Source organism: Aeromonas sp. 600886 (assembly GCF_049174935.1).
GTDB classification, from domain to species: Bacteria; Pseudomonadota; Gammaproteobacteria; order Enterobacterales; family Aeromonadaceae; genus Aeromonas; species Aeromonas veronii_A.
The window spans coordinates 57,672-112,729 of sequence record NZ_JAAKUB010000001.1 but is presented as its reverse complement, the minus strand read 5'-3'; the positions used below and the strand labels follow the sequence as shown (position 1 = coordinate 112,729).

The window sequence follows — 55,058 nt, the reverse complement described above, 5'->3', positions numbered from 1 at the left end:
CACCCCTCGACAAACTCGGCGCGATGGAAGTTGGCCCGTTTGGGGTCAGACCAGGGGCGATCCGGTTGGGCATAGAGCAGCGCAGCCACACCATGGGCGATGGCCTCGGCATGGTCGGTGTAGAGCTGTGCCGGCAGCTCCTTGGCGCCTTTTACCGGGGCTGCCACGTACCAGATCCGCACATTGCTTAGATCGGTCAGGATGCTCAGCTCATTGGCCGACATGGCGAAGTAGTCGCGACCAGAGTCCAGCAGCACGCCATCGGCCCCGGTGAGGTGCAACACATTGCAGGAGGTAACCCCGCCCACATTGCACACCACCTCCAGGCTGCCAGCCGCCGCGCTTGGCAGCAGGCGATCGAGGGTGATCAGCTCGGATTCACGGCAGAAAGTGATTGCCGCCTCGGTCACGGCCTCTTCCAGCAGCATCTCGAGCGGACCTGTGATGTGCAGCCTGACGGTAGGCAGGAACTGCTCGCGGGGTACCATTTGCATGCTTAGCCCTCCGCCTTGGCGGCCTGCTTGGCTTTCAGGGCGTCACGCACGCGAACGCGGAAGTCGTCCACCTTCTCCTGCGGCCCCTTCTGCTCGATACCCAGATCTTCACCTTCGATCAGGGTCGCCAGCTGGGCAGAGGTGAGCTTGGCCAGATCGATATCACCGACCACCATGCTCTGCTCTTCGGCCAGGCGGGCAGCTTCGGCAGCAAGGCGCTCCTGCTCTTCCGCTTCCATTCGTGCGATAGTCTCCTGCCGCTCCAGCGTGCCGGCCAGCGCTTCTTTGCTGACCCAGACGGTGGGGAACTCCAGCAGCTGCATGGCGATGTGGCTCTCCACATCAACGGGCGTATGGCGCGGGAACACTAGGCGGGATCCGGTCACGGTGTCTTTCTTGCTCGGCTTGTCGCCGATATAAACCACGGCAATTTTGTCGCTCACGGCAATATCTCCAATCCAGAAATGAAAAAGCCCGGCACTGGGCCGGGCATGGCGTGACTGGCAGCCTTACAGGTTGCCGATCACCTCATAGTGCAGCTTGAGCTTGACCGTGCCCGTTGCCGCAGCGCCGCCGACGGTGAGGGTGATCTCCTGGTCGGGCAGCGTTCTCAGATCGTCCACCGGGAAATACTTGGATACCGCCGTTGCCGTGCCCTCGGCGTTGATGATGGTGGTATCGCCAATCTTGACGGTCAGCGTGGTGCTGGCCCCCAGCGCGCCGCTGATGAGGGTGGCGCCGACCACTTTCAGGTTGGGCTCCACCTTGTCACCAAAGGCGATGACGTCGCCGGACGGCACCGCCGCCAGCTTGGCCACCAGGGTCGGAGAGATAGAGAGGTTGCCGAACGAACCAATAAACCAGCGGTACGCTCGGGCGAGCAGGGTAGTTTTGGCCATGATATGGCTCCTTATCAGATCAGATATCAACAGGAGGGGGCATCAACCCCCTCGCTCGGGTGGTGGGTTAGCGCGCGACGGCGCTGACGGCGGTATCCAGCACCATACAGCCATGGTCCTGAATGTTGCCGTTGCGCTGCTTGAAGCGGATCTTCTGCAGGCCGGATACCCAGCTGATGGAGATCTCGGTGTTGTTGCCGTGGTTGGTTTTCTCTTCGTGCATGCCGAATTGAGAACCCTGCTCGCCGGAGCCGAAGGCGTTGGCCAGCGCCTGACCGCCCAGCAGCACGGCGCGGTCGATGGTGGTGCCGGCAACCTTGTCCACTTCCGAGCCGGTCGCGGAGTTGGCGGCGCACACCTTGACGGTGCTGCCCTGGTTGAAACGGATCGGCATGCCCTTGTAGGGCTTGACCAGGATGCCACGCCACATCGCACCTTCACCGCGGAAGATGGGGTGACTCCAGCCCTTGCTGCGCTCCATCGCGGACGCCAGCATTGCTTGCCAGTCCTTGCCGGAGCTGGAGGTGTAGAAGTCGTGCCACTGGCGCGGGGTGACATAGAGCACGTAGAGCGGCTCACCACCAGACGGATCCGCCACCATGCGGATCGGCTGGATGGGGTTGGCCATCTCGGACAGGAACAGCGACATGTTGTCCACACAGCCAAGATTGAAGCGATCAGCCGCGTCGATGGCTTCGAAGCTGGTCGCATCACCGCCGAAGAAGTGGCGCTCGTAGGTGGGCGCAGTCAGCGGGTTGATCATGATGTCGGCAAATTCCGGGTCATCCGCCAGCGGCAGAATGATATCGGTCGCGTAGTAATCGCCGCGGGCGCCGGCCAGCTGGGCAAAGCCGCGCTGATCAACCAGTCGGCCGTAGTAACCATCACCAAGCAGCGCTCGAGCGGTCTTGATCAGGTCGTGCCGGGTGCGAGACTGACTCATCTTGCCGCCAGCATCCACACCGTGACGGGTCTGGTTGACCTTGAGCGAGAAGTCTGCAAAAGAGAGGCTTTCCAGGCGACCATCAATATTCTGGTCACCCATGGTCGGGCGGCCAGAGAGCTGATGAAACAGCTGCATATCAACGGAGTCGCCAGCTTGCTTGGACAGATCGGTGATGCGAACCACCGGTGCGCCTGCACTGGTCTGCTTGCCGCCGTTGACCTTGACGCCCTTGGGGGCCTCATCGGTCAGCATGTTCACCAGCGAGTGGGAACGGTTGGCCGCGGTAAACAGGGCGGCCTGCAAAATCTTGTTGGCTTGCGCCGAGGTGACTTGGGTCATGATCCTCTCCTACATGAAAACAAAAACCCCGACACAGTGGCCGGGGTTGGTTGATGTAAACGGGGTTGTTGGTTAGAACCCGGACTGCGCCAGCAGCGCCTCGATCTGGGCCTCTGTCATGTTGCCCATCTCGCCGATTAGATCGGCTTGAGACATGGCACCATAGCGCTCGACACCCGTTGCCGGTGCGTGATGGGTTTGGCCGAGTTCTGATGGGCTGGACGGGATGTGATCAGCGGGTTTCTCTGCCGCCTTGCCGGGTGCCTTGGCGGGAGGCGCTTCAACCTCGTCACCAAAGGCCAGCTTGGTGCGGCGAGCCACTTCTGCGAATCGCTCCGCCAGCGGCTTGTTGCTCCACGCGGGATCGGCCTGCAACTTGTCATCGATAGTGAGGGCCATCTCGAAGCGGTCTTGGTCGCCGTCACGCCATGCGGCCAGGTCAGGTACCGCCTGCAGTGCGGCCCGTACCGGGTTGGCGAATGGCTGAACCTGTTGCGGCGCGGCTTGCGGCTCCAGCTTTTGGAGTTTGCGGGCAATGGCAGCGATGGGCTTGCCGAGATCCGGGTAGTCCTGCGCCAGTTGCTCCAGCTCTTCCTGGCTGATGTCGTCAGGGTCAACCGATGGGTCGATCCCGTTCTTCTCCAGCAGCGCCTGCAACTTATCCCGCTCAGCCTGTGCCTGCTGCGACTGAGCCAGCTGCTCACGCAACTGCTTGGCTTCATTGCGCGCCTGCTCCAGCACTTCATACGGGATAGTGTGTTGACCGTTCTTGGCCATAACGACCTTTTCAGGTGCGCTGGCCTGTTCCTCAACCTGATTGGCTGCGGCTTGTTCGTTACCGGCTGCCACCTCGCCCGCCGACGGCGCGGGTTCTACGTCCGTTTGCTTGGTGTCAGTGCCATTGTCCAGCTCGACATCGGGCGCTTGCTCAATCTCGGCCAGCATGGCTTCCAGTTCGTCCAGGCTTTCAGTTCCGGTCAGGTTATCGATGGTTTTGCTCATGGTCGTCCTCGTGGGTTTTCAGTGGGTGGTATCGCTGCCCAAGCGGGGGAAGGCTCTCGGTGAAAGCGCTCCCCGGCTGGGGCTGGGCATAAAAAAGCCCGCACAAGGCGGGCAAGGGCTGCTGTCGTCTATCGCTAGGGATTCAAGGCTTCACACCACATCATAACGTCATCACATTTCGTCAGTTGACACTTGAGCCGCCAGCCTTCCAGCTTCCACAGCTCTTGGCGGGCTTTGGCTTCGGCATCCTTGATGGCGTACTTGGCGCCAAGCTCTGCATTGAAGTTGTCCGGGTCGGCGCAGGCGGTCATGCCGATGGCAATGGTAAAGCCGTTGGCAGCAATGGCGGTGGCCAGCGTGGTGGTGGTGCCGGGAACAACCTGCACCTCATAGCGAACGCCACGCATCAGCGCCTCGATCTGGTCAGGGGTCACGCGCGGCGCTGTCAGCCCGAGGGTCTGGATCTCGCGCTCCATCTCGGCATCTTCTTCACTGGCGCACACGGACGGCAACTCGATCATGAGGTATCCGCCCTCAAACACATCCTTCGGGCTGAATGACACATAGTCGTTCTCATACAGCACGATGTAGTCACCAACGCCAGGGGTGAAGCGGGCAACCATATCCGGGGTGACCATGTAGGGGATGGTGATGCCGTCATAGAGCGGGTTGGTGATGTCGATCATGAAGTTGCCATGCTCGTCGCAGGGGTGAACCTCTGAGATTACCGCAGCATGAACCTTCTTGTGCGACTGGTACTCGGCCATCGCGTTACGGATGAGGATAATGCCGCCATCTTCGCTGAGGGCTGCCTCGAGTACACCTTTCAACTCAACACTGTCGGTCATGGCCTGCTCCAAATAAAAAACCCGGCGCTATGGCCGGGTCTGGAAATGAAAAGGCCCAATCTCGAAAGACTGGGCCATGATGGAGAAATCCTAACGCTGGGCGATTAGGAAAGCAACTATCAGAGCGCGATCGCGTCTATCTGCTGCTGAATGGTGTCCAACAGCTGGGCCTGCAGGGCTGCCTGCTCGGTCTGCATCGCCTGCTGCTGGGCGGCCAACTGCTCCATTTCCTGCAGCGTCTTGCCGGTCTGGGCCTGCTTGAGGGCGTCCTCGAAGCGGATAGAGTCGGTCAGCTTGGCTATGCGCTGAGCTTCCGCCTGCCACTTGGCGGCCTTGCCTTCCAGTTCTGCCAGCTTGGCCTGCATCTCGCGCATGGTCATTTCCTGCTGCATCTGGGCCAGCTGGGCCTGTTGCTCTGCGGCGGCGCGCTCCTCGTCTGTCATCTCATCCGGCGTTTTAGGAATGTTCAGGGCGTTGCGCACTCGCTCGGCAAACTCGTCCTTGCGCGGCACATCCATCATCTCAAGCACCAAATCGAAGCAGGCAGCGGCTGCCTCTGGCGGCAGCTGGGACATGGCTTGCGTCATCCGCTCGGCCAGTTGCTGCTTGTAAGCTGCGGTCTGCTGGATGGGCGCCAGGGCAATATGGGCTCGCAGCCGGGTCACATCGTTGGTCAGCTTGCCCCCTTCCTGCTCCACGTTAATCACCACAGCCTTGCGGCGGCGCGGGTCGTCGCGGTTGACGGTCACCTTGTAGTTGCGCTTGCTGGCCATATCCTCCAGCAGATAAGCCAGTGCCAGCTGCCCCACCTGCTGGCAGCCCATCCGGTAATTGTCGTTGATCTCCGACAGGGTGGTCGCGCCCTGCTCCACCAGATTGCTGATGGCAACACCAGATTGGCCGGTCGAGCCCTGCCCCAGGAATGCTGCGTAGACGCCCATGGTGTCCTGGATCAGCTTCACCGAGTCCTGCATCACCTGGAACTGCTGGGCCGCCACGTTGAAATCCTGCTCCACCTTGAAGGCGTCACTCACACTGGTCTTGTTGGCGCGGTCAGGGTTTAGCTCGATATAGCCATCCGGGCGCTCTACCTGCTCCAGCACCTGATCCCGGCTCATGTTGGTGGCGTCCTTATCCATGATGACGCGCTTGGCCTGCAGCAAGAAGGTGAGCTTGATACGGCGCAGGTTAACCTCATCCTGTGCTGGCATGGCGCGGGCAATCAGGCCATACGGCTCGCCGGTGCGGTCCTTGCGGTACCCCCAGAACGGCACCAGCGGATACATGTTGTGCGGGGCGGTGCAGGGGCGATCGACCAGATGATGGGGGCCGACGAACCATGATTCGCGGATCACGGCTACCGGACAGCGCTCCAGCCTGGCGCGACCGCTGGCAATGGCGGCGCGGTGCAGCTGGTTGCTCTTGTCAAACTCCAGCGCCCGGCCAGAGTCGAGCATCAACACCTGACGCATGGTGTAGGTGCGGTAGTAGACCACCTGCAACAGGACGCGATCCCGCTCCCGGCTGCACCACTCAATCTCCTTGCCGCTGAACTGGCTCCATTCGTCATAGGCGCTGACAAGACTGGGATCCAGCCCCTCTATGGCGGTCAGGCTGACCATACCGGCCCAATCGTTGACGCCCCACTCCAGCGCCTCCGCCTTGCTCGGGAACATGGTCTTGGCCTCATCCAGATCAACCCAACGGCGGCGCATCAGCCAACGGCAGTCGCTCAAATCTGGCTCACGGCTGTGCCAATCCCAATACACCTCGTCACGGTGGACGCTGCTGAACTTGTAGCGCGGGCCGAACGGGTCACCACGGCGGCTTACCTCCACCCAGCCCAATCCTGTCTTGATCTGGCCGCCATATGCCTCGCCCCGGGCGCGATCCAGCCCGCCCAAGCGGCACATGTCGGAATATTCGGCGTTGACGGCCTCGGCCAGTTGCTCGAGCTCGTCGTCGTGGTCATCAGCGACAACCATCAGATCGGTGCGGCTCTTGGCCTCCATCCCCAACACGCCGTCAATAGTCGGGGCGATCAGGTTATGGATGGTGATGGGCTGGCCCCGCTCCTTGAGCACCTTGACCACCTCGGGCGGCAGCTGGTCGCCGTCGTAGTAGGCACAGGAGCGATTGGCAAGGCTTCGCCAGTCTGGCTGGCCATTGATATCGCTCATCAGCGCGAGCAGCTTCTGCGTATCGAGGCCGCCCTTCTCGGGGGCTTTGGGTTGTGAGTTGATCATCAGTTGGCCATCCAATGCTTGGGTTTACGGGTGGATTCGGGTTTGACGATGCGGGCAGGCATGCGGGCTCGCATCTCTTGGGCAATCATGTAGCTCATCAGTTGGTCGTCGTAGCAGCCTTCCTGGGCGTTCATGCTGCCGGATTTGTCGTAGACGTAGGTGGTTGCTTCGGAAATGGTGCCTATCCAGCGGATCCCGGCCTGACCGGCACGCAGCAGGGCCTTGAGACCATCCACCAAGATCGGCTTGGATTGGCGGGTGGTCAGCCAGCCGAGGCGCTGGGTCTCATCATCCCGATCCCGGTCGATATACTCCTGGGTGTAGATGCGGCGGGTAGGGTAGAGCTCGCGCAGCTTGAGCAGGACGGCGTGGCCGTGGTTGTTACGCTCAGGGCCGATATAGGCAGGGCCATGCTCTGCGGTGCCGTAGAACTTGCCGACGTGAGCCAGCAGCTGGGCAAAGAGACCGGGATCGAGATGGCCGAACCAGTGGGCCACCTGACGCCCGTCACTCTTGGCGATCACATCAACGCTGGAGCGGTCGCCGTGCTCCAGCCCCTCCGCCACGTCGGCGCCAATGGCGTAATCCTCATCGGGATCGGGTAACTCCCACACCAGCAGCATGTTTTCGAGGGAGCGCTGGCCCTGCTCGTCCAGTTTGTCCGGCTTGCGGGCCTTCTCGCGATTGCCGGTAACGGGGTCCATGTCATAGACAATGAGAGGCGGCATGCAGTCGCCCTCTGCCTCCATGGTGGCGATGGGGTCGAACACCCTACGGCCAGAGGTCAGGAACGCTTCCAGCGGTGTGCTTGGGAACTCCTGCTTCATCTCTGCGCCCAAGGTGGACTCTTTCAGCACGTACCACTGACGCTGCTCGTCGCTGATGGTGCAGCCCATGGCTTTCTCAACCGCAGCAAAGTAGTCAAGCTGCGCCTTGCTGGCCACCACGCCAGACGCCGGAACGTCGGCGCGATACTTGGGATCTTGCCACCAGGCGAAGAAGTGGAACTTCCAATCCAGCTTACTGAGCTCACCGGACGCCCTGGCCAGCTCGAGGGACTTCATGCTCATGGCGTGGAAGTCGCCTCCCACACCTTCGGCAGTAGACTCAATAAAAGCCACGGCGCCCGGGTGGATAGCCTGCAGGGTACCGGTACGCACCTCCTTGGCCTTCTCCGGGTACTTGGCGCAGATCTTGCCGTGCTCTGACACATGCAGGCGCTGGACGGTACCAGAGCGGAAAGAGGTGGCCACCTGAATGCTGGAGCCGTGCCGGAACAGGATATGACCGCCATTGGCCCCGCCGCGCCGAGTAACCACCTTGAACTGGGCCTTGAGCCAGCCGGGCAGGTTATCGAACGGTACTTCAATCTTGGTGCGGTAGATTTCCCCTGCCGCCGTCAGATCCTGGGCGATAATCCCGCACTTGATGTTCTTGTTGAACAGCGCCTCATCGAGCAGGTAGATATCGATAGCCGTGGAGAACCCGAGCTGACGCGCCTTGAGGATGATGTTCAGCCACCACATGGTTCGAAACAGCAGCTCCTGCGCCGGACGCAGCCGGAAGCGCACCAGTTCGCCCTGCTCGTTCTCGATCATGTAGAGGTTGTTCATCCGCCACCACTTATCGCTGAGCTTTGCGCGGATGTAGGCCATCTGCTCCTGCTCACTCATGGCGGAGATATCGAATTCGGTCATGGGGGATCTCTGGGCAATAAAAAACCCGCCGAAGCGGGTTGGTTTACTTACTGAAATATCTACTTATTTAATCCTGACTCAGTGATCCAAATGTAAATCCAGACACATCACACAGCTTTCCGCGCCAGTATGCCCCCTTCTGTGGAATAGCAGAGCCACCGATATAATGCCGAGCATCTTTAAGATGAATATATACAGTATTGACTGGCCTTGGCTTAGAACTTGAACTATACAAAGTTTCTGAAATATTCTTCATCCCTTCGGAAATCCCCATTGAAAGTGAATTTCCACTATCCTTTCCAATCTCCTCAGACAATGAATCGAAATACTCTTTTCCCGAAATTAGCAAACCCGAAACCAACGCACCATTAACAGTCAATGTAACGCCAATGCTGACACCGGGATGATCATTTGTAAGAGCAACTAAATTAGCTAAGTGCCAATCTATGTCATTACTTTCAACTAATTGAGCAGGTGTTTCAGTCTGCTCATGACTATCTTTAACTTCAATAACATCAGCCACTTCGTTGTTCATCATTAGCTCCATTTGATTACATGAATAGCCACAATAACTGTAGTTCAACGACTCATCAATCCCCCAGTCCCCATACCCTGCAGCTCTGTGACCATCTCGCTGACCGGAGTTGACTCACTACCACCATCCTTCTCCAGCCGATCGGCTTCGGCCGTCAGCTTGCGGGTGGCAGCCTTGATTCGCTTGGTGTCAGCCTCAATCTTGGGGCCTGTCACCTCATCGATACGAATGGCGCTCAGGGTGCGCTCGATGGACTCAATCCGCTGGATGTTGCGGTCAAGGGCCTGCTCAGCTTTCAGGATCTTGTCATAGAGCCCAATCCGGTCGGTCATCTCGGTGGCATCGACCAGATCCTGATGCAGGTTCTTCAAGGTCTTGGTGACAGAGATAACGCGAGCCCGGGTGAATATCAGCTCATCCCTCAGCCTCAACTCCTCGGCCTGGTCGAACAGCTCAGGCGAATCGAGGAACTGGGCGTAACCGCCGTGGGTCAGCGCGGGGCGATCGCCTGGCTTCCACTTTGCGACAGGGCTCGGGTTGCCGGGATTGCCGACAGACTCACGATTGCCCACGCCAAAGCGGCCATCTGGCTGGCGCCCCGATTTTCTTTTCGGGTTTTGGCCTGAGTCGTCAGGGGTTTGTGTGGATGAGGATGACCTTTCCCCTCTTCCCTTTCCCCTCTTGGCCTTGCCTTCATTCCCCTTGGGTTGCGCACTTTGCGCAGATTGCGCAGTTTTGCGCACTTCGGATTGCGCAGATTGCGCAGCTACGCGAGATTTTTCAGGTTGTGCAGGGGATTGCCCCCGAGATTTCAAATAGCGACGCGCCGAGTTGTAGTTCAGGCCGCGGCTGTCACACCAGTCTTTTGCACTGATGCCGGTCGCGTCGTGATCCTGCAGGAACTCTGCATTGAGCTGTGCCCAGTCGGTCTTTGCCATTTAGAGAGATAGCTCGCCTTCGACAACGGTGTCGCCGGGTACGGGCTGATGGGTTGCCGGTACCACTACGGAAACGCCGGTATTGAGAACAACCAGGGCATGACTGCCGTCATACTCCTTCACATGAGTGATAACCCCGGTCACGGTAACGCCATTAACCACCGCATCGCTCCAGTGCATCGAGATAGTCCAGTAGGTCGGCCGTTGATTCCCCAGAAAGACAAACCCCGCCGTTATTGGCGGGGCTCCATGTCAGCCTGGGAGTGGGTGGCGGGCAGTTTGCCGTTTGGCTTGGTGTCGTCTGGCAGCTGGCCAGAAGCAGCACCGAAGCGAGCAGCAAAGCGCCCTTGTGGGTCACTATGGTTTTGGTCATAGCTTTCCTGCACCTCCCTTGCCCGTTCCTGCTTAAGCCAACGGCCCAGAAGGGCCGTTAGAATGTCGAGCAGTTGGAGCAAGCTGTTCATGTTATTGCTTCCGGGCTTTATCAGCCGGCAGGTTCAGGGCCAGCTTATCCAGCACCTTGATGAGACCGACCAGGAAGGCGTCTACCTTCCCGATAATCTCATCATCCCGGGTGGACGGGGTGACGGCCGCAATCTTGGCCAGACCCTGAACCACAAGGGACGCACCCCCTACCACGGCCATCAGGATGACAATCCAGTTGATGACCACCTCAACGATGTGCTCCATCGCACTCTCCTCTCTGCGGTTACCGGTTACCCGGCGATATCGGCACGGCTTTCGCCTACGCCTCTGACTTCGAGAACTCAGCGGCAGCCATCACCGGCAACTCACCACCAGGCATCGGCTCACCCGCGGGCCAGCGGTATGCAGTAACCCGGGAGCGAGGGAACGCCTTCACGTTCACGGCGTCCGCCTGATTGCCACCCAGCACCAGCAGATTGCCAGCCTTGTCCTGCCCCACGACGAAACCGACATGGCCACCACCATCGCGGCTGAACACTACCACGCAGCCAGCAACCGGCTTATCCAGCTTCTCACCCCAGGAGGCATAAGAGCGCGCCCCCTCGAATCGGGTGGACTGAACACCTACCCGCTCCAGGCAAGCGCCCACGAATGCCGCGCACCACGGCGTCTCGTCGTCTTTGATGCCGCCACGCTTGATAGCCTTCCACATCGCCACGATTTCCGGGTTGTGCTTCGACCCCTTGATTTCAGTCAGCCCGATATGTCGGCGGGCCTCTTCTACCCAACGCTGTGCCATTACTCTTTCCCCCCAGTCATCCAGCCGGTTGCCCGGCGTTCGTAAAGCTCCAGGGCCTTCGACCCCATCAGTCCAGCCAGACCGGCCATAAAGCCACACAGCGGCAGCGGCGCGGCGATATACCAGCTCAGCAGCATGGTCAGCATCCCGGCGAAGCCAGACACCACCACCTGCAAAGCCGCCTCCGCCCAGCGGAACTGCCTCCCTTCCCGCTTTACGGTCTGTATGTAGGTCACAAGCCCTCCCCATACGCTCAGCCCGCCGAACGCCAGATAGGCGAGCATGCTGTAGTTCTGTGGATCCTTGTCAGGCGTCATCGCCCCTCCAGAAAAGACAAAGCCCGCACGAGGCGGGCCAGAAATGAAAAAGGCCAGAGTCACGGGGACTCTGGCCATCTTTGAGCAATACTAACGCTGGGTTGGGAGCATTTCAACTTTTAGATAGCGAGGTAATTCATGTATGATATGTATAAAAATACAACGAGAAGCACAATGCATAACGAAGATAATTACCAAACCAAGCTTGGCCCTACCTATGACTCCATTCGCGCACAGCTCCTCATAAACAATCAACAGCGAACATGGGACATGATTCAACATATATCAACTGTTGAGATAGCCACATTGGCGGCATGGTTTTATCTCTATGATAAAAATGAACTTTTCATATCTGCCGGACTTATTTTATTTTCGATAGCCATAGTCTTTTCTCTACTTCTTTCTATTGTTAGATATTCTCTTTTAATGCAAGATGCTAGTGCTTCATTAAATATAACCACAAACATATATCTAAGCAGTAGCATGAGTTTCAAAAATGCTCATATACCACGAGCAGCCACAATATCACAAGCAATCCCAATAATTACAATAGCATTCAACTTCATTGTTTTAATTTTCAATATTTATAAAATCTCTTGCCATTCATAACTTAATTATTTGTTATCTATGCTAGCTATTACATGGTGATATTATTCAGGGTACTCTAAAGCCTCCTATACCTACGAGGGTGTGTGACCATTTTATATATCCGAATGCATTGCCCCACAATAGGTTACTTTACCTTCCGATACCGCTCCACCTGTTGCAGGAAGTAGGTCTGCATCTCCCCCTTGTAGTTCCCTGCCTCGCTCTCGGCTGGGATCTTGATCTCTGGGTTCCTTTCCTTCCACACCGCATAGGCTGCGACCTTCTCGACCTCTACCTTCTCCTGCTATTCTTTCGGCATGGAGCACAAGTTAAACGACATTTTGCTTACTCCGCGTGATCTTTTCGGGCTCGTAGTTCGCTCATTGATTGGACAAACTCGTCTTCTACTGCGGTGACATCCTCAGTCATAGACCAAGACACTTCGTGCGCATAGCCACAATCGATACACTGCACAAATTGCTTCTTGGTTGGCGCTCCAACCCTTATGTCTCCTGCAGTTTGCCGCTTATTACACCTGAGGCAATTAAACGTCAAAGGCTTGGGCATTCCACCCAATGCTGCATAAGACATTGCTTTGTAGAAATTTGCAGAGACATCCTTAAATGCATCTTCTGAATGCGTCCTTGGCGTTCCCAATGAACCATTTCTTACTCCAACAGGCATGCTTCCAAACACTGCATCTGCTATTAATCGTGGCAATTCATTAGTGGCGCACCACCTGCACACTGATATCTCCGCGATATCCTCACCTTGACACATCCATGTTGCTGCAGCGGTTCGCTCTCCACACACGGTGCAGCGCTTGTCGATCTCATTCTCAATCATGATGACCCCAGAAGATTAGTGTGTATGTGCCACGATTTTGCACCATGGGAAGGCTGTGGCACAAATGTGTCTTCCAATGGCGGAGCCAATCGCTCCACGGTGATATTCGTCACGAGCATCGCTATACTGTATTTATATACAGCATTATGAGCCAAAAACCATGTTTGCAGTTCCCGACCTTGACGCCCCAGCGTTGGAAATCCCTTTGTTCCTCTCCCCCGCTGCATGTGGCTTCCCGTCCCCCGCCCAGGACTACGTGGAGCAGACCATCGACCTGAATCAGCTCTGCATCGCGCACCCGGCGGCGACTTATTACGTTCGGGCTGCCGGGGACAGCATGGTGGAGCACGGGATCCACGATGGTGACATGCTGGTTGTAGACCGCAGCAGCAAGCCAGTACATGGCAGCGTGGTTGTTGCGGCCGTAGATGGCGAGTTCACTGTGAAGCAGCTCCAGCTCAGCCCCTCAGTCTGCCTCCTACCGGGGAACCCGGCCTATCGCCCCATTAACTTCAGTGACGGGCAGCACTTGGAGATCTTCGGTGTGGTTACCTTCGTCATCCACAAGATGCCGGCGCCATGAACAAGAGCTGCGCTGTGGCCCTAGTCGATGTGAACAACTTCTACGCCTCCTGCGAGCGGCTGTTCCGGCCTGATTTGAAGGGGCGACCCATCGTCGTGCTCTCCAACAACGACGGCTGTGTGGTGGCCCGCTCAGCGGAAGCCAAGGCGCTCGGCATCAAGATGGGGGTTCCCTACTTCCAGATCCGCCAGTTCTTTGAGGCCATGGGCGGGGTCTGGTTCTCCAGCAACTACGCGCTCTACGGTGACATGAGCCAACGGGTGATGAGTATTCTGGAGGGTATGGCGCCAGCTGTGGAGGTCTACAGCATCGATGAAGCGTTTATTGAACTGAGCGAGAGATGGGCGGGCGACCTGGTGGAATATGGCCGCCAGGTCCGAGAACGGGTGCAACAGTGGACCGGACTCACCGTCGGTGTAGGTATCGCCCCCACCAAGACACTCGCCAAGCTCGCCAATTATGCAGCAAAGAAGTGGCCCGCAACGGGAGGCATAGTAGATCTACGTGATGAAGCCCGGCGCGCTCGTCTGATGGCCATTACCCCAGTCGAGGAGGTGTGGGGTATCGGCCGTCGGCTTACCGCCAAGCTGGAGGCCCAGGGAATCAAGACTGTTGCCGAGCTGGTTGCAGCAGACCCAAAGCCCCTTCGCCGGAGATATGGGGTTGTGGTAGAGCGAACAGTACAGGAGCTGCGGGGGATCCCCTGCGCCGAGCTGGAGCAACTGGCTCAGGCAAAGCAGCAGATCATCTGCTCCCGCTCCTTTGGTGAGCGGATCACCACCATGGGGCCCATGCATCAGGCCCTGGCCGGGTACATGGAACGTGCCGCCGAGAAGCTCAGGGCGGAGGGCATGTGCTGCCGGCATGTGACCCTGTTCATTCGCACAAGTCCGTTCAGCGACCGGGAGCCCTATTACGGTAATCAGGTGAGCACTAAACTGGCGATGCCAACCAATGACACCCGGGCACTGCTGGCCCTGATCCCCCAACTACTCCCCCGCATCTGGCGCGATGAGCAGCGCTACCAGAAAGGCGGCGTCATGCTGGCCGACTTCTCCCCCATCGGCATGCAACAGGGCGACCTGTTCGCCGCCGAGCAGCAATCACCGCGCAGCGAGGCGCTGATGCAGGTCATCGACAAGATCAACCAAGGGAAACTGGGCAAAATCTACTTTGCAGCCCGGGGTCAGGACACCAAGGAGTGGATGATGAAGCGGGAACAGCTCAGCCCTCGATATACAACTTGCCTCCAAGAACTCCCTATCGTTTCCGCATAGTTTCTGTTTGGGCTGTCTCAGAATGAATAGCCAGCACCTTGATGAAGATCCTGCGCGCTGACATCTTCCCGGGTTCTGGGCTGCACGACCTTGTCTCAGCCAGTTTTTCTACATGGCGAAGTGATCTCAAATACTGCATCACCCTGCCAGCCTCGTGATGTGGAATCCCCAACCGGTAGGCCACATCGTAGAGGTCGAAGAACTCACCATGCTGCAGCCCCCACCTTGCTACCTTCATCGCCGGCCACTTCCATTTGCTGTCCATTGAGTCCCTCCATAGGCACATTTTTCAATTTAGCGGGTGTGTGGCCTCGCTGCACACCCGGAGATACTCGAAATTAGCTTGTCGTGATGTCACGATTGATGTCAATGGAGGTACGGAAATCCCCCAAGAGGGCTTGGCTTCATTTTGAAGGCACCATAACTGCACTGAGCTCAGGATTGCAGGACAAATACTGTGCGAACAGACCGTAATCTTGGTGTGAGAAACGCAATCTGATTTGCCGCAGACACCTGCTTTCTGATAGCTTCTGGCAATGGATTCAGTGGGGTCATAAATCGAAACAGAGTGATTGATAATAATGCCTTGTCCCTGCTGATGAATGATCGGAAAATGCAGCTATTAGCCACAAGGCCCCAATAACACCAGACAGCGAGCGAGGTGAACATGATTTTACATGAACGACTTTATCAACCACCTAATAGAGAGGATCTCTATGGCACTACCAAGACGCCCGAAGGGGCGGAAAGACTCGGCACCTGCCGAAAAGACAAAGACCCCACAGCTACCAACTGCAGGGCCTTCGAAGCTAGCTGATAAGCTACTTTCAATAGCTAACTCAGCTGAATCAATCCTCAAACTAGCCAACGTAGTCGCCAAACTTGTCAGGCTCGCTATAGATGCTTACAAGCATCTCGAGGATATAATTACCTAAATCCAAGGGCCTTCGGGCCCTTTTTTAAAACCATTTAACTAACGAATCGGTAGTCAACAGGTTTAGCTGGATAATGGCCAATCATGACCATGCCGTCAACAAATTTATAGCACAGTCTGTGCTATACCAATGTTCAAAAATACGAACAACTTATTAATATTCAATGAGTTATACCATGCACCATAGCCACCTGAATTTTTGCACCTAGCGAAGTGCAATCTTGCATTGTGTATGTTCTCCCTCCCTATGCCGCCCGCATTTCGCGCACTTGCCGGTCCATAATCTTGGACAGATCTGACGCTTGGTGGATCACCTCATCGACCAAGCGCTCTACGCGCTGGCGCATCTCCTGGCCGAACCGGCGCGCCACCATGTCAGCGTGCGGCACCACTCGCCCGGTACCGTGGCACTTGTGGCACTCGTCACCCTTTCGTGGGCGGATCCCGGTCCCCTTGCAGTGCGGGCAACGTCCGGATTGCAGCATCTCGGCGACACAGTGGTCGTGGGCGAGAGACAAGATCCCGTTACGCTCAGCCAGCAGGCGCTGATATTCGTGGTCATTACCGGCTCGGTGGGCACGCTTGGCCTTCTCCATCACCACGGCGGCGCGGCGGCGTTCCTTGTCGTAATGGGGGTGGGATGACACTAGGTTAGCCAACTGCTCAGGCAGCGGGCGGCGCAGCAGAATAGCCAGCGCCATGCCACCGGCCTCGGCATTACCGATCGCGCACTCAAAATGCGTAAGCAACTCAGAGATGGCGGCAGTATCGAGCAGGTGATCGGCCATCAGGAACTGGAGTCCCTGCGGGTTGTTTTTGGCGGCCACCTGCAGAGCTCCGATAAAGTCATCCCGCCCCAGGGCGTTGAAGTTGCTGGAGGTTGGCTCATGGAGCGCCCCTTTGGGTGAGAACAGGCGCAGTGCCATTTCCAGTGAATTACTCATGGGTTGGTCCTCGTTTGGTCTTGGTCCTGATTGAAAGCGGTGAGCAGCCAGGCGCGCAGCTGGCCTGATTGAATGTGCTCTGGCGTGGCCTCGATGACAGTCCACCCGAGCAGGGCTGCCTCGTTCATCTTGGCGCGGTCCTCCACGAACCCCTTGCCGCGAGTGTGGCGACCACCGGAGTGGATGCCACCGTGGATCTCGACGGCGATCATGCGGGTGGGCCAGGCGAAGTCGAGGCGCCAGCGGCGCTTGGGGTGGAATACCAGCTCGGTTGCGGGGTCAGGGAGGCCAACCAGCTGGGTCAGCACCTTGCAGTGCAGGGCATCCACCTGCTGCGCCTTCTTGACTTTGTTCACGACGGCCTTGGCTTTCGGGTGTTTATCCAGCAGGCGGGCTGCCTCTATGGCGGATAGGCGGATCATGCCGCCCCCTTCACACTAACAAGCCCGCGCACCACCCAGCTGTGCAGCTGACGGGTCAGGGCGCTATAGGTGACCTCTTCGCGCTCCCCGGGCTGCCAGTCGTAGGCGATACGGCCATCAATGGCGTCATGGCAAGCGCAGCACGCCTCCACAGCCACCAAATCATCCCCCTTGAGCGCCATTCCATGCGGTGCGCTTGGCAGGTGAGCCAGCACCGTGGTTTCGGTGCCACCGATGCAGACCCCGGCAAGCTGGATCTTGCAGAGCTGGCCGCGAGCACCATCGCGCAGATCGTCAGAGCGGATTGGGCTGGTCTCGAATCTCATCCGGCAAACCCCATCAGCTGGGCGCAGGCGTTCTCAGCCTCCTCCTCGGTGGCAAACTGCTTGCTCAGCACATAGCGCCAGCAGACCCCGAACACAGCCCGGTACAGGTCGGAGAACTCAGCCTGATCCATCTTGGCAAAGCTGACGCTCTTGGCCTCCTTGCGCATGCCGCCATCCGGCAGTATCACCACGGTGTAATAACCGGCCTCGACGGTGAGCCACTTGCGCATCACCTCAAACGACTTCTCAGCCTGGGGACCGTGGCGCTCGATACGGCTGCTGGCCAGCTGGTCGATAAACTCATCCTTGGCCTTGTTCAGCACGTTGCCAGCGCCGAACTGGGCGAGGTAGCGAACGAATCGGGACAGGATCCCCTGCTCGGCTGGCGATACCATGCCGCCAGTTGGCTCCCAGTAATCGAACGTCAGGTTGAGCAGGGCGAAGAAGCGGCGATGAAACGCCAGGTTGCGGCGCCCCTTGCCCTTGGCCAGGATGGTGGTACCGATCGGCATCAGCTTGATGGCTTCGGCATCGGCCGGAGTGGACGGGGCAAGTACCCCGCCGGACATTTTCAGAAGGGTAAGTTCCATCCTCACCCCCGCTTGGCTTTGTTGCGGCGCTTGGCGGCGGCACGCTGGCGTTTGGCGGCCCTGTCATTGCGCGGGTTGGGGATGCAGAATGGGCTTGCTGTGGTGAAATCCTGCATGCGCATCCACGGAGCATGCGCTGATGTTGCAGCGATCGCGTATGCGATGGCGAGTGAAATTCTCATGCTGCCACCGCCTTAGCCGCAACGGCTGCCGCGGCGGGGAACGGGGTCAGGTGGTAATGCCAAACCTGCTTGCCGTTGATGTTCTGGTGGTTGGAGTGTTTCACCCAGCCATGGCAGCAGACTTCGCGCAGGCGGGCGCTGATGGCGGCTTGGGTGTCAGCTTGGCCATAGCGGCTCCAGCACTCGCGCTCGATATCGCGCAGGGTACGGGCCTTGCCGTCGCTCATGATGGCGATGACGCGGCCCAGTTGGGTCGCAACGGATAGATCTCGGGTATTCGATTTTGCGGTCATGGTCGGGTCCTTTTGGTCAACGGCCGGGTGGTCTAGGTCCGGCCTGAAACATGTTACGGCGCGATATACCGATTGTCACGGGTTGGCAAGCGCCTCCTTTCCAGAGTTATCCACAGCTCCATTTGCAACACCACCTCTCAACACCAGCACTGGCGCGCCTCTCAGCCGTTTGACCTCCTCCGCCACTTGCTCAGGCGTCGTGTCGAGTACCAGCCAATGCCCTGCCCCGCGCTGGCAATCTGTGTGTCCAAGCACGGCGATTTCGTCTGCCACCTCGAGCAGCACCCGCTCCCCGCACCAACCCCGAACGGGCGGATAGATCACCACCCGGCAAAACTTCGCGGCCTTGACCGCGGCGATCACATCAAGATTGAACATTGGCCATCCCTCCACGCTTGAACAAGGCCTTGAGGCTTTCCACGCCACGCTGGCCGGCTTGCTGGTAATACTCGGGGCTGTGCTGGATCTGCTCACGCGTTGGCAGCCCTTTGCGCACCTCAGTCCCAAGATCCTCTCCGGCAACGACCCGGCGCAGCAGCTGGGCGTATGCCTGCTCGAACACAGGGCGGTACGCATCCAGACTGAGCGTTTGGCGTTCCCAGCTCGTCGCTTTGGCGGCCAGCTCGACGGCTGGATGGGTGTAACGCCGGGTGCGCACCTCGACCAGCGCGGTATCCAGCGACGGCAGCCCCATCGCCTCCGGCGTGATCTCGCACCACTTGATAAACATCCCTGGCCCCGGGAAGAACGGGATCTCCTGAGATCGCGCAACCCGCATCCCCAAGCTCAGCTGCTCACGGCTGGTGCAGTTGGCCTCAACCAGCGCAATCGTCCACTCCCGCAGGGCTTGATCCTGCATCTTCGGCGTGGGGAACGAGCGTTGCCATGCAGGGAATATCACCTTGAGCTGCTCGAGCAATTTGCTCACGACCAGGGTGTCGCGCTCGGTAACCACGGCGGCCACTTTGCGCACTGGCGCGACAGGCAACTCGCTCGGCATTCCAGCAAGGACCTCGCTTAACGGTTTCATGGTCATCAGTACCCCTCCTGAATCAACTGGTTGAGTTTGTCAGCGTTCATGGTCTTGGTCAGATCCCACTCATCGCCACGCACCGGCTGGCGCACCACACCAGCGCGCTTGGCGGTGAGCTTGTCCCACTGCTTGCGCAGGGTCTTGGGGCACAGCACGTTGGCAGACCAGAACGGGTCGAGGTTGGCCCATTTGAACAGCGAGCAGATATCGTGGTGGGTGTACCCCAGCTGGGTTCGCATCAGGCGGATATCGTTCGCCCACTGCGCCCAGTTGGGGGCCTTGGCCGTTGGGTTCACTACCAGCACCCTGCCGTGGATGTATTCAGCGCATGTCAGGTCATCCTGAGTACCCCAGAATTTCCCGCTCGGGGTCTGGATGGCAGCCTCTGGCCGAATCTTCTCGACAGCAGCGGAAACCGATTCAACAATGCCGGCGTCGGGGAGCGCGTCAGCGTTCTTCGACGAAGAGGTTTTTATATTGTCTTGGGTAAGACTGTCTTGGGTGTTGGGTGTTTTCACCCGATTTGAAATATCAAAACACCCATCGTTTTGGGTAGAATTGCCCGGTTTTTTGGTGAAATTACCAATACCCTTTTGGGTCTTTTCTCTGGCGTATACCCACTCACTGATTACCTTGTTTACGCCCACAATTTTCATATGGCCGAGCTTCTCAAGAGTGATAATTCGACGTCGAGCCAACACCAGAAGAGCCTTGTTCACATCGGACGGATCCATGTCGCACAGGTCTGCCAAATAGGTGTTTGTGAGGCGGTCGCGCTTCTTGTTCCAGCCATAGGTGGAGTAGATCACCGCATCAAGGACGTTGAGCTCTCTCCCTGCCATGCGCAGCTTGCACTTGGCCTTCTGGATCTCATTCGCCGTGCGGGTATACCCATCATCAAGGTCAGCCACACGAACCTCCTTCTGGGTGGTTTGAGGGGCGCTAGGCCCCGGGAATTTAATAACGGTGTTCATGCTGCGTACTCCCGAAACAGATCAAGCTGGAACTCAACAGGGAAATTGCCCTTGATGGCGTTGTGCTCGTCGTCAGTGATGGAGTGCTCAAGCGCATAGGCTTGGATATCCATTACTCCGAGCTTGCGCTGCAGGCGCTGCCAGAACTCCGCGCGCTGGATGATTTCGTCCAGGCTGGCAGGCTGTCCCTTGCTGATGGTCACGATCCGGTTGTGCAGATAGAACTTGATGGCCTCTGCCGGGTCCTCCCCCGTGCAGTCAATGGCGATAGGGTTGCTGATGAAGTGCTCAAGCCACTCAAGCGCCGCCGTTTTGTCGATGGCCATCTCCTGTGATGCCTCAAAGGACAGGATCGGCTTCTCCTTGCCAGTAAGGCGATCTGTGATAGTTGGCGCGTCAATGCCTGCGTGCTGCATGGCGTAGATATTGGCAGGGTCTGTCAGGCCGCCAATGCCGTGCGGTGGAGCAATCCCCTCTGGCGGCTTGAACCAGCGCCTGGATGGGATCTTCACCTGCTGGGTTGGCAGTGTGCATGGCGGGTAATAGCGGCGGCCGCAACGCATGATGTTGTGGTACTCATACAGCGCGCCGAATGCGTGGCGAGCGTCCCGGTACACCGACCAAATGAAGTCGATGATGACCAGCTGCCACGGCTTTATCAGCTGGAACCGCGGGAAACCGTCGTTATGCTCATCAGCCCACGCGCACTCATCTGCGTCGATAGTCAGCATGAAGCGCAGCAAGTCGCGGCGGGTGACGAAGTTGAAGTAGTCAGGCTGCAGGACGATATAGCCCGTCTCCTGATCAACAGATCGCCCGAGCCACTCACGGCGTGACATGTCCCAACGGATGCCAAACAGCCAGTCACGTAATTTGGCAATGGGCTCCAGATAACCATAGGTTCCGCGGTCATTGGCAATCATGGCCTGCAACGACTTATCACGGTCACCGGTAGCGACGCAGGCCCAGCACCCGAACCGCGCGCCACATGCTGAGCTGTTGAGCTGTTTGTCCGCCATGCCAGACACACATCCGCCGTTCGCGTCCTTGTAGAGCGACACCAGCATGTCAAAGTGCTTGCTGAATGAGGTAATCAGCTGGCGCCCCATACGCTGATCGCACTTCTGGAGCAGAGTCCAGACATCGACCTCATCCCAATCGGCGATCGGGGTAGCGTACAGGTCACCATCTGGGTTGGTGAGGATCTTACCGGCCTCATCTCCTCGCTCGGTCATGCGCTGTTCGCGCTCCTCAGATTCGCTAAAGCGGGTACCGACCAGACTGATGACCTGGTGTCCAGCCTCCTTGGCCAGAGCTTTCTTGGCCTTGATGATGGGCTCAATCTTCCAGTCAACGCTGCAATCCCGGCTCATACCAGGGTAGCGCGGCAGTTTTCCGCGACCTACGGTGACATAGTGGAAGGTGGCTGAAAGCGGCGGGGATACCTGATGGTATTCCATTGGCAGCCCCTCTCTGGCGCAAAACATCCCCAGTTCGCCAGCCATGTGCTCAAAGTACGCATCCAGCGCCGGGTTCTCGATGGTGGTATCACTGGTGATGGCGAAGCACTTAGGCAGAGTTACCCCTGCCTCCTTGGCTCGCTTCATGGCCTCCAGCATCAGCACTAACACGGCGGTACTGTCTTTTCCCCACGACAGCGAGCAGCAGAGGCCATACCCCTGCGTAACCCACTCAACCATGGGGTTAACTGCGGCATCGATAATGGCTTTCATGCCACTACCTCCCGCTCCGTATACTCGCAGCCGGGGCACTCATAGGCATGGTCATCGGTACCGGTGCGCAGCTCGCCGCCGCACATCGGGCAGTGATCCAGATCGGCACAAAGGGGGTGGCCCAGCGGGGCCGTTGGGTTCATGGTCATTTTGAGGTCCTGATTAAGCCCGGTGGTGAGGCGGGCCTTATTGGTAATGGTTATGCGCAGGCTTGCTGGTCGGCGCGCTCAATCTTGCGGGCCATCAACTCCCGGGAGAGTCGAACGGCTGTCTTGTCGGTGCCGGCCGCGTGCGCAGTCGGGATCAGCGAGGTGTCCAGCTCGAGCGACAGCTCATGAATGACGGATTTCAGAATGATGTTGTCACGCTCACTGACGTGTTCGGCGGCGGGACGTGGCGGTCTTGCGTTGATAGTCATTGCAGTTATCTCCCTAAAACGAAATTGATCAGGCCGATGAGCTTTTGCACCGGCTTCTTGGGGCGCTCTTCGTTATATGCTGCCTCATCCTCTGGCGAGAAGGTCAGCAGGCCGCGCTCTGGCAGGCCATCGCCCTTTAAAATCTCCTCGACAGTGACCGGCGGATAGCCTTGCTCGATCAGGCTCCGATTGGCCCGTTTGACGGCTCTCGCCAGGATCTGCGGCTCATGCTTTGATATGGAATTGAGCAGCATCAGCAGCGAGGTGCGGGCAAATGCGGTTTCAGTCATGCCGACTTCGGCACCGACTTCCTGCCACACTTGTCGGTGGCCGACAGTGCCGCGCACCCGCAGAGGGGAAACGGCGTCCATTTTTTCGTGATCAGACAGTGCTGGTCGTCCCATTTGGTTGGTCCTCTGGTAAAGCTGGCCGTTGGTCAGGCGGCCCGCTGGGTTTCGGCTTGATCGGGGCGGTAATCCTCAAGGCAGAAATCAAGTTTGCCACCGGAGGCGAAGTGGATGCGGGTGGCATACTTGGCCGGGATGATTTCTGGCCATTCGGATACGGTGCTTTTGGTCACGCCAACGGCGCGCGCCATGGCGTTACTGCCGCCAAAAAACTGGATGGCTTGGTCTTTCTTCATTGGTCGGGGTCCCTTTTATGGATACTGGTAATACAGAACCCATTTTGGTTCGCTTTTCCGAACAAGTCAACCATCGACATAGCGCACAAAAAATAGGACAGAATGAGGAAGTGTTTTTTTATTCGAACGAGTGCGACATGACCTCTTTCAGAGATCGACTGAAATACATGCTCAATGAGCGCGGCTGGAAGCAGGCCGACCTGGTGCGCAAGTCAGGCGTGAGCAAAGCGGTGATATCCGTTCTGTTTTCTGACCCGCTCAAGGATCTGCGCGTCAGCAGCCTGCTCTCCATTGCCAAAGCGCTCGGCTGTGACCCGTTATGGCTCTATACCGGTAAAGAGAGCGGCACCTATGTAGCAGATACGCACCTCGGCAAAGTATCGGTATGGGAAATGTCAGACCTCACAGAGCACCCAACAGATGCCCTGCACACCCTCGACGGGCGCGACACCATATACAGTGATTACGATGGACAGCTGATCGGCATCATTGCCAACGATGACAACCTTGCAGGCTCCGGCATCAAGAGCGGCGACATCTGCGTTATTGATCTGGCCGACCGGACGCCACGCCATAACGACGTGGTACTGGCGAGGATAGTCAGCAGCGAGCAGGATCGGCTGCTTAAGGCGCTCGACGGCCTCTCTGGCATTACACTGGTAACCGACGATCAGCGCCTGGGAGTGGTGCCCATCAAGGACGCCATTATCTTCGGCCGCATGGTCGAACTGCGCCGCAACACGAAAGAGTAACTGTACCAACCTCCATCAAGCCCGCATCGCGCGGGCTTTTTTGTGCCCACCATTTGGCAGCTACATCACCCACTAAAAAAATAGTTCGCAAAACCGAACATTTTCTATTGACGCAAGTGTTCGGGAATATTAACCTTTGCCTTGTTCGGTAAAGCAATCGAACAACCAAGACCGATAACAGCAAGGGGCAGCGTGGAAGGCGGCCAATCGTGGTGAAGGTCTTGCGATGGTGACAAGGGGTAATGAGGCGGCACCTGTCATCGATCCCGCCTAGTTCGTAGCAACATGCGTCGCGTGTTTATCCGAACCGAGCTTGCTGGAAGGTGAGCGCACAACTGGGATTGCATTGGCAGGATACCGGCATCGGACCTAAGGCAGCGACAGGAAGGCCAGATAGTTTGGCAAGACTGGATCGGTCGAACCGCCCGGACTGATAGCAAGAGCAGTGCAATCCACTGTTGTGGTGAAGATGGGAAGGTCTTTGCGCCAACCGGCATTCGTAGGGATGCCCCCTAGACCTCGGCCGGTGTCAGACCCGGCCACCACAACAAACCGACAGGGCTACAGCCTTTAACTGGATGCCAGCTGTCGCCGGATCAGGTAACCGGCAACATCGGAGATTAGGCAAGCGGTATGCCACATCATTTGGGATGAGGGCTTCACAGGTTCGATCCCTGTATCTCCGACCAACTTAGACACTCGGCAATCAGGACCCCGCCCCTAACCAGGGCAGAAGTGAAAAGCGCCTGACCAGCGCGCAAGAACGACAAAGCCCGCACAGGGCGGGCTTTGAAGGACTAGGGTACCACCCCCAGTCAGAGAAAGCCGAGGGACCAACCCCGGCAATCAGGACCCCAACCAGTTGACCCGGTGGGAATTAGCGAGGACCAACTCGCCAACAGGAGTAAATGTACCATGACCAAGAGCATTTTTTCCAGAGCCGCGCATCACGCAGACAAGATCATTGCCACTATCGCTGATCACGTAAGCGGCAACAAAGCTCGCAGAGCACGCCTCCACCGCCGCGTCAGCGAAATCGCAGACGATATCCGCCGCCAGAAGCTGGCAGAAAAGCGCGCCATCGCCAATGAGCGATTGGGCCGCATCCCGAAAGGCCACAGAGCCATGCTGATCGCACGCATGCAGTACCACATCGATTCCATCTGATTTTCCGGGTCTGGCGCTTCCCTGATAGCGCCGTAGCCAAAGCCTCTTTTCAAGCACCTCAAGGATGCTTTGGCTTCGCTCACGCCAAATTCGGCTGAGCTCGCTCTTTAACAACTCGGAACCGGCTCACAAACACGAATCCCGATGCCGGTAGGGATGCGCCGATAACCCGTCAATTCGGAAAGCGGTGCGTGAACGTGAACGGCGGCCACTGGCAACAGTGACCAGCCCAAAGCCGTTTGAGTAGACAGCTTTGAGCTGAGTCCCGTTTTCTTTGTTAATCGTTTGACATAACTAGATTCAATGGGAAATCTACCGTTTTAGCAAATAGCGGTAGGTGGTATGAAATTGAAACTACTTTTGGCAGCTACAGGGTTGGCGGTATCAGCTTTTGCAAACTGTGCCACACCGGCTTGGGTGCCATACGATGACTGCAGCTTAGTTGCAGCTCCACATGTCTATAGCGATGGTGTAGCAACGATAAATCTAACTCCATCTGGCGATTTATGGATTGCATTGCCTGGCAAGGTGGCATTTGTTCAGGAGCGCAAATCGAAGGAAATGATCAGAGATAAGGTGCTGACAATCAACGGTTTGAAGTTGAAAGCTGCATCCCAGTATTACCCGGACTCTGATTTGGTATTGATAGGGCCATATACACCGGAAGGCATAAAAGAATTCAGAGCCAAAATGCTGCCTGGCGGAGATGTCACTATAAAGTACAACCACAAAGTCATAGAGGCAAAGTTCCCGCCATTGTCAGAAGGAGAGAAGGCACTGGTAGATTGCAAGAAGCCGATTTAAACCATAAGCCCGAGTCTATGAAACCCCAGCCATCGTGCTGGGGTTTTTGTTTTTAACCACCCGAGGACCCCGACCATGAATGCACCAGCAAAAACCGAGATCGCCGAGCAGGTGATTGAAGCCTTTACCCCTGTCGCGCCATGCATGTATAGCGACATCCCGAGCGATGTTTACCACGGCAGTGCAGGCGAATCGAAAAGCAGCCTAGATCTGGCGCTGATATCCGGCCAGCACTACCGCTACTACAAGATTGACGGCAACCAGCAGAAAGAAACTGTGCCGTTCCGTGAAGGCAAGATCCTGCACAAGATCGTGTTGGAGTTTGACGACTTCGAAAGCGAATACGCCATCGAGCCGGTATGGCCGGAAGATGCCTTTGTTGGTGCAGACCAGATGAAGGCGGCCATCGAAGAGTACAACGCCGGTCTCGAGAAGCGCCCAGAGCTGCAGGAGCTGGCTGATGCCATTGAGGCGTACAACGCCAAGTTGACTCCGCCCATCGAGCTGGGGGCCACTGTGGGCGATGCCGAGGCAGCATACTGCCAGCTCCCAGAGAGCTTCCAGACCATCGGTGAAGATGACAAGCGCACAGCTACAGCGCTCAAGGCATGCGTCAAAGCCTACAACGAAACGCTGACCAAGCCACTCAAGAGCAAGGGCAGCTATCAAGCCGTGCTCGAGAACTACGCCAAGATTGGCGCCAAAGAGCTGGAGCGAGCAGAGCGCATTGCCACGCTGCCGGACCCCCTTCCCCTCAGCGGCACCAAAGCGGAAATGGCAGAGCGGATCCGCACCTTCAATCCTGACGCGAAATTCCTCGACGAGCTGAAAGAGCAGTTCCGCGAGCAAGCTGGCGACAAGGTGATTGTGACCAATAACGAATACATCCACGCCCTGCGCTACCGCGAAGCTGTCCTGAATCATCCGGAGGCAGCCGTGCTGCTGGATGAGGGCGAGGCAGAGACCAGTATCTACTGGAACCACCCAGAAACGGGGGAGCTGCTGAAATGCCGGCCTGACTGGAAGCGCCCGGATCATGTGCTGGTTGACCTGAAATTTGTGCGCAACGCCAGCGACGCGGCATTTGCCCGCGATGGCTCGGCCCACAACTACCACATTCAGGACGCCCACTACACCGACGGTTATGAAGCGGTAACCGGACACCCGGCCAGCTTCGTGTTTATCGCGGTAGAGAAGGACGGCCCCCTTGGTCATGACGTCTACAAGCCCATCATGGTCGGCGTCTACTTCTACGGGCAGGAGGATCGGCGCCGCGGCCTTGAGCTGCGCGATATGGCAGTGCGCAACATCGTCACCTGGCGCAAGGCTAATTACTACCCGGGCCACGATGGCATGGGCGAAATCAATGTGCCGCAGTACCAGGCGGCAGCGGAGCGCCACCGCATCAACAACGAAGAGCCATTCACCCCCACCGTGATCAGTCATGAGCCGGTGGCCGAAGAACTCCCAGATAGCCTCTTCTAAGGAACATCGACATGGAAAATACAGTAGCAACCCAGAGCGCGGCACCGGTGTTGGCCAATGAGCGCGGTCAGGCAAACATGCTGAGCCTGATGATGAATATGGATTTCATGGCTAGCATCGACAAGATGGCAGCCATGATGGCCAGCGGCAAGGCCACCGTGCCGCAACATCTGCGCGGCAATCAGGCCGACTGCTTTGCCATCTGCTTGCAAGCAGTTCAGTGGGGCATGAACCCCTTCCCTGTGGCGCAAAAAACCCACCTTGTCAACGGAACGCTCGGTTATGAGGCTCAACTGGTCAACGCCGTAGTGGTCAACTCCGGCGTCATCAAGGGGCGCTTTGACTATGAGTTTTTCGGGCCGTGGGAGCGCGTCATCGGCAAGTTCAAAGAGGTCCAGAGCAAGGATCCAGATAAGAAAGGGGCCGTTTACCGGGTGCCAGACTGGAACTTTGCTGATGAGAAAGGTTGCGGGGTAAAGGTCATTGCGACATTGACTAGCGGCCAGGTGCGCGAGGTTGAGCTGCTGCTGCAGCAGGCTCGCACCCGCAACTCGACGCTGTGGGCCGACGATCCTAAGCAACAGCTGGCCTATCTTGGTGTCAAACGCTGGGCTCGCCTCTACACCCCTGACGTGATCCTCGGCGTTTACTCCGTCGATGAGCTGGAAGAGCGCGAAATCAACCCTGATTTTACGCCGACCGGCCCGGATGGCGGCAACAAGTCTGCCACCGAAAACCTTGCCGAGAGAGCCGCAGCCAAGCGGGCGCAGCAGCAGGCAGAGGCAAATAAGGGGGCTGTCATCGAGGGGCAGGCGGAAAGCGTCACTGAGCAGCTGCATAGCGAGTCCGAGCCTGTGGTGCCGGATGTTGACCCGGAGATTGCCGATCAGCTCGCAGATGCCCTGTTCAAGCTCGACATCGCCGAGTCTGCTACTGAGTTGCGCTCAGCGCTGTCTGTCATTACCGAAATGGGCGACAAGCTGAACCAAGAGCAGAAGGCCCAGGCGAACGAAATCTATCGCACCAACATTGCGCGCCTTGGCCTCGATAAGAAGCGAGCCGCCTAACCAACCAACAAGCCCCGCCACCAACGGGGCTTTCTCTTTCCCAACAGGACCCGAACCATGACCACCGAACTGAACCCCAGCGAGGTGCGGCACATCACCGGCTACCACGACGAGAACGGCAAGTGGCGCAACGGTCGGGTGAGCTTCATCAACAAGGAAACCGGCGAAGAGATGAAGGGCAACCCCAAGGGCTCAATGCTCCTCATCTTCGCCCCCAACTGGCGCGGCGAGTGCCGGATCCGCGATGTCAGCAAGCTCACCCTGCTGCTTGCCGGAGCAGAGCCCGTCAGCGCTGCAGCCTGATACCCCCAAACCATCCACCGCCAGCCACACAGAAACGGTGGATAAGTCGAGGAGCCCATGAAAGACACAGATAACCCCTACTGCGGCGCGGTAGTCATCGGGTTGGGCGTCGTCATGCCCCACCCCAAGCTGCGCGGCAAGTTTGTACTGCCAGGCGGGACCATCTGCAACCGGTCACAAGCCGAGGCAGCCGCCAAGAAAATCCACGACCTGCTGGCAAAAGCCCGCACCTAACCAACCAAAAGGACCCCAGACCATGAATCACTCCGTACTCAAATCTGCCAGTGTCTACAGCGCCAAGCTCCCCGCCATCAACGCCATGCGCGAACACCTGGCCGAGCTTGCCTTCACCCCGCTCACTGAAAACCAGCTCAGCTGCGCCGGGTTCGAGAACAATCAGGTGACCGGCGAGCTGGTTACCAACCTCCCCGGCGTCGGATTCGCATTCGTCGTGCGCCAAGACACCAAACTCATCCCGGCCAAGATCGTCAACCGCAAGCTCAAAGAGCGCGTTGACGAGCTGCTTGCCTCCGGCTTGTGCGAGAAGATCACTCGCAAACAGAAGCAGGCAATGAAGGAACAGCTGATTGTCGAGATGGCCGCCACTGCAGAGTATGAAACCACGCTCATCCACGCCATGTACGACCAGAAAAACGAGCTGCTGTACCTCAACACCACCACCAAGCGCCCGCTCAATGTGGTTATGCACCTGCTGGTGAAGTGCATGGGCTCGCTCAAAACCCAGACCATCCACATCGACAACATCAAGATGGGGATCAGCAACCGCCTGAAAGATTACCTGACAGATAGCGCAGAGCGCCCGGAAGCGCTCGGCCCCTTCTCCCCGCTCCAGTTCGTCAAGCTCAAGTCTGCCGACACCGCGCAAGAGATGGTGACCTTCAAGGGTATGGATCTCAACGGCGCTCGCGCTTCTGACGTGGTTTCCTTGCTGGAGGCTGGTTATCAGGTGGAGGAGTTGGAGCTGTGGCACGAGCCCATGAGCTTCAAACTGAATAGCGATTTCAGCCTGCGCGCCATCTCCATGCCGGATTACGACTCTGACGATGACGCAGATGACTACGCCCACCACTGGCGCCAGTGCAACGCGGCCAACCTCATCCTGCTGTCAAAGGCCATCACTGACCTCTGCACAATGATGGACTACCAGGCACCCGCAGAGGAGCAGGCAGCATGAGCAAATACCGCAAAGGGGCACTCTACATTCGCCGGATGAAGGATAGCGACCAGTCCGAGAGCATCATCACCGCCATGCGCATGGCCTACCACCAAATCAAGATCCGAAATGGGATAAGCAAAAAGGCTTATGTGCTGGTGCGACACGGTTATGACAGCGTTATGTCGGTTGGTAGCAGCAAGGCGAGCCTGATGAGCACGCTGATGTTCAGCAGAAAGCCTGGGCTCACCAAGAAGCAGAAGATGCGAAAGTGGGGTAAACAGTCATGACCGAACATATCAAGGGCCTTCTGGCCCTTTTTCGTAACGGCCAGTCGGTCGGCTCTACCGATGGCTACGGCGTCTGTGAGCTGTGGCCCCGTAGTGATGAAGGCTTTCCCAACTGCGAAGGCAAGGAAAATGGCCGCCGCATAGTAGCCTGCTGGAACTTGCTGGACGGCTACGCTACCGATGAGCTGGAGGGCGTGACGCTGGCCGAGTTCGTGGCCAGTCACCCCGAGCTGGCAGAAAAGGCCCTTATCGCCGCTTACACCAGCCTCTTCGCCGAACGCGGCGCCATCAACTATCTGGAAGTGAAAGGGGCTCGGTCTGAGCTTGGCCCCTTCACCATCACCCTGCAGCGTACCGAAGGGCTAACACCGGTTGAGAAACTGGAGGCTATGACCAAGCAGCGGGATGTGCTGCTTGATGCGATGTATGCGGTGCAGAGCGTGATGAACGACAGCCAAGGGGTAGCAGGCTGGCACCAGAACGGAGCCATTGCCACTTGGGACGAGCTGCTGCCGGAAATAGCCGCCGCCCTCGAACTTGTGGAAGGAGAGCAATCGTGCGATTCAGAGCCCCCATTATCCAGCCCGGCCTGACCCGGGAAGAGGCCGCCGACGCCCGGGAGCGATACCTACGCATCAACCCCGGCGCCAAAGTCACCATCGACAGCCAGCCAGATAACCCCCAGCTCAAGACCCTGATATCCCACCTCCCCGTACTGCCGTTCGGCAAGGTCTGCGAGCCCGGTTTTATGGGTTATAGGGGGTGGCGATGCTGACTGACCCCAACAAGCAGGCTGCCCTCGAGCGCGCCCTACACCAGATAGCCCAACTACAGGCCAGCCAACCAGCTGGCCTTTCTATTTCCACCGAGTCCCGCTCCGGCTTTCGCTGCAAGAGTATCGAGCGCGAGCACGGCCGCGATGTGTACCGCGCCCAGTGCCCATACGTCGGGATCTCGATCAGCATGAAGGATGTGAAATGAACATTGACTTGGAAAAGCTGCTGGAGCTGGCTGGCAAGGCTACTCCTGCAACATGGAGCACGGACGGGCACACCAGCGTTAACGGTGATCATGGTCTGCTGGCTGCTACCTGTTTTGCGCACGATGCGGCATTCATCTCCACCGTCAACCCCGCCACAGTCACTGAGCTGGTGAATATGGTCAAGGGCTCCACCATGGCCTGCATCTCCGACGTTCAGGCCGAGCCTGAGTTCCCCGGCGACGCGCCGCCAGAGCTAATGAGGTACATCCGCCAGTGCATCGAGGCGAAGGATGAGCAGCACCTGATCCAGATGATGCGCATGGCTGTGTCCATCACCAAGAAGGGTATTCAGGAGCGCATTGCCGCCCGCACCGGGATCGCCATTGACAGCATCTTTGGCCGCGTGGTGCGAGACCAGTGCAGCTGCGGCGAGCCAATCAGCGTTGAGCTGGACTGCCCGCGCCGAACCATCCGCACCGACAAGAAGCGCCCATTCTATCCAGATGAGGGGTTGGAGGATGGGCTGGATCCGCAGAACTACAGCGAGCACGGCTCCAGCGTATTCCGCTGCCGCAAGTGCGGTGAGCCGGTTGATGAGACTGTGCCGGCTGCAAAGTATGGATGGACAGCTTGACCAAACAAAAGGCGGCTGAGATTGCAATCCTGTCTATCTATGTGATGACAGTCATCACAAAGGGAATACGAACTATAAAGGAGGCGATGCAACCACAAATCTAAATCCCAAAAAATGAGGCCCAGATTGAGCCTCATCGATTTTCATTTACTTAGCAAACTTCAACTTTGGAGGCTCTACCTGAGCAATCTGGCCATCCTCGTATTCAACTATTGCGACAGTTAAATTGTGAGGCTGATTCCCATCATCATAGATAATAGTCTCGCTCCAACGGTGAAACTCAGCAGGTACAGACTCGCCATGTCCCCTTGAAACAAAACACTTTTTAGTCTTATCCATTGTAAAGCCCCTTACTGGCCAAGTGAAAAGATTCTCTTGGCGCCATAAGCTACCAGTAATAAAAACCTATGCAACGTTTCGGGCAGAAAAATGTGCGTTTTATCGGCCCTTCCTTCAATCCAATTAGCGCCCCATCCTCAAGGACAGGAGGGCCACGCCAATGCAACAGCTACAACTCATCGACCAGAGCAGCCAACTGCTGGACGATCTGGTTAATACCGTACTCTCCCCCACCCTTTCCCAATCGGCCAAGCTCGCCGAGATCGGCCGCATCCTGGCGCACTTCGACCTGCCTATCGAAGCGCCGCGGGTAACCGGCCAGCTCTGGAGTGCAACCGATCTGGGTAAGGAGCTGGGGGTGAGCGCCCAAGCCATCGGCAGGCTGGCCAACCAGCACAACCTGAAAACCACCGAACTGGGAGAGTATCGCCTTGACCAGGCGGCCAACTCCCGCAAGCAAGTTCAAACCTTTTACTACAACCAGCTCGGGCGTCACCGGCTCGAGTCTCTTTTAACCGCGAGGACCACATGCAAGGAAATTACATCTACCCGTGCGCAAGATGGGTAAGGCCAAAACTATTTGAGGCCCTGACCGGGATGACCGAGAAGGCAGCAGAGGGGCGCCGCCTCAAGGGAGAGTGGCCAGAAGGGATTATCTGGAAGTATGGCCCTGATGGTCAGGTTCGTTACAGCGTCGAGGAGTACGACAAATGGGTCGAGTCAGCGCAATAGATAACCAATCCTCTCTGGTTGCCGGGCTGACTGGTGTTGAAGTGCACGGCAACAAGCTGAGGATCTGCTTCAGCTATAAGGGGCGCCGTTGCAGAGAGGTGTTGGATATCCCCATCACCAAGGCAAACGTCAAGTTCGCGGTGAACAAGCTCGCGGCGATCAAGCACGAGATTGCCCTTGGCAGCTTTGACTATGCAAAGCACTTCCCCAACTCCAAGGCGCTGGCCCGCCTTGGCATGCGAGCAACTACCTGGATGACGCTTACTGAGGCTGCCGCCGCATTCGTTGAGAGCGCAGGGCCAACGGTAGGTATATCGACAAGGCGATCATATCGCAGCGCGTTCAAAAGGATGACTGAGTTTCTCGGCAGAGATATGCCAATAGCTGACTTGCTGCCTATGCATATTGAAAGGCTGCGCAACCACTTGTTCACAGACTGCAAGCCAAGAACCGTAAGAACCTATCTTGGCCATGTCGGAAACCTGTTGGGTTGGGCTGCGCGAAATGAGCTAATAGAGCGAGAGTTTGACGTGCGTGTGGCAGCTGCCAGACTGACCACCGAGAAGAGCGCGGATCCTTTCGAACACTGGGAGTTCCAAAGGCTGCTAGATGTAACAACCAACCAGCAGTTTAAGAATATATTGCTGGTTCTCGCCTACACAGGGATCCGCCCGGGTGAGCTGAGGGCTCTGAGCTGGGGTGACATCGATTTTGAAAATAAGCTCATGCATGTTCGCAGAAACCTCACTCAGCAAAAGATGCAGTTCAAGCTCCCGAAGACAAACCGGACAAGAACGGTTCACCTTTTGCCCCCGGCGCTGAACGCTCTACGGGATCAATTCAAGATAACTGGGGCACTTATGGACGCAGAGATTGACATGCACCTACCAGGTGGCATGATCGTGCGCCAAACATTGCGCCCCGTATTCCGACCAACCAAAGTTGTGCCGGACAGGCCGCCTTTTTACTCTGGTGTCTTCCTGGTGGCCCCATGGCAGGCAGCAATCAAGAAATCTGGGGTTCGTTATCGTAGGGCCTATCAACTGAGGCATACCTATGCCAGTTGGAACATCACCGCTCACGGAAACCTTGCGTTCATAGCTGAACAAATGGGTCACAACTCTGCAAAAATGTTGCAAGAGGTCTATGGAAAATGGATTGAGTCGGCCAGTCAAAGTGAGGTCGAGTCGATCTGGAGTTCGATGCAAAAAAATGGGCATTTGCCCCAATAGCGCCCCAGAGTTTTCAACCAGTGCAATAATGCGCTGATAATTAAGGAATTTTTTAACACACTATGCTTAGTAGCAACAACATCACCATGCAGTTCGGCGCCAAGCCGCTGTTTGAGAACATCAACGTCAAGTTTGGCGGCGGCAACCGCTATGGCCTTATCGGCGCCAACGGCTGTGGCAAGTCCACCTTTATGAAGATCCTCGGCGGTGATCTGGAGCCCACTGGCGGTAATGTGAGCCTGGACGTCAACGAGCGCATCGGTAAGCTGCGTCAGGATCAGTTCGCCTACGAAGATATGCGCGTACTGGACGTGGTCATGATGGGTCACACCGAGCTGTGGGCGGCCATCGCCGAGCGCGATGCCATCTACGCCAACCTCGAAGCCACCGACGAAGACTATATGAAGGCCGCCGAGCTGGAAGGTCTGGTCGCCGAATATGACGGCTACACCGCTGAAGCGCGTGCAGGCGAGCTGCTGCTGGGTGTCGGCATTCCCCTTGAGCAGCACAGCGGCCCGATGAGCGAAGTGGCGCCGGGCTGGAAACTGCGGGTGCTGCTGGCACAGGCGCTGTTCTCCAACCCCGATATCCTGTTGCTGGACGAACCGACCAACAACCTGGACATCAACACCATTCGCTGGCTGGAGCAGGTGCTCAACGAACGTGAAAGCACCATGATCATCATCTCTCACGACCGTCACTTCCTGAACTCCGTCTGTACCCACATGGCGGATCTGGACTACGGCGAGCTGCGCGTCTACCCGGGCAACTACGACGACTACATGCTGGCCGCCACCCAGGCGCGCGAGCGTCTACTGGCCGACAACGCCAAGAAGAAGGCCCAGATCGCCGATCTGCAATCCTTCGTCTCCCGTTTCAGCGCCAACGCCTCCAAGTCCCGTCAGGCGACCTCCCGTCTCAAGCAGATCGACAAGATCAAGATTGAGGACGTCAAGGTCTCCAGCCGCCAGAACCCCTTCATCCGCTTCGAGCAGGACAAAAAGCTCTATCGCAACATCCTGGAAGTGGAAGGTGTATCCAAGGGGTATGGCGACGGTCCCCTGTTCAAGGGCCTCAACATGATGATGGAAGTGGGCGAAAAGGTCGCCATTCTGGGTACCAACGGTATCGGTAAGTCTACCCTGATCAAGACCCTTGTCGGTGCACTGGCTCCGGATACCGGCAGCATCAAGTGGTCCGAGAACGCCCAGATCGGTTACTACGCTCAGGATCACGCCGAAGATTTCGACACCGATCTCAACGTGTTCGACTGGATGGCCCAGTGGAAACAGGAGAACGAAGACGAGCAGGCTGTACGCTCCGTACTGGGCCGTCTACTTTTCTCCCAGGACGACATCAAGAAGCCGGTCAAGGTGCTCTCCGGTGGTGAACAGGGCCGCATGCTGTTCGGCAAGCTGATGATGCAACGCCCCAACATCCTGATCATGGATGAGCCGACCAACCACCTGGACATGGAATCCATCGAATCCTTGAACATGGCACTGGAGCTCTACCAGGGGACCCTGATCTTCGTCTCCCACGATCGCGAGTTCGTCTCCTCCCTGGCGACCCGCATCCTGGAGCTGACTGAAGATGGCATCCGCGACTTCGGCGGCACCTACGAGGATTACCTGCGCACCCAGGGCGTGGTGTAACCCCTGCGCAGCACAAGCTAGCAATGAGAAATCGGCACTTATGTGCCGGTTTTTTTATATCTCATGTTTATGGCGACTGATATGGCTTACGGCTACGCAGCGATCACTGGGAGCTGGGCTTGATTATTCCCCTCGCCCACAGATAAAAAAACGGCTCCATCAAGGAGCCGTTTTCACTGAATTGAACTGACGATTACTCGACGGTCGCTTCCACGCTGGTGAAGTACTCGATCTTGGCCGCTTTACGCAACTCGTCGATCAGAGATTTGTAATCCACCTGGGCTTTGCCCTGACCCAGCTGAGCTTGCAGCATGGCGGCCATACCGGATGCGGCGGCAGGGACGTTGACCTTGTCCAGCGCAACCACAACGCGGTCACCATTGGTCTCGGCAACCAGAGCCACGCTCGGCTTGCCGTCGATCGGATGTGGCAGCGTGAACGCCTGGGCAATCAGGTTCTGATCAAGCTCGCGATCGAAGCGGGCAACCCCTTTGTGGGTCTCCACTTTCAGACCGAGTGCAGTCAGATCGGCGGTGATGCTCTCACCGACTTTCAGCTTGTCCAGCAGACCCTGGGCCTTGCCACGGGCCACTTCGCTAGCCTTGTCATGCTTGATGGCGGCAATCACCTGCTCTTTCACCTCGGCCAGCGGCTTGACCGCTTTGGGCTTGTGACCAGTGATGTGCAGCACCAGCGCCTTGCCGTCAGCCAGCTCGATCACGTCGGAGTTGGTGTTGTCATCGCGCAGCTGTTCGGAGAACGCAACAGAGAGCACCTTGGGATCGTTCAGCGGAGCCGGAGCAGTCGCCTGGGTGAAGAAATCGGAAGATTGAACCTTCATTCCCATGGCGTCAGCGGTCAGATCCAGCGAATCCGGGTTTTCGAAGCTGTTGTCAGCCATCTTCTGCTGCTCGGCGAAGAACTTCTCCTTGGCCTTGTCAGCTTGCAGACGAGTGATGGTCTCTTCTTTCACATCGGCAAACGGCTTGGTCTGGGCTGCTTCAACCCCCAGCAGCTTGATGATGTGGAAACCGAACGGGCTCTTCACCACGCCGGAGAGATCGCCAGCCTTGTTCAGGGCGAACGCGGCTTTCTCGAAGGCCGGATCCATCACCCCTTTCTCGAACCAGTCCAGCTCGCCGCCTTTTTTGGCAGAGAAGGTATCAGAAGAGTCAGCCTTGGCCAGCGCAGCGAAATCATCGCCCGCCTTGGCTTTGGCCAGCACGGCTTCTGCTTTCTGCTCGGCCGCTTTCTCATCCTTGCCAAACGGGATCAGGATGTGAGCCACGTGGCGACGCTCGGCACGCTGGAACAGATCCTGGTGCTGATCGTAGTAATCCTGGGCATCCTGCTCGGTGACCTTGATATCCTTGGCGAGGTTGGCAGCGTCCAGCAGCAGATAGTCAACCTTGACCTGCTCGTCGTTCATGAAACGGGCGCCATTGGTCTTGTAGTACTGCTCCAGCTCGTTGTCGGAGACCTGAACATCAGCCATGTAGTTGGCGGCAGCCAGACGCACCAGACGCAGATCGCGAGTCTGGTTGTAGAGCTTGTCGAGCTGCTCCGCTTCGCCCTTGAGGGAGAACTCGGTGCCGAGCAGAGCGCTCATCAACTGTTGACGCACCATGTCCTGACGCAGGGAGTCACGGAACATTTCAGGAGTCATGCCGGCACGACGGATCAGCTGCAGATAACGGTCATTGTTGAACTTGCCGTTCTCGGCAAATTCCGGCATGGCCACGATGGCTTGCTTGATCTGCTCATCGCTGACGCGCAGACCCAGTTCACGGGCCTTGCTGTCCAGCAGCGCCTGATCGATCAGCCGATCCAGCACACCGCGGCGGAACTGTTTCATGTAATCGGGGTTCGCGGCCAGCTGGCTGAATGCCTCTCCCATCTGGGATTCCATGCGGGCGCGCTCGTTACGGTAGGCATTTTCCAGTGCGGTTGCACTGATCTCGGTGCCATTGACGGTGGCGGGGGCGGTACGGGCCGGGCCGTTCAGGTAACTACCTACACCAGCCAAGGCAAAGGAGAGGATGATCAGGCCCAAGATAACCTTGGCTACCTTGCCCTGCGCCCCTTCGCGTAGTTTATCCAACATCATGTTTGTACTTATGCTCCCGAACTCGATGGGCGTAAACAATAAAAAGGCGCACCGATTGCGATGCGCCTTGGTCAATCAGTATGAGAGAAGACTCTCTAACTTGTCTGGTCTGCGACCAAGGACGGTAGCCGACGGATATCAGCGACCGACTTAGTTAACAGCGTCTTTCAGGGCCTTACCGGCTTTGAAGGCAGGAACTTTACCAGCAGCGATTTCGATGGTCGCGCCAGTCTGCGGGTTACGGCCTGAACGGGCAGCACGCTCGCGTACAGCGAAAGTACCGAAACCAACCAGAGCAACCTGGTCACCCTCTTTCAGCGCTTCACCAACAGCATCAATGAAGGCATCCAACGCACGGCCAGCGGCAGCTTTGGAGATATCGGCACCGTCTGCAATCTTGTCAATCAGTTGAGATTTATTCACTCTTATATTCCCCTTTTATCAAACACCGCTGCGGCGCTGATTTCCCTGGCCACAACAAGTGGAGGTTTTATAGCAAGCCTCCTGATCAGTTGCAAGTGACAATCTGGCGCAAACCCGCGCCACACAACGCATTGCGACTCATCACGAGTACCCGATCGGTGGTCAAGGCTACTTCCGTTATCGGGCGCATGCAAGCCTTAACCACCCGCCGAATGCGCCAAATTTGCGGCGCATCAACATTTACACGACAGAAACGCGCTCAAACCCCTGTGGATTGTCCTGCAACGCCAATTCCAGCACCTCGTCAATCCAGCGAACCGGATAAATTTCAAGGTCTTGTTTGACGTTTGCCGGGATCTCCTCAAGGTCACGCTCGTTCTCTTTCGGAATAAGCACTCGCTTGATGCCGCCACGATGGGCTGCCAGCAACTTCTCCTTGAGACCGCCGATGGGCAGCACTTCGCCGCGCAAGGTGATCTCCCCTGTCATCGCCACATCAGCACGAACCGGATTACCGGTCAAGCTGGAGACCAGGGCAGTACACATGGCGATACCGGCGCTCGGACCATCTTTGGGGGTGGCCCCTTCCGGTACGTGCACGTGGATATCGCGCTTCTCGTAGAAGTCGGCATTGATCCGCAACTTCTCGGCACGGGTACGCACCACCGTCATGGCCGCCTGAATGGACTCCTGCATCACTTCACCGAGAGAACCGGTATAAGTGAGCTTGCCTTTGCCCGGCATGTTGGTGGTCTCGATGGTAAGCAGATCGCCCCCCACTTCGGTCCACGCCAGACCACATACCTGACCAATCTGGTTCTGGTCGGTGGCTTTGCCGTAATCGAAACGCTGTACCCCGAGGAACTCCTTGAGGTTGGCCTGATTGACCTGAACATGCTTGATGCTCTTGTCCAGCAGGATGCGCTTGACCGCTTTGCGACAAATCTTGGAGATCTCGCGCTCCAGACCACGAACCCCCGCCTCGCGGGTGTAGTAACGGATCACCCCGACCAAGGCAGAATCCTCGATGGTGATCTCGGACTCTTTCAGACCGTTGCGCTGGATCTGCTTGGCAACCAGATGCTGCTTGGCAATGTTGAGCTTCTCATCTTCGGTGTAACCGGAGAGACGGATCACCTCCATCCGATCCAGCAACGGACCCGGGATGTTCATGGAGTTGGAAGTGGCCACGAACATGACGTCAGACAGGTCATAATCCACTTCCAGATAGTGATCGTTGAAGCTGTTGTTCTGTTCCGGATCAAGCACTTCCAGCAAGGCAGAGGCGGGATCGCCGCGCATGTCCGAGCTCATCTTGTCGATCTCGTCGAGCAGGAACAGCGGATTCTTCACACCGACTTTCGCCATCTTCTGGATGAGTTTGCCGGGCATGGAACCGATATAGGTACGGCGGTGACCACGGATCTCCGCTTCGTCACGCACCCCACCCAAGGCCATCCGCACATATTTGCGGCCTGTCGCCTTGGCGATGGATTGGCCCAACGAGGTCTTGCCCACACCGGGAGGCCCAACCAGACAGAGGATAGGGCCCTTGAGCTTGTTAACCCGTGCCTGTACCGCCAGATATTCGAGGATGCGATCCTTGACCTTCTCGAGGCCATAGTGATCGGCATCCAGCACCTCTTGCGCCTTGCCAAGATCTTTCTTGACCTTGGAGCGCGCCTTCCACGGCACCTGTACCATCCAGTCCACATAGCTGCGAACCACGGTAGCCTCGGCGGACATGGGAGACATCATCTTCAGCTTGGCAAGCTCGGCCTGGGCCTTTTCACGGGCATCTTCCGGCATGCCAGCCTCTTCAATCTTGCGATTGAGGGCTTCAAACTCATCCGGGCTATCTTCCAGCTCACCCAGCTCTTTCTGGATGGCCTTCATCTGCTCGTTGAGGTAATACTCGCGCTGACTCTTTTCCATCTGCTTCTTGACGCGAGTACGGATGCGCTTCTCGACCTGCAGCAGGTCAATTTCCGACTCCATCATCGCCATCAGGAATTCGATGCGCTCGGAGACCGAGACGATCTCCAGCACCTTCTGCTTGTCTTCCAGCTTGAGCGGCATGTGGGCCGCCATGGTGTCAGCCAGACGCGCAGCATCGTCGATCGCCGAGATCGAGGTCAGTACCTCGGGCGGGATCTTCTTGTTGAGCTTGATATAGCCTTCAAACTGGCCGATGGCGGAGCGAACCAGTACTTCCTGATCCTTCTCCTCAATGGCTTGGGAGGGGATGTACTGGGCCTCGCAGACAAAGAAATCTTTGTCGTCGATCATCCGCTCCAGGCGGGCACGCTGGCCCCCCTCTACCAGCACCTTGACGGTGCCGTCCGGCAGCTTGAGCATCTGCAGAATATTGGCCACTGTCCCGACGGTGAAGATCTCCTCCACCGTTGGCTCATCGGTTGACGCATCCTTCTGGGCCACCAGCAGAACTTTCTTGTCCTGCTCCATGGCCGCTTCCAGACAGCGAATGGATTTTTCCCGCCCCACAAAGAGTGGAATGACCATGTGGGGATAAACCACCACGTCACGAAGAGGCAGGACGGGAATCTCGATGCGTTCTGAACGCTCTAGGTTCATATATGTCCTCTCGGCTTGTTATACCGTTGGCAAAGCGCTTGGCTGAGTATATGGGGGCGCTGAGATGAGATTCAATCGCCGAAACCGTAAAAAGCATGAAAGGGGCAAAAAGCCCCTTCCATTCGATTAAAAATCAGACATTTACTCTGATGCAGCAACCTGGGTTTCGGGATTTTCGTAGATCATCAAGGGCGCGGAGTCCCCTTTGATCACGGTCTCGTCGATCACCACCTTGCTGACCCCTTCCAGAGAAGGCAGGTCATACATGGTATCCAGCAGCACGGCTTCCACGATGGAACGCAGACCACGAGCACCGGTTTTACGCTCCATCGCCTTGCGGGCAATGGCGTTGAGCGCATCGTCACGGAACTCCAGCTCAACCCCTTCCAGATCGAACAACGCAGCGTACTGTTTGGTCAGCGCGTTTTTCGGCTCTTTCAGGATCTGGATAAGGGCAGACTCGTCCAGCTCGGTCAGGGTCGCGACCACCGGCAGACGGCCGATGAACTCGGGGATCAGACCATACTTGATCAGATCTTCCGGCTCTACCTTGGCGAAGGTCTCGCTCAGGGTGGCCTTGGCATCCTTGGATTTCACCTCGGCGCCAAAACCGATACCGGTTCCCTTCACGGAACGCTGCTCGATCACCTTGTCCAGACCGGCAAAGGCACCGCCACAGATGAAGAGGATCTTGGAGGTATCAACCTGCAAGAACTCCTGCTGCGGGTGCTTGCGACCACCTTGCGGCGGTACGGAAGCGATGGTCCCTTCGATCAGCTTGAGCAGTGCCTGCTGTACCCCTTCCCCGGAGACATCGCGGGTGATGGAGGGGTTGTCCGACTTGCGGGAGATCTTGTCGATCTCGTCGATATAGACGATGCCACGCTGGGCCTTCTCTACGTCGTAGTCGCACTTTTGCAGCAGCTTCTGGATGATGTTCTCCACATCCTCGCCCACATAACCGGCTTCGGTCAGGGTGGTCGCATCGGCCATGGTGAACGGCACATCCAGCAGACGAGCCAGGGTCTCGGCCAGCAGGGTCTTGCCGCTACCGGTCGGGCCAATCAGCAGAATGTTGGATTTGCCGAGCTCCACACCACTGTTTTCGCCGCTGTTGCGCAGACGCTTGTAGTGGTTGTAGACGGCAACGGCCAACACCTTCTTGGCGTACTCCTGCCCGATCACATAGTCATCGAGATGAGCGCGGATCTGATGAGGGGTCGGCAGCTCGTTACCATCGCGCTTGGGCGAGATCTCGCGGATCTCTTCGCGGATGATGTCGTTGCACAGCTCGACGCACTCATCACATATGTAGACGGAAGGGCCAGCGATCAGCTTACGCACTTCATGCTGGCTTTTGCCGCAAAAAGAGCAGTAGAGCAGCTTATCACCCTCACCCTTGCGTTTCTCTGTCATTCAGCAACCTCGTTTTATCAATAGAGGATGGATCGGCCTGTTGAGTTTACAACAGACCGGGACACCCTGCTCAGCTACGCTGGCTCAGGACACCGTCAACCAGACCATAGGCCACGGCCTGCTCGGCGGACATGAAGTTGTCACGATCGGTGTCACGCTCGATGGTAGCCATGTCCTGACCGGTGTGGAACGCCAGGCGCTCGTTCAGGGTATTTTTAATCTTCAGGATCTCCTGGGCGTGGATCTGGATATCAGATGCCTGACCCTGGAAGCCACCCAGCGGCTGGTGGATCATCACGCGGGCGTTAGGCAGGCAGAAACGCTTGCCCTTGGCACCGCCAGCCAGCAGGAAGGCACCCATGGAGCAGGCCTGCCCCATGCAGACGGTGCTGACATCCGGCTTGATGAACTGCATGGTGTCATAGATGGACATGCCTGCAGTCACCGAACCACCCGGCGAGTTGATGTAGATATAGATATCCTTGTCCGGATTCTCGGACTCGAGGAACAGCAACTGGGCAACCACCAGATTGGCCATGTGATCTTCAACCTGACCAGTCAGGAAGATCACCCGCTCTTTCAGCAGACGGGAGTAAATATCGTAGGAACGTTCACCCTTGGCAGTCTGTTCGACCACTATGGGGACCAGCGCATTGCTGGGAGAATCGGTCATATCGTTATAGTTCTTGTACATAAGGCATTGTCCCTAAAATAAAATGGCCCGAGTGGAGATCACACGAGCCATTATACTTAACAGTCTTGACCTTAAGTCAAATGTTCTTAGGCAGAGGCGCCAGACTTGTTGATCACTTCGTCAAAGGCAACTTCTTTTTCGGTCACTTGCGCTTTGGACAGGATCAGGTCGATGGCTTGATCTTCTACTGCCAGGTTACGAACGCCGTTCAGCATCTGTTCGTTCTTCTGGTAGTACTCGATCACTTCCTTCGGATCTTCGTAGGCAGTCGCCATGGACTCGATGATGCTGTTTACACGGGCATCGTCAGCCTTGATCTCGTTGGTGCGGATCACGTCACCCAGCAGCAGGCCTACGCGTACACGACGCTCGGCTTGAGCCTGGAACAGTTCAGCCGGCAGCTCGGGAGCGTTACCGCCCTGGAAACCACCGAAACGCTGCAGAGCCTGCTGACGCAGTGCGTCGATCTCTTGAGCAACGGCAGCTTTCGGCAGGTCGATTTGGTTGGCTTCAACCAGACCGTTCAGAACCTGCTCTTTCACGCTGTTTTTCAGGGCTTGAGCCAGTTCGCGCTCCATGTTCTTGCGCACTTCGGCTTTCAGCTCTTCAACAGAACCGCTTTCGATACCGAAACGCTTCACGAACTCTTCGGTCAGCTCAGGCAGGATCTGCTCTTCAACCTTGATCAGCTTGGAAGCGAACTTGGCTTCTTTGCCTTTCAGGTTTTCAGCGTGGTAGTCAGCCGGGAAGGTCACTTCGATGGTGAACTCATCGCCCGCTTTCTTGCCCAGGATGGCGTCTTCGAAGCCCGGGATCATACGGCCAGCGCCCAGCACCAGGTTGAAGCCTTCAGCTTTGCCGCCGTCGAACTCTTCACCGTCGATGGAACCGACGAAGTCCATGGTCACACGCATGCCATTGGCAGCGGCAACATCGGCATCAGCCCAGGTAGCGTGCTGCTTGCGCAGGGTGTCGATCATGTTGGCCAGATCTTCGTCCTTCACGGTCGCAACCGGCTTCTCGACCTTGATGGTCTCGAGACCTGCAACTTCGAACTCCGGATACACTTCGAAAGTGGCGGTGAATTCGAAATCCTGACCTTCTTTGATCTCTTTCGGATCCATGGTCGGGGCACCGGCCGGGCTCAGTTTGTTTTCGATGATGGCTTTGATGAAGTTGCTCTGCATCATTTCATCAGCAACGCGGGCGTGAGCCATGGCGCCGAACATCTTCTTGATGATGGCAACCGGAGCCTTGCCAGGACGGAAACCGTCGATGCGACGAGTTTTGGCCAGGCCATTCAATTCTTTACGCACAGCGGCGTCTACGGTAGCGGCCGGTACAGTGATGGTAAGACGGCGTTCCAGACCCTGGGTTGTCTCTACAGAAACTTGCATTCTTCTACCTCGTTCAACTCAGCACTGTGTGCTGACCCTTTATTGCCCCTGGGCAAAGCCCGGAGTCTTCCTGTTTATAAAGACAACGATATGTCTTTGTGATGAGAAAATATGACGCGGCATTATAGCGGCGCACTTTGGTCGAGTCGAGCCACACATCCCCCACATTGAGCGGCGTGCAAGCACAATTCGTGCAAAACTGCCCTTTATATGGGGAGAGAGGCCCTCTAGTTCAACCATCCAGTGAGGATAATTTTGCGTTTGCTCACCTTTTTTCATCCGAACGCCGCTTTATTACCCATTTTTCGCCGATAAACAGGTCACCGTTGCGGACGACGACTCAATTTGACCAGCCAAATGGCGATTGGGCCAATCAACCATTGCGTCCCTACCCCTCCCTCGTTATGGTGGCAACCAAATTGATGATCTGGAGTCACTCACATGGCCTTTTTCCGCTTCTTGTTCAATCTGCTCTGGTTTGTACTGGGAGGTGTCTTTATGGGCCTGGCCTGGTGGCTGGCCGGTCTTGTCTGCTTTATCTCGCTGGTCGGCATCCCCTGGGGACGTGCCTGCTTCGTGATCGGCACCTTTACCTTCTTCCCGTTTGGCAAGCAGGCGGTCAATCGCAAGACCATGACCGGCCAGAGCGATATCGGCACCGGCACGCTGGGACTGATTGGCAATATCCTCTGGTTCGTGCTGATCGGTGTCTGGCTGGCCATCGGCCACATCGCTTCCGCGCTGGCCTGCTTCGTGACCATTATCGGTATCCCGTTCGGTATCCAGCACCTCAAGCTGGCGCTGATCAGCCTGGCGCCCATTGGCCAGATGATTGTGACCAATCAGGAGGCGGAATCGGGCCGCTATATCCGCTAACTGCGGGAAATGCGCGGGCAGACGCTGCCCAGCAACGAAAAAAAGGGCAGACTAGGGTCTGCCCTTTTCTATTCTCTTTTGTTGAGGCCATCATGTTACCCAGTCACTTTTTCGCCAATCTCGCCCGCATGAAACTCATCTATCGCTGGCCCCTGATGCGCAACATCCAGCCGGAAAACATTGCCGAGCACAGCCTGCAGGTGGCCATGGTGGCCCATGCCCTCGGCATCATCAAAAACCGGCTGTTTGGCGGCAGCGTGAATGCCGACCGCGCCGCCGTGATGGCCCTCTATCACGACAGCAGTGAGGTGCTGACCGGCGATCTGCCCACCCCGGTCAAATACTTCAATCCCGAGATCGCCCGCGAGTACAAGAAGATAGAACTGGCCGCCGAACAGCGGCTGCTTGGCATGCTGCCGCCGGAACTGGTAGAGGATTTTCGCCCGCTGCTCGATTCGGCAGCCCAAGATGGCGAGCTGGCCAGGCTGGTCAAGGATGCCGATACCCTCTGCGCCTATACCAAGTGTCTGGAGGAGATCAACGCGGGAAACCGGGAGTTCGAACCGGCTCGCAAACGCCTTGAGGCCATGCTGGCAGCGCGGATGAGCGATGAGATGCGCTACTTTATCGACACCTTTGTGGCCAGCTTCTCCCTGCCGCTCGATGAGCTCAACGCTCACTAAGCCAGTCTACATGACCTGAAAACAGAAGGGCCCGCCGGTTTGCACCGGCGGGCCCTTCGTTATTTATGGCGCATTAGATGCGGCGCATCAGTGACCCAGCTCGCGGGAAGGTACCAGACCGCTCGCCCGCCAGGCGGGATAGAGGGTCGCCACCAGACTCATCAGGATGGCGGCGCCCGTCACGATAAGCAGATCCTGCATATGCAACTCGGTCGGCAAGAAGTCGATAAAGTAGATATCCGGATTGAGGAAGCGGTGGCCGATGAGCTTTTCGACAACGCTCAAGATCTGGGTCAGCTTGCTCGAAAGCAGCCCGCCCAGCAGGGCACCGAGCAGGGCACCGGCCACGCCGTTGACCATCCCCTGAATAACGAAGGTAAGCCGGATCTGACCGGGGCTCGCCCCCATGGTCTTCAGGATGGCGATCTCGCTGCGCTTCTCGTTCACCGCCATCACCAAGGTGGAGACGATGTTGAAGCAGGCGACGGCCACCACCATCAGCATCACCACATACATGACGGTACGCACCATCTGGATGTCCTGATAGAGATAACCCTGGCTGTTCATCCAGCTGCGGATATAGACGTGATGGGGGAACTGCTGCGCGGCGGCGATCGTAATATTTTGTGCATTAAGCACATCGTTCACCCGCAGGCTGAAGCCCTCTACATCGCTGCCCATGCCGGTGATCGCTTGCGCATCGGCCAGATGCATAAAGCCGAGTAGGCCGTCGAGCTGACCGCCGATCTCCAGCAGCCCCACCACGGTCAGGGCTTCGCGCCGAGGATTCTTGATCCCCGCCTGATCGCCCCCTTGCGGCAGCAGCAGGGCGACCGAGTCCCCCACCTTGACCCCCAGCTTGTCGGCAATAGTCTTGCCCAAGATCACCCCACGTTCACCCGGTTGCAGCTCACGCAGACCACGGCCCGTCATGTATTTGCCTGCATCCGACAGATTGGCTTCCAGATCGGGTAACACAGCGCGCAGTTGTACCCCCTTGAGGGCAGAGCCATGCTCCAGCAGGCCATTGAGGCGAATGACCGGGGCAGCCGCCTCAACGCCCGGCTGGGCCAGCAGGTAGTCACGCAGACGCGGCCAATCCGGCAACGGCCGCTCGACGGCGTCCAGCTCACCTTGCGGCACCACGGAGAGCACCCTGTCTTTGAGCTCCCGCTCGAAACCGTTCATGGCGGAGAGGCCTAGGATCAACGCCATCACCCCGAGGGCGATACCGATCAGGGAAGAGGCAGAGATAAAGGCGATAAACCCGTTGCGACGGCGGGAGCGGCTATAACGCAGGCCCAGAAAGAGGGGCAGCGGTTTGAACATCAGGCAACCTCCGCCATCACGCCGCTCACCAGGGTCACCCGGCGATGGAGCTTGGCCGCGAGGCTCAAGTCGTGAGTCACCACCACAAACGCAGTGCCCAGTTCACGATTCAGTTCACACAGCAGTTCGTACACCGCGGTGGCACTGGCGTGATCCAGATTGCCGGTAGGCTCATCCGCCAGCACCAAGCTCGGTTCGTTGACCAGCGCCCGGGCGATCGCCACCCGCTGACGTTCGCCACCAGAAAGCTCGGAGGGACGGTGGTTCAAGCGATGGGAGAGCCCTACCCTACCCAACATTTTGGTCGCCTTTTCGGTGGCAACCGCCACCGACTCACCGGCGATCAGCAGCGGCATGGCCGCATTTTCCAGCGCACTGAACTCGGAGAGCAGGTGGTGGAACTGGTAGACAAAGCCCAGCTCGCGGTTGCGAAAACGGGCTTGGGTACGGCTGTCCCAATGGTGGATATCCTCCCCTTTGAACAGCACGGCGCCGCTGGAGGGGTTGTCCAGCGCCCCCATCAGATGCAGCAGAGTGGTCTTGCCGGAGCCCGAGCTCCCCACTACCGCCAGCATTTCACCGGGCGCAACGCAGAGATCGATCCCCTTGAGCACCTGAGTCTCCAGCTCCCCCTCTTTATAGACATGATTGAGCGCCTGGCAGCGCAGCAGAGGTTCACGGGATACGGCTTCATTCATAACAGGGGCTCCACTTGCCTCGGTAACAACGCTGGCACCCGCAACTACGGGGGCACCAGTCACAACAGAAGATGCATTATTCACGGCATTACTCATAACGCAGCGCCTCGGCCGGTTTCACCCGTGCGGCGCGTGCCGCCGGGTAAAGGGTGGCACTGAAGCTCAGCAGCACGGCGCCCAGCAAGATGGTGATGACCTGAGCCGGCTCGACAATCACCGGCAAGCCACTGCCGCCCGCCGCCATATAGAGGTTGAGCCCCACCGCATTGAGCAGGGGGTTGAGACCCAAGGAGAGCGCCAGGCCCGCCAGTCCGCCAAACAGGGCGCCAATCACCCCGCTGGAGGCGCCGAGCACCATGAAGATTTTGACGATCCCCGATTCACTCATGCCCATGGTGCGCAGGATGGCCACTTCGCCCTCCTTGTCCGTCACCACCATCACCAGCGCGGAGAGGATGTTGAAGGTAGCGACGGCGATGATCAGCACCAGCATCAGCCCCATCATCCGTTTTTCCATGGCGACCGCCTGGAACAGCTCGCCCCGCTCGCGGCGCCAATCCTGCCACAGCAGCCCATCCGGCAACGGTGTCTTGATCACCTCGTCAGCGGCAAAGGGATCATCGAGCCAGAGGCGAATGCCACCGACGGTTTCTGGCGGCAGGCGCAGCAGCCGCTGGGCATCCCCCAGCGCGATCAGCGCAATCTGGTTATCCACATCGGCGCCGACCCCGAAGATGCCGGAGACGGTAAAGAGGCGCTGGGCCGGTACCCGACCAAACGGAGTGAAGCGGGTCCCCTCGGTCAGGATCAGGCGAACCTGATCGCCGATGGAGACATTGAGACGGCGTGCCACCCCCTGCCCCAGCACGATGCGGTAGTGGCCAGCCTGCAGGGTATCGAGGCGCCCCCCCAGCATCTGGGAGTGCAGGATGTCATCCTTGGGCCACTTTGCAGGGTCGATCCCCTGCACGCTCACCCCGGTCAGCTGGCCGGGGCTTTGCAGCATCCCTTCGCTGTCGAGCATGGGAGCCGAGGCGACCACATGGGGTAATTTGGCCAGATCCGGCAAGCCTTGCGGGTCGGCATCAATGCGGCCAGCCTGATTGGTCACCACCACATGGGGGATCACCCCGAGGATGCGCCCTTTGAGCTGCCCTTCGAAACCGTTCATCACCGAAATGACCACCATCAGGGCGGCGACCCCGATGGCGATGCCAAAGGTAGAGAACAGGGAGATAAATGAGACGAAGCGATTGCTGCGCTTCGAGCCTGCATAACGCAGGCCGATGGCCAGCGAAAGGGGCTGAAAAAGTCCGGTCTTCAAGGATATGTACGTTGCCAACAAAATAAGATACCGGATAATAAAGGGAAACCGTCCATGACAACAAGGGATAGCCTCCATGCAGGAACAGTTCTTCAGCGTCACTCATGCCACGCCGGTCAATGTGATCCCCATGCCGGCCGACTTCCATCTCCCCTCGCTGGAGGAGCTGGACGCTGAGCTGCCGGAGCCCTTTCGGATCTCTTCGGCCATTACCTCCATCGATCTGGTGACCACTCGCCTGCTGCGCAACCAGAACGAGTCGATGCACGATCTGATCGAGATCGTCAATCAGCAGTCCCGCAAGATCGACATGATCATGGGCTATGTGCTCTCCCTGCAGGACCATCCGGAGCAGCGCTTTCACACCCTGCGCTTCGGGGCTGGTCAACTCACCTACCTGCACCCCTATCATGGTCACGGGGATGCGCCGCACCTGCACCAGATCGTCCGCCTCAAGATCTTCCTGCGGGAAGAGGCGGCCGCCATCTACTGCTATGGCCAGGTCAAACAGCTTGACGGCGGTGAACATGGCACCCATGTGCAGCTCGACTATGTGCGGATCCGCGAAGATGACCGTGAACTGCTGGTTCGTGCCAGCCTCCACGTGCAATCGAAGCAGCTCAAGCTGCGCGCCCAAGAGCGTCAGCGCTAACCAGAGCGAACGTCAGCGATAGATAACGTCAACGTTAAAAGAATCGAACCATGCCAATGACACTCCCCGCCTTGCCCGCCAAAGCGGGCCAAAAGATCACGCTCGGCCAACTGGTCGGCAGCAGCCTCTCGCTGATTGCAGCCCGTCTCACCAATGAAGCCAAGGGGCCGGTACTGCTTATCACCGCCGATACCCCGAGCGCCCTGCGCCTGGAGCAGGAGCTGCAGTATTTGCTGACAGACAAGCAGCTAGCCGATCAGTCCGTGCCGGTATTGCTGTTCCCCGATTGGGAGACCCTGCCCTACGACACCTTCTCCCCCCATCAGGACATCATCTCCCAGCGGCTCGAGACTCTCTACAAGCTGCCGCAGATGAGCAAGGGGGTGTTGATTGTCCCCATCTCCACCCTGATGTTGCGCTGCGCCCCCCGGGTCTATCTCGACAAATACAGCCTGATGGTGAAGGCCGGCCAGTGCCTCAATCTGCAACAGTTGCGCGGGCGCCTCGCCGAAGCGGGTTACGTGGCGGTGGATCAGGTGCTGGAACATGGCGAATTTGCCGCCCGCGGCTCCCTGCTCGATCTCTTCCCCATGGGCAGTAGCAGCCCCTATCGCATCGACTTCTTCGACGATGAAGTGGACTCCATCCGCCCATTCGATCCCGAGACCCAGCGCTCCAGCGAACCGGTCAAGACAGTCAGCCTGCTGCCAGCCCGGGAATACCCTACCGACGAGGCGGCCATCGAGCTGTTTCGCGGCCAGTTCCGCGAGCAGTTCGAGCTGTCGCGGGCCGAGGGTTCCGTCTATCAGGAGGTGAGCAAGGGGCGCTGGCCCGCCGGCATCGAGTATTATCTGCCGCTCTTTTTCAACCAGACCGCCAGCCTGTTTGACTACCTGCCGGAAGAGACCCTGCTGCTCACTGTGGGGGATATCTACCCCGCCGCCCAGCGTTTCTGGAACGATATCGGCCAGCGCTATGAAGACAGACGCTGGGACAATACTCGCCCCCTGCTACCCCCGGCCCAGCTCTATCTGCCGGTGGAGCAGCTTTTTGCCTCTCTGGGCCAATATGGCGCGGTGCGGCTGCAAGAGGCCGCCACCGCCGGTGATGCCGGTCAGCACGATCTGCCTATCTCGGCCCTGCCGGATCTGCAACTCGATCACAGCAAGGAGCAACCCTTGCTGGCGCTCAACCAGTTCCTGCAAGGTTTTGCCGGGCGCACCCTGTTTGCGGTGGAATCCGAAGGGCGACGGGAGGTGCTCGGCGATCTGCTGGCGCGTATCTCGCTGCAACCCAAGGAGTTCCCCTCCCTTGACGCCTTTATGGCGAGCCCGGATCGCCACGGCCTGCTGGTTGCACCCCTTGAGCGTGGCTTCCTGTGGCAGGAGGCAGGTCAGGATCCACTGGCGCTGATCACCGAGACCGAGCTGCTGGGCGGCAAGGTGCGCAGCAAGCGAGCGCGGGAGAAGAGCAAGAACCTGAGCTCCGATGCGGTGATCAGAAACCTGGGCGAGCTGACCCAGGGTCAGCCGGTGGTCCATCTGGATCACGGGGTCGGCCGCTATCTGGGGCTCGAAACCATCGACGCAGGTGGTCTGCCCACCGAGTTTTTGACTCTCGAATATGCCGGCGGCGACAAGCTGTTCGTGCCGGTTACCAGTTTGCACCTTATCAGCCGCTACACCGGCTCTGATAACCCGCCCAGCCACAAGCTCGGCGGTGAAGCCTGGAGCAAGGCGCGGCGCAAGGCGGCGGAGAAGGTGCGCGACGTGGCAGCAGAACTGCTGGATGTCTACGCTCATCGCGCCGCTCGCGCCGGGTTTGCCTTCAAGCACGACAAAGAGGCCTATCGCCAGTTTGCCGCCAGCTTCCCGTTCGAGGAGACCGAGGATCAACTCAACGCCATCAATGCGGTGCTGGGGGACATGTGTCAGGCCAAGAGCATGGACCGACTGGTGTGTGGCGACGTAGGTTTCGGCAAGACCGAAGTGGCGATGCGGGCGGCGTTTGTGGCCGTCCACGGCGGCAAGCAGGTTGCCGTGCTGGTGCCCACCACCCTGCTGGCGCAACAGCACTACGACAACTTCCGCGACCGCTTCGCCAACTGGCCGGTGCGGGTCGAGGTGCTGAGCCGCTTCCGCTCCGCCAAGGAGCAGAGCGCTGTGATGAAGGAATTGGCCGAAGGCAAGGTGGATATCATCATCGGCACCCACAAGCTGCTCGGCTCCGAACTCACCTTCAAGGAGCTGGGACTGCTCATCGTCGATGAGGAGCACAGATTCGGGGTGCGCCAGAAGGAGAAGATCAAGGCGCTGCGGGCCGATGTGGATATCCTCACTCTCACCGCCACCCCTATTCCGCGCACCCTCAACATGGCGATGTCCGGCATGCGGGATCTCTCCATCATCGCCACCCCGCCCGCCAAGCGACTCGCCATCAAGACCTTTGTCCGCCAGCACGAACCGGCGGTGGTACGCGAGGCGGTGCTGCGGGAATTGAAGCGTGGTGGTCAGGTTTACTACCTGCACAACGATGTCGAGAGCATCGAGAAGTGCGCCGCCGATCTTGCCGAATTAGTGCCAGAGGCCCGCATCGGCATCGCCCACGGCCAGATGCGCGAACGTGACCTTGAGCGGATCATGTCCGACTTCTACCACCAGCGCTTCAACCTGCTGGTCTGCACCACCATCATCGAGACCGGTATCGACGTTCCGAGCGCCAACACCATCATCATGGATCGGGCGGATCACCTGGGTCTGGCCCAGCTGCACCAGCTGCGGGGTCGGGTTGGCCGCTCTCACCATCAGGCCTATGCCTACCTGCTCACCCCCCATCCCAAGCTGATGACCAAGGATGCGGCCAAGCGGCTGGAGGCGATCGCCTCCCTCGAAGATCTCGGCGCCGGTTTTGCGCTGGCGACCCACGATCTGGAGATCCGTGGCGCAGGCGAACTGCTCGGCGACGATCAGAGCGGTCAGATCGAATCTGTCGGCTTCACCCTCTATATGGAGATGCTGGAGCAGGCGGTCGAGGCGCTGAAAAATGGCAAGGAGCCGTCACTGGAGCAGCTGATGAGCCAGCACACCGAGGTGGAGCTGCGCCTGCCAGCGCTGTTGCCGGATGACTACATCCCGGACGTCAACATGCGCCTCTCCATGTACAAGCGGATCGCCAGCGCGGCGGACGAGCAGGAGCTGCGAGAGCTGAAAGTGGAGCTGATCGACCGCTTCGGCCTCTTGCCGGAGGCGACCAAAACCCTGCTGGAGCTGGCTGCCTTCCGTCAGCGTGCCACCGCCCTTGGCATTCGCCGGGTGGAGATGAGCGAGCGCGGCGGCTATCTCGACTTCACCCAGGAGACCAAGGTCAATCCGGCCTATCTGGTCAAACTGCTATCCAGCCAGCCACGAGTCTACAAGATGGACGGGCCGACCCGGCTGCGTTTCCAGGTGCCGACCCAGGATCGCGCCATGCGCCTGAAACTGGTGGATGGTTTGCTGGCAGACCTGGCTAACAACAGCCTGTAAATCTCTGCAACGCTGGCGGCGAGCCAGAGAGATAATGCCAACTAAAACGGGAGCCAAATCGGCTCCCGTTTTTTATTTGCTATCTGACTACTGCGTACGTTCAGCCCTGATTGGCTGGATCCTCATGGGCGGAGAATTCACGCATAAAGGCCTCGGCCCGCTCCACCATCTTGGTCGAGCCAACGAAGTAAGGGGTGCGCTGGTGCAGCGCGGTGGGCTGGATATCCATGATGCGGCCAAAGCCGTCGGAGGCCTTGCCACCAGCCTGCTCCACCAGAAACGCCATCGGGTTACACTCATAGAGCAGCCGCAACTTGCCATTCGGAGAGTTGGTGCCGGACGGATAGATGTAGATGCCGCCCTTGAGCAGGTTGCGATGGAAATCAGAGACCAGGGAGCCGATATAGCGGGAGGTGTAAGGTCTGTGGGTCGCCTCGTCGCGCTCCTGGCAATATTTGAGGTACTTCTTCACCCCGTCCGGGAACTTGATGTAATTGCCCTCGTTGATGGAGTAGATCTTGCCCTCTTCCGGAATGCGGATGTTCTCGTGGGAGAGGCAGAAGCAACCGATGGAGGGGTCGTAGGTAAAGCCGTTGACGCCAAAGCCGGTAGTGTAGACCAGCATGGTGGAGGAGCCGTAGACCACATAACCGGCGGCGACCTGACGGTTGCCCGGTTGCAGGAAGTCCTCCAGGGTCACCGGCGAACCCTGCGGGCTCAAACGGCGGTAGATGGAGAAGATGGTCCCGACCGAGACGTTGACGTCGATATTGGAGGAGCCATCGAGCGGGTCGATCAGCACCACATACTTGGAGTTTTTGGAGAGTGGCGAGTCAAAGGCCACGAAGTCCTCTTCCTCTTCCGAGGCCATGCCACACACCTCGCCGCGCGCTTCCAGCGCCGCCTTGAAGCGTTCGTTGGCGTAGACATCCAGCTTCTGCTGCACCTCGCCCTGTACGTTTTCAGCGCCCATGGAACCGATGATATCCGCCAGTCCCGCCTTGTTGATCTCCCGGTTCACCACCTTGGCAGCAAGGCGGATCGAGCTGAGCAACGAGGTCAGCTCGCCGGTCGCGGTAGGATAATCCGCCTGCTTTTTGACGATGAACTCACCCATGGTGATCATGTTTCGCATTTTTGTTCCTTTAGATCGCATCCGTTGGCATTGAAAACGTTTGCAGGCGTCGGCAAAAAAAATGCCGATCACCGGCGGCCTTGATTTGTAACCTAATGTAACGTCTGTTTTTTGTTTTTGCAGCGAATTAAGCGGCCTATTAAATAGGCTATTTCGCCTCACGTAATAGTAAAAGACACTTTTTATTCGGTTTCAATCGATAACTTTCGGACCCTTAATTCGTGGCAATAACCTGCGACAAGCCATGAGCTGACTGGCCTTGAGCCATTAAAAATGGAGTCTGATGGGCCTGCCGTTCCCTCAACCATTGCCTCTTG

The 55,058-nt window shown here is 57.8% G+C and carries 64 protein-coding genes and 1 tRNA gene (1 of these 65 only partly in view); 26 read left to right on the top strand and 39 right to left on the bottom strand.

The genetic code is table 11. The features are described 5' to 3' along the window. The 15 genes from G5179_RS00550 to G5179_RS00480 all read right to left on the bottom strand — a co-directional run. Positions 1-494: the 5' portion of a hypothetical protein gene (locus G5179_RS00550; protein WP_421257645.1), read on the bottom strand. 88 nt of this gene lie to the left of the window's left edge; the window shows 494 of its 582 coding nt (coding positions 1-494); its start codon is at positions 492-494; the stop codon falls past the left edge of the window. Between the two features lie 2 nt (positions 495-496). Next, positions 497-937 (bottom strand): hypothetical protein, encoded by a 441-nt coding sequence (locus G5179_RS00545; RefSeq protein ID WP_421257644.1) that lies wholly within the window; start codon positions 935-937, stop codon positions 497-499. Positions 938-1,003: 66 nt separating this feature from the next. Beyond that, positions 1,004-1,393 carry a hypothetical protein gene (locus G5179_RS00540; RefSeq protein ID WP_421257643.1) on the bottom strand — a complete coding sequence of 130 codons (390 nt, stop codon included), beginning with the start codon at positions 1,391-1,393 and terminating at the stop codon, positions 1,004-1,006. 67 nt (positions 1,394-1,460) lie between these two features. Then, on the bottom strand, positions 1,461-2,678 hold the full coding sequence (locus G5179_RS00535; RefSeq protein WP_421257642.1) for a N4-gp56 family major capsid protein: 1,218 nt from the start codon (positions 2,676-2,678) through the stop codon (positions 1,461-1,463). 72 nt (positions 2,679-2,750) lie between these two features. Beyond that, positions 2,751-3,680: a hypothetical protein gene (locus G5179_RS00530; protein ID WP_421257641.1), complete on the bottom strand. Its 930-nt coding sequence runs from the start codon at positions 3,678-3,680 to the stop codon at positions 2,751-2,753. 134 nt (positions 3,681-3,814) lie between these two features. After that, positions 3,815-4,528, bottom strand: a complete 714-nt coding sequence (locus G5179_RS00525) for a Gp49 family protein (RefSeq protein ID WP_421257640.1) — start codon at positions 4,526-4,528, stop codon at positions 3,815-3,817. Between the two features lie 119 nt (positions 4,529-4,647). Then, positions 4,648-6,774: a portal protein gene (locus tag G5179_RS00520; RefSeq protein ID WP_421257639.1), complete on the bottom strand. Its 2,127-nt coding sequence runs from the start codon at positions 6,772-6,774 to the stop codon at positions 4,648-4,650. Beyond that, on the bottom strand, positions 6,774-8,471 hold the full coding sequence (locus G5179_RS00515) for a terminase (protein ID WP_421257638.1): 1,698 nt from the start codon (positions 8,469-8,471) through the stop codon (positions 6,774-6,776). The genes G5179_RS00520 and G5179_RS00515 overlap by 1 nt, the downstream gene beginning before the upstream one ends. Positions 8,472-8,538: 67 nt before the next feature. Continuing rightward, positions 8,539-9,009 (bottom strand): gas vesicle accessory protein GvpU, encoded by a 471-nt coding sequence (gene gvpU / locus G5179_RS00510; protein ID WP_421257637.1) that lies wholly within the window; start codon positions 9,007-9,009, stop codon positions 8,539-8,541. 41 nt (positions 9,010-9,050) lie between these two features. Beyond that, positions 9,051-9,944, bottom strand: coding sequence for a terminase (locus G5179_RS00505; RefSeq protein ID WP_421257636.1), 894 nt, complete (start codon positions 9,942-9,944; stop codon positions 9,051-9,053). Beyond that, positions 9,945-10,106, bottom strand: coding sequence for a hypothetical protein (locus tag G5179_RS00500; protein ID WP_236396332.1), 162 nt, complete (start codon positions 10,104-10,106; stop codon positions 9,945-9,947). A gap of 71 nt (positions 10,107-10,177) precedes the next feature. After that, complete coding sequence (locus tag G5179_RS00495) at positions 10,178-10,408, bottom strand: hypothetical protein (protein ID WP_236396334.1); 231 nt, start codon at positions 10,406-10,408, stop codon at positions 10,178-10,180. Position 10,409: 1 nt separating this feature from the next. After that, positions 10,410-10,634, bottom strand: a complete 225-nt coding sequence (locus G5179_RS00490) for a hypothetical protein (RefSeq protein ID WP_069556117.1) — start codon at positions 10,632-10,634, stop codon at positions 10,410-10,412. 55 nt (positions 10,635-10,689) lie between these two features. Beyond that, the gene (locus tag G5179_RS00485; protein WP_421257635.1) at positions 10,690-11,169 is read right to left on the bottom strand and encodes a TIGR02594 family protein; all 480 of its coding nucleotides are present in this window, start codon (positions 11,167-11,169) and stop codon (positions 10,690-10,692) included. Beyond that, positions 11,169-11,486, bottom strand: a complete 318-nt coding sequence (locus G5179_RS00480; protein WP_042031437.1) for a phage holin family protein — start codon at positions 11,484-11,486, stop codon at positions 11,169-11,171. The genes G5179_RS00485 and G5179_RS00480 overlap by 1 nt, the downstream gene beginning before the upstream one ends. A gap of 174 nt (positions 11,487-11,660) precedes the next feature. Here G5179_RS00480 and G5179_RS00475 point away from each other — a divergent pair, with 174 nt between their 5' ends. The 4 genes from G5179_RS00475 to G5179_RS00460 all read left to right on the top strand — a co-directional run bounded on the left by G5179_RS00475 (position 11,661) and on the right by G5179_RS00460 (position 15,715). Then, positions 11,661-12,095 carry a hypothetical protein gene (locus G5179_RS00475; RefSeq protein WP_421257634.1) on the top strand — a complete coding sequence of 145 codons (435 nt, stop codon included), beginning with the start codon at positions 11,661-11,663 and terminating at the stop codon, positions 12,093-12,095. A gap of 985 nt (positions 12,096-13,080) precedes the next feature. Continuing rightward, positions 13,081-13,503: a translesion error-prone DNA polymerase V autoproteolytic subunit gene (gene umuD / locus G5179_RS00470; protein WP_421257633.1), complete on the top strand. Its 423-nt coding sequence runs from the start codon at positions 13,081-13,083 to the stop codon at positions 13,501-13,503. Beyond that, positions 13,500-14,780 (top strand): translesion error-prone DNA polymerase V subunit UmuC, encoded by a 1,281-nt coding sequence (gene umuC / locus G5179_RS00465; protein ID WP_421257632.1) that lies wholly within the window; start codon positions 13,500-13,502, stop codon positions 14,778-14,780. The genes umuD and umuC overlap by 4 nt, the downstream gene beginning before the upstream one ends. Before the next feature lie 677 nt (positions 14,781-15,457). Further along, entirely contained in the window at positions 15,458-15,715 is a 258-nt protein-coding gene (locus tag G5179_RS00460) for a hypothetical protein (protein ID WP_421257631.1), read from the top strand. A 244-nt stretch (positions 15,716-15,959) separates the two neighbouring features. Here the strand turns inward: G5179_RS00460 and G5179_RS00455 are convergent, their stop codons facing one another. The 14 genes from G5179_RS00455 to G5179_RS00390 all read right to left on the bottom strand — a co-directional run bounded on the left by G5179_RS00455 (position 15,960) and on the right by G5179_RS00390 (position 23,272). Beyond that, on the bottom strand, positions 15,960-16,658 hold the full coding sequence (locus tag G5179_RS00455) for a TIGR02642 family protein (RefSeq protein ID WP_421257630.1): 699 nt from the start codon (positions 16,656-16,658) through the stop codon (positions 15,960-15,962). Continuing rightward, a complete protein-coding gene (locus G5179_RS00450; protein ID WP_421257629.1) occupies positions 16,655-17,080 on the bottom strand; it encodes a hypothetical protein in 426 nt (141 codons plus the stop codon). Before G5179_RS00450 ends, G5179_RS00455 begins: the two co-directional genes overlap by 4 nt. Continuing rightward, positions 17,077-17,406, bottom strand: a complete 330-nt coding sequence (locus tag G5179_RS00445; RefSeq protein WP_421257628.1) for a nuclease domain-containing protein — start codon at positions 17,404-17,406, stop codon at positions 17,077-17,079. Before G5179_RS00445 ends, G5179_RS00450 begins: the two co-directional genes overlap by 4 nt. Continuing rightward, entirely contained in the window at positions 17,403-17,996 is a 594-nt protein-coding gene (locus G5179_RS00440; protein ID WP_421257627.1) for a DUF1367 family protein, read from the bottom strand. The genes G5179_RS00445 and G5179_RS00440 overlap by 4 nt, the downstream gene beginning before the upstream one ends. Positions 17,997-17,998: 2 nt before the next feature. Continuing rightward, positions 17,999-18,178 (bottom strand): hypothetical protein, encoded by a 180-nt coding sequence (locus G5179_RS00435; RefSeq protein WP_421257626.1) that lies wholly within the window; start codon positions 18,176-18,178, stop codon positions 17,999-18,001. Next, positions 18,175-18,471: a hypothetical protein gene (locus G5179_RS00430; protein WP_421202687.1), complete on the bottom strand. Its 297-nt coding sequence runs from the start codon at positions 18,469-18,471 to the stop codon at positions 18,175-18,177. Before G5179_RS00430 ends, G5179_RS00435 begins: the two co-directional genes overlap by 4 nt. 75 nt (positions 18,472-18,546) lie before the next feature. Then, the gene (locus tag G5179_RS00425; protein ID WP_106843087.1) at positions 18,547-18,849 is read right to left on the bottom strand and encodes a hypothetical protein; all 303 of its coding nucleotides are present in this window, start codon (positions 18,847-18,849) and stop codon (positions 18,547-18,549) included. After that, complete coding sequence (locus tag G5179_RS00420) at positions 18,836-19,507, bottom strand: replication protein P (protein ID WP_421257625.1); 672 nt, start codon at positions 19,505-19,507, stop codon at positions 18,836-18,838. The genes G5179_RS00425 and G5179_RS00420 overlap by 14 nt, the downstream gene beginning before the upstream one ends. After that, positions 19,507-20,478: a replication protein gene (locus G5179_RS00415; RefSeq protein ID WP_421257624.1), complete on the bottom strand. Its 972-nt coding sequence runs from the start codon at positions 20,476-20,478 to the stop codon at positions 19,507-19,509. The genes G5179_RS00420 and G5179_RS00415 overlap by 1 nt, the downstream gene beginning before the upstream one ends. Next, positions 20,475-22,211, bottom strand: coding sequence for a phosphoadenosine phosphosulfate reductase family protein (locus G5179_RS00410; protein ID WP_421257623.1), 1,737 nt, complete (start codon positions 22,209-22,211; stop codon positions 20,475-20,477). Before G5179_RS00410 ends, G5179_RS00415 begins: the two co-directional genes overlap by 4 nt. Next, positions 22,208-22,360 carry a hypothetical protein gene (locus G5179_RS00405; RefSeq protein WP_421257622.1) on the bottom strand — a complete coding sequence of 51 codons (153 nt, stop codon included), beginning with the start codon at positions 22,358-22,360 and terminating at the stop codon, positions 22,208-22,210. The genes G5179_RS00410 and G5179_RS00405 overlap by 4 nt, the downstream gene beginning before the upstream one ends. A 50-nt stretch (positions 22,361-22,410) precedes the next feature. Beyond that, positions 22,411-22,629 carry a hypothetical protein gene (locus G5179_RS00400; RefSeq protein WP_421257621.1) on the bottom strand — a complete coding sequence of 73 codons (219 nt, stop codon included), beginning with the start codon at positions 22,627-22,629 and terminating at the stop codon, positions 22,411-22,413. Between the two features lie 5 nt (positions 22,630-22,634). Then, entirely contained in the window at positions 22,635-23,033 is a 399-nt protein-coding gene (locus G5179_RS00395) for a hypothetical protein (RefSeq protein WP_331401656.1), read from the bottom strand. A gap of 32 nt (positions 23,034-23,065) precedes the next feature. Next, entirely contained in the window at positions 23,066-23,272 is a 207-nt protein-coding gene (locus G5179_RS00390; protein WP_159144062.1) for a Cro/CI family transcriptional regulator, read from the bottom strand. 17 nt (positions 23,273-23,289) lie between these two features. On the opposite strand from G5179_RS00390, the gene G5179_RS00385 reads away from it, so the two are divergent. The 18 genes from G5179_RS00385 (at position 23,290) to G5179_RS00300 (ending at position 35,888) form a co-directional block, all read left to right on the top strand. Then, positions 23,290-24,024, top strand: coding sequence for a helix-turn-helix domain-containing protein (locus G5179_RS00385; protein WP_421257620.1), 735 nt, complete (start codon positions 23,290-23,292; stop codon positions 24,022-24,024). A 614-nt stretch (positions 24,025-24,638) separates the two neighbouring features. Beyond that, positions 24,639-24,713 (top strand) — tRNA-Pro (locus G5179_RS00380). A 226-nt stretch (positions 24,714-24,939) separates the two neighbouring features. After that, a complete protein-coding gene (locus tag G5179_RS00375; RefSeq protein ID WP_421257619.1) occupies positions 24,940-25,191 on the top strand; it encodes a hypothetical protein in 252 nt (83 codons plus the stop codon). A gap of 342 nt (positions 25,192-25,533) precedes the next feature. Beyond that, positions 25,534-25,995 (top strand): hypothetical protein, encoded by a 462-nt coding sequence (locus G5179_RS00370; protein ID WP_421257618.1) that lies wholly within the window; start codon positions 25,534-25,536, stop codon positions 25,993-25,995. 75 nt (positions 25,996-26,070) lie between these two features. Continuing rightward, positions 26,071-27,480, top strand: a complete 1,410-nt coding sequence (locus G5179_RS00365; protein WP_421257617.1) for a PD-(D/E)XK nuclease-like domain-containing protein — start codon at positions 26,071-26,073, stop codon at positions 27,478-27,480. An 11-nt stretch (positions 27,481-27,491) separates the two neighbouring features. Beyond that, entirely contained in the window at positions 27,492-28,547 is a 1,056-nt protein-coding gene (locus tag G5179_RS00360) for a RecT family recombinase (RefSeq protein WP_421257616.1), read from the top strand. A gap of 57 nt (positions 28,548-28,604) precedes the next feature. Next, complete coding sequence (locus G5179_RS00355) at positions 28,605-28,850, top strand: DNA N-6-adenine-methyltransferase (RefSeq protein ID WP_421257615.1); 246 nt, start codon at positions 28,605-28,607, stop codon at positions 28,848-28,850. Positions 28,851-28,907: 57 nt separating this feature from the next. Beyond that, the gene (locus G5179_RS00350) at positions 28,908-29,084 is read left to right on the top strand and encodes a hypothetical protein (protein WP_180342925.1); all 177 of its coding nucleotides are present in this window, start codon (positions 28,908-28,910) and stop codon (positions 29,082-29,084) included. A gap of 22 nt (positions 29,085-29,106) precedes the next feature. After that, a complete protein-coding gene (gene rdgC / locus G5179_RS00345) occupies positions 29,107-30,045 on the top strand; it encodes a recombination-associated protein RdgC (RefSeq protein WP_421257614.1) in 939 nt (312 codons plus the stop codon). After that, positions 30,042-30,314 carry a hypothetical protein gene (locus tag G5179_RS00340; RefSeq protein WP_335830377.1) on the top strand — a complete coding sequence of 91 codons (273 nt, stop codon included), beginning with the start codon at positions 30,042-30,044 and terminating at the stop codon, positions 30,312-30,314. Before rdgC ends, G5179_RS00340 begins: the two co-directional genes overlap by 4 nt. Continuing rightward, positions 30,311-30,907 (top strand): hypothetical protein, encoded by a 597-nt coding sequence (locus G5179_RS00335; protein ID WP_421257613.1) that lies wholly within the window; start codon positions 30,311-30,313, stop codon positions 30,905-30,907. Before G5179_RS00340 ends, G5179_RS00335 begins: the two co-directional genes overlap by 4 nt. Further along, entirely contained in the window at positions 30,871-31,089 is a 219-nt protein-coding gene (locus G5179_RS00330; protein ID WP_421257612.1) for a hypothetical protein, read from the top strand. Before G5179_RS00335 ends, G5179_RS00330 begins: the two co-directional genes overlap by 37 nt. Further along, on the top strand, positions 31,083-31,295 hold the full coding sequence (locus tag G5179_RS00325) for a hypothetical protein (RefSeq protein WP_139731016.1): 213 nt from the start codon (positions 31,083-31,085) through the stop codon (positions 31,293-31,295). The genes G5179_RS00330 and G5179_RS00325 overlap by 7 nt, the downstream gene beginning before the upstream one ends. Then, positions 31,292-31,930, top strand: coding sequence for a hypothetical protein (locus G5179_RS00320; protein ID WP_421257611.1), 639 nt, complete (start codon positions 31,292-31,294; stop codon positions 31,928-31,930). The genes G5179_RS00325 and G5179_RS00320 overlap by 4 nt, the downstream gene beginning before the upstream one ends. Positions 31,931-32,429: 499 nt before the next feature. Further along, positions 32,430-32,837, top strand: coding sequence for a hypothetical protein (locus G5179_RS00315; RefSeq protein WP_201998272.1), 408 nt, complete (start codon positions 32,430-32,432; stop codon positions 32,835-32,837). A gap of 29 nt (positions 32,838-32,866) precedes the next feature. Further along, positions 32,867-33,001, top strand: a complete 135-nt coding sequence (locus tag G5179_RS00310; protein WP_265176782.1) for a hypothetical protein — start codon at positions 32,867-32,869, stop codon at positions 32,999-33,001. Further along, on the top strand, positions 32,980-34,233 hold the full coding sequence (locus tag G5179_RS00305) for an Arm DNA-binding domain-containing protein (RefSeq protein WP_421257610.1): 1,254 nt from the start codon (positions 32,980-32,982) through the stop codon (positions 34,231-34,233). Before G5179_RS00310 ends, G5179_RS00305 begins: the two co-directional genes overlap by 22 nt. 62 nt (positions 34,234-34,295) lie before the next feature. Next, the gene (locus tag G5179_RS00300; RefSeq protein ID WP_421208366.1) at positions 34,296-35,888 is read left to right on the top strand and encodes an ABC-F family ATPase; all 1,593 of its coding nucleotides are present in this window, start codon (positions 34,296-34,298) and stop codon (positions 35,886-35,888) included. 193 nt (positions 35,889-36,081) lie between these two features. On the opposite strand, the gene ppiD is transcribed toward G5179_RS00300, so the two are convergent. The 6 genes from ppiD to tig all read right to left on the bottom strand — a co-directional run bounded on the left by ppiD (position 36,082) and on the right by tig (position 44,520). After that, entirely contained in the window at positions 36,082-37,995 is a 1,914-nt protein-coding gene (gene ppiD, locus G5179_RS00295) for a peptidylprolyl isomerase (RefSeq protein ID WP_202005989.1), read from the bottom strand. Positions 37,996-38,145: 150 nt separating this feature from the next. Further along, the gene (gene hupB, locus G5179_RS00290) at positions 38,146-38,418 is read right to left on the bottom strand and encodes a nucleoid-associated protein HU-beta (RefSeq protein ID WP_005315375.1); all 273 of its coding nucleotides are present in this window, start codon (positions 38,416-38,418) and stop codon (positions 38,146-38,148) included. 240 nt (positions 38,419-38,658) lie between these two features. After that, positions 38,659-41,013, bottom strand: coding sequence for an endopeptidase La (lon, locus tag G5179_RS00285; protein ID WP_319920699.1), 2,355 nt, complete (start codon positions 41,011-41,013; stop codon positions 38,659-38,661). A 141-nt stretch (positions 41,014-41,154) separates the two neighbouring features. Then, a complete protein-coding gene (clpX, locus tag G5179_RS00280; protein WP_346214338.1) occupies positions 41,155-42,429 on the bottom strand; it encodes an ATP-dependent protease ATP-binding subunit ClpX in 1,275 nt (424 codons plus the stop codon). Between the two features lie 70 nt (positions 42,430-42,499). Further along, entirely contained in the window at positions 42,500-43,123 is a 624-nt protein-coding gene (clpP, locus tag G5179_RS00275; RefSeq protein ID WP_005336979.1) for an ATP-dependent Clp endopeptidase proteolytic subunit ClpP, read from the bottom strand. A gap of 86 nt (positions 43,124-43,209) precedes the next feature. Next, positions 43,210-44,520: a trigger factor gene (gene tig / locus G5179_RS00270; RefSeq protein ID WP_103251201.1), complete on the bottom strand. Its 1,311-nt coding sequence runs from the start codon at positions 44,518-44,520 to the stop codon at positions 43,210-43,212. Between the two features lie 441 nt (positions 44,521-44,961). Here tig and G5179_RS00265 point away from each other — a divergent pair, with 441 nt between their 5' ends. Continuing rightward, on the top strand, positions 44,962-45,396 hold the full coding sequence (locus G5179_RS00265) for a YccF domain-containing protein (protein WP_005336982.1): 435 nt from the start codon (positions 44,962-44,964) through the stop codon (positions 45,394-45,396). A gap of 92 nt (positions 45,397-45,488) precedes the next feature. Further along, positions 45,489-46,079: a 5'-deoxynucleotidase gene (yfbR, locus tag G5179_RS00260; RefSeq protein WP_019445066.1), complete on the top strand. Its 591-nt coding sequence runs from the start codon at positions 45,489-45,491 to the stop codon at positions 46,077-46,079. Positions 46,080-46,166: 87 nt separating this feature from the next. Here yfbR and lolE read toward each other — a convergent pair whose 3' ends face one another. The 3 genes from lolE to G5179_RS00245 form a co-directional block, all read right to left on the bottom strand. Next, positions 46,167-47,408 (bottom strand): lipoprotein-releasing ABC transporter permease subunit LolE, encoded by a 1,242-nt coding sequence (lolE, locus tag G5179_RS00255; protein WP_216953785.1) that lies wholly within the window; start codon positions 47,406-47,408, stop codon positions 46,167-46,169. Next, positions 47,408-48,106 (bottom strand): lipoprotein-releasing ABC transporter ATP-binding protein LolD, encoded by a 699-nt coding sequence (gene lolD / locus G5179_RS00250; RefSeq protein WP_005336988.1) that lies wholly within the window; start codon positions 48,104-48,106, stop codon positions 47,408-47,410. Before lolD ends, lolE begins: the two co-directional genes overlap by 1 nt. An 88-nt stretch (positions 48,107-48,194) precedes the next feature. After that, positions 48,195-49,430: a lipoprotein-releasing ABC transporter permease subunit gene (locus G5179_RS00245; protein WP_005345085.1), complete on the bottom strand. Its 1,236-nt coding sequence runs from the start codon at positions 49,428-49,430 to the stop codon at positions 48,195-48,197. 76 nt (positions 49,431-49,506) lie between these two features. Here G5179_RS00245 and G5179_RS00240 point away from each other — a divergent pair, with 76 nt between their 5' ends. Continuing rightward, complete coding sequence (locus tag G5179_RS00240; protein ID WP_064336238.1) at positions 49,507-50,082, top strand: hypothetical protein; 576 nt, start codon at positions 49,507-49,509, stop codon at positions 50,080-50,082. A gap of 56 nt (positions 50,083-50,138) precedes the next feature. Beyond that, complete coding sequence (mfd, locus tag G5179_RS00235) at positions 50,139-53,606, top strand: transcription-repair coupling factor (protein WP_421257758.1); 3,468 nt, start codon at positions 50,139-50,141, stop codon at positions 53,604-53,606. 100 nt (positions 53,607-53,706) lie between these two features. Here mfd and fbp read toward each other — a convergent pair whose 3' ends face one another. Further along, entirely contained in the window at positions 53,707-54,741 is a 1,035-nt protein-coding gene (gene fbp, locus G5179_RS00230) for a class 1 fructose-bisphosphatase (protein ID WP_005336993.1), read from the bottom strand. Positions 54,742-55,058: the final 317 nt, after the last annotated feature.

What these genes read in the sequence shown, in the direction of transcription:
- G5179_RS00540 (WP_421257643.1), bottom strand. Translation starts at nt 1,393, where the DNA reads ATGGCCAAAACTACCCTGCTCGCCCGAGCGTACCGCTGGTTTATTGGT.
- G5179_RS00535 (WP_421257642.1), bottom strand. Translation starts at nt 2,678, where the DNA reads ATGACCCAAGTCACCTCGGCGCAAGCCAACAAGATTTTGCAGGCCGCC.
- G5179_RS00530 (WP_421257641.1), bottom strand. Translation starts at nt 3,680, where the DNA reads ATGAGCAAAACCATCGATAACCTGACCGGAACTGAAAGCCTGGACGAA.
- G5179_RS00525 (WP_421257640.1), bottom strand. Translation starts at nt 4,528, where the DNA reads ATGACCGACAGTGTTGAGTTGAAAGGTGTACTCGAGGCAGCCCTCAGC.
- G5179_RS00520 (WP_421257639.1), bottom strand. Translation starts at nt 6,774, where the DNA reads ATGATCAACTCACAACCCAAAGCCCCCGAGAAGGGCGGCCTCGATACG.
- G5179_RS00515 (WP_421257638.1), bottom strand. Translation starts at nt 8,471, where the DNA reads ATGACCGAATTCGATATCTCCGCCATGAGTGAGCAGGAGCAGATGGCC.
- gvpU (WP_421257637.1), bottom strand. Translation starts at nt 9,009, where the DNA reads ATGATGAACAACGAAGTGGCTGATGTTATTGAAGTTAAAGATAGTCAT.
- G5179_RS00505 (WP_421257636.1), bottom strand. Translation starts at nt 9,944, where the DNA reads ATGGCAAAGACCGACTGGGCACAGCTCAATGCAGAGTTCCTGCAGGAT.
- G5179_RS00495 (WP_236396334.1), bottom strand. Translation starts at nt 10,408, where the DNA reads ATGAACAGCTTGCTCCAACTGCTCGACATTCTAACGGCCCTTCTGGGC.
- G5179_RS00490 (WP_069556117.1), bottom strand. Translation starts at nt 10,634, where the DNA reads ATGGAGCACATCGTTGAGGTGGTCATCAACTGGATTGTCATCCTGATG.
- G5179_RS00485 (WP_421257635.1), bottom strand. Translation starts at nt 11,169, where the DNA reads ATGGCACAGCGTTGGGTAGAAGAGGCCCGCCGACATATCGGGCTGACT.
- G5179_RS00480 (WP_042031437.1), bottom strand. Translation starts at nt 11,486, where the DNA reads ATGACGCCTGACAAGGATCCACAGAACTACAGCATGCTCGCCTATCTG.
- G5179_RS00475 (WP_421257634.1), top strand. Translation starts at nt 11,661, where the DNA reads ATGCATAACGAAGATAATTACCAAACCAAGCTTGGCCCTACCTATGAC.
- umuD (WP_421257633.1), top strand. Translation starts at nt 13,081, where the DNA reads ATGTTTGCAGTTCCCGACCTTGACGCCCCAGCGTTGGAAATCCCTTTG.
- umuC (WP_421257632.1), top strand. Translation starts at nt 13,500, where the DNA reads ATGAACAAGAGCTGCGCTGTGGCCCTAGTCGATGTGAACAACTTCTAC.
- G5179_RS00460 (WP_421257631.1), top strand. Translation starts at nt 15,458, where the DNA reads ATGAACGACTTTATCAACCACCTAATAGAGAGGATCTCTATGGCACTA.
- G5179_RS00455 (WP_421257630.1), bottom strand. Translation starts at nt 16,658, where the DNA reads ATGAGTAATTCACTGGAAATGGCACTGCGCCTGTTCTCACCCAAAGGG.
- G5179_RS00450 (WP_421257629.1), bottom strand. Translation starts at nt 17,080, where the DNA reads ATGATCCGCCTATCCGCCATAGAGGCAGCCCGCCTGCTGGATAAACAC.
- G5179_RS00445 (WP_421257628.1), bottom strand. Translation starts at nt 17,406, where the DNA reads ATGAGATTCGAGACCAGCCCAATCCGCTCTGACGATCTGCGCGATGGT.
- G5179_RS00440 (WP_421257627.1), bottom strand. Translation starts at nt 17,996, where the DNA reads ATGGAACTTACCCTTCTGAAAATGTCCGGCGGGGTACTTGCCCCGTCC.
- G5179_RS00435 (WP_421257626.1), bottom strand. Translation starts at nt 18,178, where the DNA reads ATGAGAATTTCACTCGCCATCGCATACGCGATCGCTGCAACATCAGCG.
- G5179_RS00430 (WP_421202687.1), bottom strand. Translation starts at nt 18,471, where the DNA reads ATGACCGCAAAATCGAATACCCGAGATCTATCCGTTGCGACCCAACTG.
- G5179_RS00425 (WP_106843087.1), bottom strand. Translation starts at nt 18,849, where the DNA reads ATGTTCAATCTTGATGTGATCGCCGCGGTCAAGGCCGCGAAGTTTTGC.
- G5179_RS00420 (WP_421257625.1), bottom strand. Translation starts at nt 19,507, where the DNA reads ATGACCATGAAACCGTTAAGCGAGGTCCTTGCTGGAATGCCGAGCGAG.
- G5179_RS00415 (WP_421257624.1), bottom strand. Translation starts at nt 20,478, where the DNA reads ATGAACACCGTTATTAAATTCCCGGGGCCTAGCGCCCCTCAAACCACC.
- G5179_RS00410 (WP_421257623.1), bottom strand. Translation starts at nt 22,211, where the DNA reads ATGAAAGCCATTATCGATGCCGCAGTTAACCCCATGGTTGAGTGGGTT.
- G5179_RS00405 (WP_421257622.1), bottom strand. Translation starts at nt 22,360, where the DNA reads ATGACCATGAACCCAACGGCCCCGCTGGGCCACCCCCTTTGTGCCGAT.
- G5179_RS00400 (WP_421257621.1), bottom strand. Translation starts at nt 22,629, where the DNA reads ATGACTATCAACGCAAGACCGCCACGTCCCGCCGCCGAACACGTCAGT.
- G5179_RS00395 (WP_331401656.1), bottom strand. Translation starts at nt 23,033, where the DNA reads ATGGGACGACCAGCACTGTCTGATCACGAAAAAATGGACGCCGTTTCC.
- G5179_RS00390 (WP_159144062.1), bottom strand. Translation starts at nt 23,272, where the DNA reads ATGAAGAAAGACCAAGCCATCCAGTTTTTTGGCGGCAGTAACGCCATG.
- G5179_RS00385 (WP_421257620.1), top strand. Translation starts at nt 23,290, where the DNA reads ATGGATACTGGTAATACAGAACCCATTTTGGTTCGCTTTTCCGAACAA.
- G5179_RS00375 (WP_421257619.1), top strand. Translation starts at nt 24,940, where the DNA reads ATGACCAAGAGCATTTTTTCCAGAGCCGCGCATCACGCAGACAAGATC.
- G5179_RS00370 (WP_421257618.1), top strand. Translation starts at nt 25,534, where the DNA reads ATGAAATTGAAACTACTTTTGGCAGCTACAGGGTTGGCGGTATCAGCT.
- G5179_RS00365 (WP_421257617.1), top strand. Translation starts at nt 26,071, where the DNA reads ATGAATGCACCAGCAAAAACCGAGATCGCCGAGCAGGTGATTGAAGCC.
- G5179_RS00360 (WP_421257616.1), top strand. Translation starts at nt 27,492, where the DNA reads ATGGAAAATACAGTAGCAACCCAGAGCGCGGCACCGGTGTTGGCCAAT.
- G5179_RS00355 (WP_421257615.1), top strand. Translation starts at nt 28,605, where the DNA reads ATGACCACCGAACTGAACCCCAGCGAGGTGCGGCACATCACCGGCTAC.
- G5179_RS00350 (WP_180342925.1), top strand. Translation starts at nt 28,908, where the DNA reads ATGAAAGACACAGATAACCCCTACTGCGGCGCGGTAGTCATCGGGTTG.
- rdgC (WP_421257614.1), top strand. Translation starts at nt 29,107, where the DNA reads ATGAATCACTCCGTACTCAAATCTGCCAGTGTCTACAGCGCCAAGCTC.
- G5179_RS00340 (WP_335830377.1), top strand. Translation starts at nt 30,042, where the DNA reads ATGAGCAAATACCGCAAAGGGGCACTCTACATTCGCCGGATGAAGGAT.
- G5179_RS00335 (WP_421257613.1), top strand. Translation starts at nt 30,311, where the DNA reads ATGACCGAACATATCAAGGGCCTTCTGGCCCTTTTTCGTAACGGCCAG.
- G5179_RS00325 (WP_139731016.1), top strand. Translation starts at nt 31,083, where the DNA reads ATGCTGACTGACCCCAACAAGCAGGCTGCCCTCGAGCGCGCCCTACAC.
- G5179_RS00320 (WP_421257611.1), top strand. Translation starts at nt 31,292, where the DNA reads ATGAACATTGACTTGGAAAAGCTGCTGGAGCTGGCTGGCAAGGCTACT.
- G5179_RS00315 (WP_201998272.1), top strand. Translation starts at nt 32,430, where the DNA reads ATGCAACAGCTACAACTCATCGACCAGAGCAGCCAACTGCTGGACGAT.
- G5179_RS00310 (WP_265176782.1), top strand. Translation starts at nt 32,867, where the DNA reads ATGACCGAGAAGGCAGCAGAGGGGCGCCGCCTCAAGGGAGAGTGGCCA.
- G5179_RS00305 (WP_421257610.1), top strand. Translation starts at nt 32,980, where the DNA reads ATGGGTCGAGTCAGCGCAATAGATAACCAATCCTCTCTGGTTGCCGGG.
- G5179_RS00300 (WP_421208366.1), top strand. Translation starts at nt 34,296, where the DNA reads ATGCTTAGTAGCAACAACATCACCATGCAGTTCGGCGCCAAGCCGCTG.
- ppiD (WP_202005989.1), bottom strand. Translation starts at nt 37,995, where the DNA reads ATGATGTTGGATAAACTACGCGAAGGGGCGCAGGGCAAGGTAGCCAAG.
- lon (WP_319920699.1), bottom strand. Translation starts at nt 41,013, where the DNA reads ATGAACCTAGAGCGTTCAGAACGCATCGAGATTCCCGTCCTGCCTCTT.
- clpX (WP_346214338.1), bottom strand. Translation starts at nt 42,429, where the DNA reads ATGACAGAGAAACGCAAGGGTGAGGGTGATAAGCTGCTCTACTGCTCT.
- clpP (WP_005336979.1), bottom strand. Translation starts at nt 43,123, where the DNA reads ATGTACAAGAACTATAACGATATGACCGATTCTCCCAGCAATGCGCTG.
- tig (WP_103251201.1), bottom strand. Translation starts at nt 44,520, where the DNA reads ATGCAAGTTTCTGTAGAGACAACCCAGGGTCTGGAACGCCGTCTTACC.
- G5179_RS00265 (WP_005336982.1), top strand. Translation starts at nt 44,962, where the DNA reads ATGGCCTTTTTCCGCTTCTTGTTCAATCTGCTCTGGTTTGTACTGGGA.
- yfbR (WP_019445066.1), top strand. Translation starts at nt 45,489, where the DNA reads ATGTTACCCAGTCACTTTTTCGCCAATCTCGCCCGCATGAAACTCATC.
- lolE (WP_216953785.1), bottom strand. Translation starts at nt 47,408, where the DNA reads ATGTTCAAACCGCTGCCCCTCTTTCTGGGCCTGCGTTATAGCCGCTCC.
- lolD (WP_005336988.1), bottom strand. Translation starts at nt 48,106, where the DNA reads ATGAATGAAGCCGTATCCCGTGAACCTCTGCTGCGCTGCCAGGCGCTC.
- G5179_RS00240 (WP_064336238.1), top strand. Translation starts at nt 49,507, where the DNA reads ATGCAGGAACAGTTCTTCAGCGTCACTCATGCCACGCCGGTCAATGTG.
- mfd (WP_421257758.1), top strand. Translation starts at nt 50,139, where the DNA reads ATGACACTCCCCGCCTTGCCCGCCAAAGCGGGCCAAAAGATCACGCTC.
- fbp (WP_005336993.1), bottom strand. Translation starts at nt 54,741, where the DNA reads ATGCGAAACATGATCACCATGGGTGAGTTCATCGTCAAAAAGCAGGCG.